This is a genomic window from Pseudomonas sp. AD21, from assembly GCF_002878485.1.
Lineage (GTDB): Bacteria > Pseudomonadota > Gammaproteobacteria > Pseudomonadales > Pseudomonadaceae > Aquipseudomonas.
In genome coordinates this window covers 115,343-158,785 of record NZ_NQYG01000010.1, presented here as the reverse complement: position 1 = coordinate 158,785, position 43,443 = coordinate 115,343, and the positions used below count along the sequence as shown (strand labels likewise).

The 43,443-nt window shown below is 60.9% G+C and carries 46 protein-coding genes (1 of these 46 running past the window's edge); 4 read left to right on the top strand and 42 right to left on the bottom strand.

Annotation, left to right across the window (positions count from 1 at the left end):
* Positions 1–40 precede the first annotated feature (40 nt).
* The 23 genes from araH to PseAD21_RS09135 form a co-directional block, all read right to left on the bottom strand.
* Positions 41–1,009, bottom strand: coding sequence for an L-arabinose ABC transporter permease AraH (gene araH / locus PseAD21_RS09245; protein WP_027612371.1), 969 nt, complete (start codon positions 1,007–1,009; stop codon positions 41–43).
* A 12-nt stretch (positions 1,010–1,021) separates the two neighbouring features.
* Positions 1,022–2,566, bottom strand: a complete 1,545-nt coding sequence (araG, locus tag PseAD21_RS09240) for an L-arabinose ABC transporter ATP-binding protein AraG (protein WP_102355416.1) — start codon at positions 2,564–2,566, stop codon at positions 1,022–1,024.
* Between the two features lie 33 nt (positions 2,567–2,599).
* Positions 2,600–3,604 carry a substrate-binding domain-containing protein gene (locus PseAD21_RS09235; RefSeq protein WP_025113028.1) on the bottom strand — a complete coding sequence of 335 codons (1,005 nt, stop codon included), beginning with the start codon at positions 3,602–3,604 and terminating at the stop codon, positions 2,600–2,602.
* 136 nt (positions 3,605–3,740) lie between these two features.
* Positions 3,741–4,559, bottom strand: coding sequence for an SDR family oxidoreductase (locus tag PseAD21_RS09230; protein WP_102355415.1), 819 nt, complete (start codon positions 4,557–4,559; stop codon positions 3,741–3,743).
* A gap of 270 nt (positions 4,560–4,829) precedes the next feature.
* Positions 4,830–5,705 (bottom strand): SMP-30/gluconolactonase/LRE family protein, encoded by an 876-nt coding sequence (locus PseAD21_RS09225; protein WP_102355414.1) that lies wholly within the window; start codon positions 5,703–5,705, stop codon positions 4,830–4,832.
* Positions 5,706–5,837: 132 nt separating this feature from the next.
* The gene (locus PseAD21_RS09220; RefSeq protein WP_102355413.1) at positions 5,838–6,554 is read right to left on the bottom strand and encodes a FadR/GntR family transcriptional regulator; all 717 of its coding nucleotides are present in this window, start codon (positions 6,552–6,554) and stop codon (positions 5,838–5,840) included.
* A 104-nt stretch (positions 6,555–6,658) separates the two neighbouring features.
* Positions 6,659–7,219, bottom strand: a complete 561-nt coding sequence (locus PseAD21_RS09215; protein ID WP_102355412.1) for a DUF1285 domain-containing protein — start codon at positions 7,217–7,219, stop codon at positions 6,659–6,661.
* Positions 7,220–7,235: 16 nt separating this feature from the next.
* Positions 7,236–7,841, bottom strand: a complete 606-nt coding sequence (locus tag PseAD21_RS09210) for a DUF4823 domain-containing protein (protein WP_007967613.1) — start codon at positions 7,839–7,841, stop codon at positions 7,236–7,238.
* Between the two features lie 169 nt (positions 7,842–8,010).
* Positions 8,011–8,979, bottom strand: a complete 969-nt coding sequence (locus tag PseAD21_RS09205) for a GTP 3',8-cyclase MoaA (protein WP_025113022.1) — start codon at positions 8,977–8,979, stop codon at positions 8,011–8,013.
* 137 nt (positions 8,980–9,116) lie between these two features.
* Complete coding sequence (locus tag PseAD21_RS09200) at positions 9,117–9,755, bottom strand: TetR/AcrR family transcriptional regulator (protein ID WP_007950805.1); 639 nt, start codon at positions 9,753–9,755, stop codon at positions 9,117–9,119.
* A gap of 388 nt (positions 9,756–10,143) precedes the next feature.
* Positions 10,144–10,932: a TatD family hydrolase gene (locus tag PseAD21_RS09195; protein ID WP_102355411.1), complete on the bottom strand. Its 789-nt coding sequence runs from the start codon at positions 10,930–10,932 to the stop codon at positions 10,144–10,146.
* A gap of 14 nt (positions 10,933–10,946) precedes the next feature.
* On the bottom strand, positions 10,947–11,303 hold the full coding sequence (locus PseAD21_RS09190) for a PilZ domain-containing protein (RefSeq protein WP_025113020.1): 357 nt from the start codon (positions 11,301–11,303) through the stop codon (positions 10,947–10,949).
* Positions 11,304–11,361: 58 nt separating this feature from the next.
* A complete protein-coding gene (locus PseAD21_RS09185; protein ID WP_102355410.1) occupies positions 11,362–12,345 on the bottom strand; it encodes a DNA polymerase III subunit delta' in 984 nt (327 codons plus the stop codon).
* Positions 12,338–12,970 (bottom strand): dTMP kinase, encoded by a 633-nt coding sequence (tmk, locus tag PseAD21_RS09180; RefSeq protein ID WP_102355409.1) that lies wholly within the window; start codon positions 12,968–12,970, stop codon positions 12,338–12,340. Before tmk ends, PseAD21_RS09185 begins: the two co-directional genes overlap by 8 nt.
* A gap of 19 nt (positions 12,971–12,989) precedes the next feature.
* The gene (gene mltG / locus PseAD21_RS09175) at positions 12,990–14,186 is read right to left on the bottom strand and encodes an endolytic transglycosylase MltG (protein ID WP_102355408.1); all 1,197 of its coding nucleotides are present in this window, start codon (positions 14,184–14,186) and stop codon (positions 12,990–12,992) included.
* Between the two features lie 3 nt (positions 14,187–14,189).
* Positions 14,190–15,005, bottom strand: coding sequence for an aminodeoxychorismate lyase (pabC, locus tag PseAD21_RS09170; RefSeq protein WP_102355407.1), 816 nt, complete (start codon positions 15,003–15,005; stop codon positions 14,190–14,192).
* Entirely contained in the window at positions 15,005–16,249 is a 1,245-nt protein-coding gene (gene fabF / locus PseAD21_RS09165; RefSeq protein ID WP_102355406.1) for a beta-ketoacyl-ACP synthase II, read from the bottom strand. The genes pabC and fabF overlap by 1 nt, the downstream gene beginning before the upstream one ends.
* Before the next feature lie 108 nt (positions 16,250–16,357).
* Complete coding sequence (gene acpP, locus PseAD21_RS09160) at positions 16,358–16,594, bottom strand: acyl carrier protein (protein ID WP_003175607.1); 237 nt, start codon at positions 16,592–16,594, stop codon at positions 16,358–16,360.
* A 196-nt stretch (positions 16,595–16,790) separates the two neighbouring features.
* Complete coding sequence (gene fabG / locus PseAD21_RS09155; RefSeq protein WP_102355405.1) at positions 16,791–17,531, bottom strand: 3-oxoacyl-ACP reductase FabG; 741 nt, start codon at positions 17,529–17,531, stop codon at positions 16,791–16,793.
* Between the two features lie 16 nt (positions 17,532–17,547).
* A complete protein-coding gene (gene fabD, locus PseAD21_RS09150; RefSeq protein ID WP_102355404.1) occupies positions 17,548–18,486 on the bottom strand; it encodes an ACP S-malonyltransferase in 939 nt (312 codons plus the stop codon).
* 123 nt (positions 18,487–18,609) lie between these two features.
* The gene (gene plsX / locus PseAD21_RS09145; protein ID WP_102355403.1) at positions 18,610–19,620 is read right to left on the bottom strand and encodes a phosphate acyltransferase PlsX; all 1,011 of its coding nucleotides are present in this window, start codon (positions 19,618–19,620) and stop codon (positions 18,610–18,612) included.
* A gap of 4 nt (positions 19,621–19,624) precedes the next feature.
* A complete protein-coding gene (rpmF, locus tag PseAD21_RS09140) occupies positions 19,625–19,807 on the bottom strand; it encodes a 50S ribosomal protein L32 (protein WP_003179396.1) in 183 nt (60 codons plus the stop codon).
* Positions 19,808–19,820: 13 nt separating this feature from the next.
* A complete protein-coding gene (locus tag PseAD21_RS09135; protein ID WP_003204262.1) occupies positions 19,821–20,348 on the bottom strand; it encodes a YceD family protein in 528 nt (175 codons plus the stop codon).
* Between the two features lie 105 nt (positions 20,349–20,453).
* Between PseAD21_RS09135 and PseAD21_RS09130 the strand changes: the two genes are divergently transcribed.
* Entirely contained in the window at positions 20,454–21,032 is a 579-nt protein-coding gene (locus PseAD21_RS09130; RefSeq protein ID WP_102355402.1) for a nucleoside triphosphate pyrophosphatase, read from the top strand.
* Between the two features lie 52 nt (positions 21,033–21,084).
* Here PseAD21_RS09130 and PseAD21_RS09125 read toward each other — a convergent pair whose 3' ends face one another.
* From PseAD21_RS09125 to rluC, 3 genes are read right to left on the bottom strand one after another with little or no spacing between them, the layout of a single operon-like run.
* Positions 21,085–22,074, bottom strand: coding sequence for a S49 family peptidase (locus PseAD21_RS09125; RefSeq protein ID WP_102355401.1), 990 nt, complete (start codon positions 22,072–22,074; stop codon positions 21,085–21,087).
* Positions 22,075–22,098: 24 nt separating this feature from the next.
* The gene (locus PseAD21_RS09120) at positions 22,099–22,761 is read right to left on the bottom strand and encodes an HAD-IA family hydrolase (protein WP_102355400.1); all 663 of its coding nucleotides are present in this window, start codon (positions 22,759–22,761) and stop codon (positions 22,099–22,101) included.
* The gene (gene rluC / locus PseAD21_RS09115) at positions 22,748–23,710 is read right to left on the bottom strand and encodes a 23S rRNA pseudouridine(955/2504/2580) synthase RluC (RefSeq protein ID WP_102355399.1); all 963 of its coding nucleotides are present in this window, start codon (positions 23,708–23,710) and stop codon (positions 22,748–22,750) included. The genes PseAD21_RS09120 and rluC overlap by 14 nt, the downstream gene beginning before the upstream one ends.
* Before the next feature lie 699 nt (positions 23,711–24,409).
* On the opposite strand from rluC, the gene rne reads away from it, so the two are divergent.
* Positions 24,410–27,628, top strand: a complete 3,219-nt coding sequence (rne, locus tag PseAD21_RS09110) for a ribonuclease E (RefSeq protein ID WP_102355398.1) — start codon at positions 24,410–24,412, stop codon at positions 27,626–27,628.
* A gap of 103 nt (positions 27,629–27,731) precedes the next feature.
* Here the strand turns inward: rne and PseAD21_RS09105 are convergent, their stop codons facing one another.
* The 12 genes from PseAD21_RS09105 to PseAD21_RS09050 all read right to left on the bottom strand — a co-directional run bounded on the left by PseAD21_RS09105 (position 27,732) and on the right by PseAD21_RS09050 (position 39,189).
* A complete protein-coding gene (locus PseAD21_RS09105; RefSeq protein ID WP_102355397.1) occupies positions 27,732–28,328 on the bottom strand; it encodes a nucleotidyltransferase family protein in 597 nt (198 codons plus the stop codon).
* The gene (locus PseAD21_RS09100) at positions 28,325–29,305 is read right to left on the bottom strand and encodes an XdhC family protein (RefSeq protein WP_102355396.1); all 981 of its coding nucleotides are present in this window, start codon (positions 29,303–29,305) and stop codon (positions 28,325–28,327) included. Before PseAD21_RS09100 ends, PseAD21_RS09105 begins: the two co-directional genes overlap by 4 nt.
* On the bottom strand, positions 29,305–31,626 hold the full coding sequence (locus tag PseAD21_RS09095) for a xanthine dehydrogenase family protein molybdopterin-binding subunit (protein WP_102355395.1): 2,322 nt from the start codon (positions 31,624–31,626) through the stop codon (positions 29,305–29,307). The genes PseAD21_RS09100 and PseAD21_RS09095 overlap by 1 nt, the downstream gene beginning before the upstream one ends.
* The gene (locus tag PseAD21_RS09090; protein ID WP_102355394.1) at positions 31,623–32,093 is read right to left on the bottom strand and encodes a (2Fe-2S)-binding protein; all 471 of its coding nucleotides are present in this window, start codon (positions 32,091–32,093) and stop codon (positions 31,623–31,625) included. Before PseAD21_RS09090 ends, PseAD21_RS09095 begins: the two co-directional genes overlap by 4 nt.
* Before the next feature lie 241 nt (positions 32,094–32,334).
* A complete protein-coding gene (gene murB / locus PseAD21_RS09085) occupies positions 32,335–33,354 on the bottom strand; it encodes a UDP-N-acetylmuramate dehydrogenase (RefSeq protein WP_102355393.1) in 1,020 nt (339 codons plus the stop codon).
* The gene (locus PseAD21_RS09080; RefSeq protein WP_016986041.1) at positions 33,351–33,815 is read right to left on the bottom strand and encodes a low molecular weight protein-tyrosine-phosphatase; all 465 of its coding nucleotides are present in this window, start codon (positions 33,813–33,815) and stop codon (positions 33,351–33,353) included. The genes murB and PseAD21_RS09080 overlap by 4 nt, the downstream gene beginning before the upstream one ends.
* On the bottom strand, positions 33,815–34,579 hold the full coding sequence (gene kdsB / locus PseAD21_RS09075) for a 3-deoxy-manno-octulosonate cytidylyltransferase (protein ID WP_102355392.1): 765 nt from the start codon (positions 34,577–34,579) through the stop codon (positions 33,815–33,817). The genes PseAD21_RS09080 and kdsB overlap by 1 nt, the downstream gene beginning before the upstream one ends.
* Positions 34,576–34,761 carry a Trm112 family protein gene (locus PseAD21_RS09070; protein WP_003174668.1) on the bottom strand — a complete coding sequence of 62 codons (186 nt, stop codon included), beginning with the start codon at positions 34,759–34,761 and terminating at the stop codon, positions 34,576–34,578. Before PseAD21_RS09070 ends, kdsB begins: the two co-directional genes overlap by 4 nt.
* A gap of 21 nt (positions 34,762–34,782) precedes the next feature.
* Positions 34,783–35,793, bottom strand: a complete 1,011-nt coding sequence (lpxK, locus tag PseAD21_RS09065; RefSeq protein WP_102355391.1) for a tetraacyldisaccharide 4'-kinase — start codon at positions 35,791–35,793, stop codon at positions 34,783–34,785.
* Positions 35,793–36,221 (bottom strand): biopolymer transporter ExbD, encoded by a 429-nt coding sequence (locus PseAD21_RS09060; protein ID WP_102355390.1) that lies wholly within the window; start codon positions 36,219–36,221, stop codon positions 35,793–35,795. The genes lpxK and PseAD21_RS09060 overlap by 1 nt, the downstream gene beginning before the upstream one ends.
* Entirely contained in the window at positions 36,218–36,853 is a 636-nt protein-coding gene (locus PseAD21_RS09055) for a MotA/TolQ/ExbB proton channel family protein (protein ID WP_178082110.1), read from the bottom strand. Before PseAD21_RS09055 ends, PseAD21_RS09060 begins: the two co-directional genes overlap by 4 nt.
* Before the next feature lie 101 nt (positions 36,854–36,954).
* Positions 36,955–39,189, bottom strand: coding sequence for a DNA internalization-related competence protein ComEC/Rec2 (locus PseAD21_RS09050; protein WP_102355388.1), 2,235 nt, complete (start codon positions 39,187–39,189; stop codon positions 36,955–36,957).
* A 135-nt stretch (positions 39,190–39,324) separates the two neighbouring features.
* On the opposite strand from PseAD21_RS09050, the gene PseAD21_RS09045 reads away from it, so the two are divergent.
* On the top strand, positions 39,325–39,843 hold the full coding sequence (locus PseAD21_RS09045) for a DUF2062 domain-containing protein (protein WP_102355387.1): 519 nt from the start codon (positions 39,325–39,327) through the stop codon (positions 39,841–39,843).
* A 154-nt stretch (positions 39,844–39,997) separates the two neighbouring features.
* On the opposite strand, the gene PseAD21_RS09040 is transcribed toward PseAD21_RS09045, so the two are convergent.
* The 4 genes from PseAD21_RS09040 to PseAD21_RS09025 form a co-directional block, all read right to left on the bottom strand.
* Positions 39,998–40,777: an ABC transporter permease gene (locus tag PseAD21_RS09040; RefSeq protein WP_008087860.1), complete on the bottom strand. Its 780-nt coding sequence runs from the start codon at positions 40,775–40,777 to the stop codon at positions 39,998–40,000.
* Entirely contained in the window at positions 40,774–41,706 is a 933-nt protein-coding gene (locus PseAD21_RS09035) for an ABC transporter ATP-binding protein (RefSeq protein WP_102355386.1), read from the bottom strand. The genes PseAD21_RS09040 and PseAD21_RS09035 overlap by 4 nt, the downstream gene beginning before the upstream one ends.
* A gap of 132 nt (positions 41,707–41,838) precedes the next feature.
* Positions 41,839–42,462: a glutathione S-transferase family protein gene (locus tag PseAD21_RS09030; protein WP_102355385.1), complete on the bottom strand. Its 624-nt coding sequence runs from the start codon at positions 42,460–42,462 to the stop codon at positions 41,839–41,841.
* Between the two features lie 43 nt (positions 42,463–42,505).
* Positions 42,506–43,165 (bottom strand): transglutaminase family protein, encoded by a 660-nt coding sequence (locus PseAD21_RS09025; protein ID WP_102355384.1) that lies wholly within the window; start codon positions 43,163–43,165, stop codon positions 42,506–42,508.
* Between the two features lie 248 nt (positions 43,166–43,413).
* Between PseAD21_RS09025 and PseAD21_RS09020 the strand changes: the two genes are divergently transcribed.
* A protein-coding gene (locus PseAD21_RS09020) for an acyl-CoA dehydrogenase (RefSeq protein WP_102355383.1) crosses the window boundary here: on the top strand, positions 43,414–43,443 show its start. Its footprint extends 2,418 nt past the window's final position; only the first 30 of its 2,448 coding nucleotides appear in the window; its start codon is at positions 43,414–43,416; the stop codon falls past the right edge of the window.

Here is a 43,443-nt window from a genome sequence, read left to right as displayed (position 1 = left end):
CTCCCTCCGGGAGAGGGCTGGGGTGAGGGTAGCTTTTGACTCAACGTTGTTTGAGGCGGTCGATGACCACCGCCAACAGCAGAATCGAACCGCGAATCACATACTGGTAAAACGTGTCGATGTTCTTCAGGTTCATCGCATTCTCGATGATCGCCAGAATCAGCACCCCGGCAATCACGTGCCGTATCATGCCGATCCCGCCACTCAGCGACACCCCGCCCAGCACACACGCCGAGATCACGGTCAACTCGAAACCCTGGCCGATCATCGGCTGCCCGGAGGTCATGCGCGAGGCAAGGATCACCCCGGCCAGCGCACCGATCACGCCGTGCACAGCGAAGATGATGATCTTGGTCCGGTCAACGTTGACCCCGGCGAGCAGCGCTGCTTCCTGGTTGCCGCCGATGGCCATGGTATTGCGCCCGTAGGTGGTGTAGTTCAGCAGCCAGCCGAAAAACAGGAAGCAGACGATGGTGATCAGGATCGGCACCGGCACACCGAACAACTGACCGTTGCCGAAGACGAAGAACGATTCCTGTGACACGCCCACCGCTTTGCCGTTGGCAAAGATATAGGCCAGACCACGGACGATCTGCATCGTCGCCAACGTGGTGATCAGCGCATTGACCCGCAGCTTGGCAATCACGATGCCGTTGATCAGCCCGACAATCAGGCCCATCACCAACGCCGCGCTGACGCCGAGGAACACGCTGTTGGTGTCGCGCATTACCACCGCCGCGACCACCCCGGCGCAGGCGATCACCGAGCCCACCGACAAGTCGAAATGCCCCGACGCCAGGCAGTACAGCATGGTGCACGCGGCGATGCCGGTGGTGGAAATCGCCAGGCCCAGCCCGCGCATGTTCAGTGGCGAAAGGAAGTTGTCGATCAGCAAGGTGCAGGCGACGAAGATGCCGATCGCTGCCAGCAGCATGACCCAGTCGTCGAGGAAGCGCCGCAGGTCCAGCGGTTTGCGGGGAGTCGGCAGCGCCTTGTTTTGGATGGTCATCATGTTCACCTCTCAGTTCGCCACGCCGTCAGCGCGATGGCGCGGCAAAGCCAGTTGCAGCAGGTTGGATTCATTGGCTTGATCGCGGCTGACTTCGCCGCGCAGCGCGCCTTCGCAGAGCACCAGAATGCGGTCGGAAATGCCCATCACCTCCATGAGGTCGCTGGACACCACAATCACCGAGATGCCGTCGGCAGCCAGGTTATGGATGATCTGGTAGATCTCGGCCTTGGCGCCGATGTCGATGCCACGGGTGGGTTCGTCGAGCAGCAAGACCTTCATCGGCATCGACAGCCAGCGGCCGAGAATGGCCTTCTGCTGGTTGCCGCCGGAAAGGAATTTGATCTGCTGGCCGGCGTGCGGGGTTTTGACTTTCAGCGCCTTGATCTGCTTGTCGGCGTTGCCCTTCTCCCACAGCCCGCGCAGCAGGCAGCCGAGGCTGGCATTGGCACCGCGCGCGCTGATGTTGATGTTCTCGGCGACGCTGGCCAGCGGGATGATCCCCTCCTTCTTGCGGTCCTCGGGGCACAGCAGGATCCCGGCGGCAATCGCGTCGCGCGGCGAACGCAGCTTCAGTTCATGGCCGCGTAATTCCAGGCGTCCGGCGGTGTTGCGTTCGAGCCCGCTGAGCAGCCGGAACAATTCCGTGCGCCCAGCCCCGACCAGGCCGAACAGCCCGAGAATCTCGCCCTTGTGCGCTTCGAAACTCACCGGCTCCCGCAGTCCCGGGCCGAGCAAACCGTCGACCTTCAGCGCTACCGCGCCGCGTGGACGACTGCGGTAATCGTAGATGTCCTGAATGTCGCGCCCGACCATGCAGGTCACCAGTTGATCGTGGGTCAACTGGCTCATGTCGTCGAAGGTGCGCACGTAACGGCCATCCTTGAACACCGTCACCGCGTCGCAGATGCGGAACACTTCTTCCATGCGATGCGAGACGTAGAGCACCACTTTGCCCTCATCGCGCAAGCGGCTGATGATCGCCATCAAACGGTCGATCTCGCGGGCCGAGAGGCTGCTGGTCGGCTCATCGAAGGCGATCACATGCGCGCCACGGGACAGCGCCTTGGCGATTTCCACCAGTTGCCGCTGGCCGAGCGACAGGCGCCCGACCTTGGTTTGCGGATCGATTTCATCGGCCAGGCCCTTGAGGCAGGCCAGAGCGTTCTGACGCAGGGCGCTGCGATTGATCAGGCCGAAACTGGCCGGCAGGTGGCCGAGAAACAGGTTCTCGGCCACGCTCATTTCCGGCACCAGATGCAGCTCCTGGTGAATCACCGCGACGCCGCTGCCGATGCTGTCGGCCGTCGACTTGAAGGCCATGGTCTGCTCGCCGATCTGCAACTCGCCGCTGCTGGGGATGTAGGCCCCGCCAAGGATTTTCAGCAGGGTCGACTTGCCGGCGCCGTTCTCGCCCATCAGGGCGTGGACCTGCCCCGGATGGGCGACGAAGCTGATGGCGTCCAGCGCCTTCACCCCGGGAAAGGTCTTGCCGATCCCGTTGAAGCGCAGGCTGCCGCCGGCGCTGCTTGCATGTGTCTGTACTTGCGCGTGCATCTGAGTCACCTCTTCACACCGATCGAGCAGCCATCAATTCCACAGGCCGATTTTTTCCAGCTCTTGCTTGAAGTTCTCTCGGGTGATCAGGGTGACGTCGTCCATCGCCGTGTACTTCGGCGGCTCTTTGCCGGTGGTGACCCACTCGTACATCATCTCGGCCGTCTTGTAGCCTTCGATGTGCGGGCTCGGCAGCATCGAACCGAAGAAACCGCTGTTGGGCTTTTTCAGTTCGCCGATGGCGTCGGTGCCGTTGATGCCGATACCGATCACATTGGCCGCGGCGAACCCGGCGGCTTCAGTGGCGCGCACGCCGCCGAGCACGGTGTTGTCGTTCATGCCGCCGATGATCAGGTTCTTCGCCGCACTGGGCAGCTTGACCAGCGCCGAGTTGGTGGCGTCCATGCTGCCCGGCACGTCGAGGGTCTTGAGTGCCGCGAACAGGATGTGATCCTTCGGCAGGCCGGCGTCTTCCAGGGATTTGACCGAGCCGTCGGTGCGTTTCTTGCCGGTGTCGAGTTCGTTGTAGGTATTGACCACCGCGTAGGTGTCTTTCCAGTCCCAGTTGCGTTTCTTCGCTTCGGCGACCATCGCGTTGCCCTGCTTCTGGCCGACCTCGAACGCGGCCATGCCGAGGTATGGCACGTCTTCCATGAACTTGCCGTTGGCGTCGACGAAACGGTCGTCCACGGCGATCACCTTGAGATCATTGAGTTTGGCTTTGGCCATGATCGCCGGGCCGAGCGACACGTCCGGCGGGCAGATCACGAAGCCCTTGGCGCCGTTGGCGGCGAGGCTGTCGATGGCCGAGAGGGTTTTCTCGCCGTCCGGCACGGCGATCTTGATCAGTTCGAAGCCTTTGTCCTTGGCGGCTTTTTCAGCGAAGGCCCACTCGGTCTGGAACCACGGCTCTTCAGCCTGTTTGACCAGAAAGCCGATTTTCACGGTGTCGGCAGCCAGCAGCGAGCTGCTCAGACTGAACGCGGTGACCGCCAGCGCGGCACTGCACAGGGTACGAATCCCGAAACGACGTTTCATAAGCTGACTCCTTGTTATTTTTCTTGAGCGTTATTTGAAAAGCGTTAAAGCGTGTTCCTGCGATCTGGAGCAAAAATAGTCATATCGTATGATGATTGGATTTCAGGCGGATTCATCCGCCGCAAAGCCGATCCGCTCAGTCGTGGTACATCACCGAGCGGCCACCATCGATGGTGATGCACGAAGCGTTGATGAACGGCGCTTCATCACTGGCCAGAAACACTGCGGTCATCGCCACTTCGATCGGCTGGCCGATGCGTTTCGGCGGGTGCAGATCGAACGCGCGCTGACGCTCGGCGTGCGGGTCGGCAAAGCCGTTCCAGTAGTCGACGTTCAGTTGCGTCTCGATGTAGCCGGGAGCGATGGCGTTGACCCGAACGCCCTTCGGCGCGTATTCGATGCCCAGCGCTCGGGTCAGACCGAGCAGGCCGTGCTTGGCCACCGGATAAGGAAAGCAGCCAGGAATGATGTGCGTAGAATGGGTCGAAGCGATGTTGATGATGCTGCCGACACCTTGCTCGATCATCTGCGGCAGCACGGCTTTGCAGCCATACCAGGCGCCGTCCAGGTCGATGGCGAAGCAACGATGCCAGTCTTCTTCGGTCATTTGCAGCGGATCACGGAACACGTTGACCCCGGCGCAGTTGACCAGCACGTCGATGCGCCCGTGCAGCTCGATCGCCAGTTTGGCCATGGCGTGCAGGTCTTGCTGGCGCGAGACGTCGGCTTTGATCGCCTGCACGTCGGCACCCTGCTCGCGCCAGTGGGCGGCGACCTTCTCGACTTTCTCCGCCTGAATATCGCTGATCACCAATCTGGCCTGCTGCGAGGCGAAGGTGGCGACGATTGCCTCGCCGATGCCTTGGGCGGCACCGGTCAGCAGCACCACTTTGTTTTTCAGACGCTCGCCCTTCGGCGGCGCGGGCACCGAAGGCAAGGAAAGAGGTTCAGCCATGGATCAGGACTCCTGTTCGTAAGCACAAAAAAACCGGGCATCTGACGATGTCCGGTCTGGAAGACTGTGAAAACAAAACAGGCAGGCGCGGCGAGCGACGCCGGGCCGTTGCGAGACGCTGACTCCGCTGGGGAGTTCGATAGAGATTCGCTGCATCACTTCACCTGTTTTGTTCTTTTTAAGTGTGAGTGCGTGTTACTGCTGGAGCCGACTATAAACCCGACCGCCGAATAATCTCAATATATAATTTTGCATCCCACATTCTGGGATTTAACCCGCGAACCGCGTGCAGAGTTTGCCCGGCACATCGACCCGCAGCGACAGCACCGCGCCATCCAGTGCATGACTGTGCGGACTCTGGGCGCTGGTGATGTACAGGGTTTTCAGGTCTTCGCCGCCGAACACACAGCTGGTCGGCCGGCTGACGGGCAGATCGATTTTGCGGTCGATTTGCCCCTCGGGCGTCAGGCGCAGCAGGCAGCTGCCGTCCCACCGGGCGTTCCACACATAACCTTCAGCGTCCATCGCCGAACCGTCCGGGCCGCCCTGCCCGTCTGCGCCGTACCAGAGCTCGGCGTTGCCGAGATTGCCGTCGGTGTGAATGAAATAGCGATTGAGCGTCCCGTCGAGACTGTCGCCGAACAGCAGCGTGGTGCCGTCGTCGCTCCACAGCAGCGTGTTGGGAATCCCCAGCCCACGCAGCAACGGCGTGACGTGCTGGTCTGGATCGATGCGGAACAAGCCACCGGAGCGGCGCACGACCGGCAGGGCTTCGCCGTGGTCGCCGATGTTGTTCTGCATGGTGCCGAGCCACAGTCGGCCCTGAGGGTCGCAGCGCGCTTCGTTGGGCCGATTGCCCGGTTGCGGGTCGGCGATGCAGAACAGTGTCAAACGTGGCTCAAGGCCCGGAGAGTCAAGGTCCAGTCGGTACACGCCGCTGCTCAGGGTCACCAGCGCATCGCCACTGGCGCAGGGGATGAACGCGGAAACGTGCTCGGGCATCTGCCAGATCTGCACGTTGTTGCCGATCAGCCGCAGCGCCTGCCGGCCGGCGATATCGACCCAGTACAGCGCCTGGGTGGGGGCGTCCCAGAATGGGCCTTCACCGAGTCTGGCGCGGTGTTGGGTTACGGCGGTCCACGTCATGTTGAATCCTTCATGTTGTTGTTTTAACTGTAGGAGTGAGCCTGCTCGCGATGGCGGTGGTTCAGTCAACGTTGCTTTTTCTGGTACGACGCCATTGCGAGCAGGCTCACTCCTACAGCGGGATTTGTGTTTTCAACTGGCTTTCTTGTCGGCCATCACCTGTGGGTAGAAGCGTTTGATTGCCAGGTCGGCGTTGTCGATCAGGGTCATGCAGGCCCACACGCCACGCGCAGCATCCCGGGCGGCAATGGCGTCGGCCATGTCCTTGTGGATCGGCAAGGTGCGGCGCAATTCGTCGGGGTCGGCGGCGGACACTTCAAACGATACGGCGAGCAAAGCGCCGAGGGCCGGGACCATTTGTTCGATGAACTGATTGTGGCTGGCCGCCAGAATGCATTCGTGGAAGGCCTGGTCGGCACGGTTGTAATCAATGCCGCTGTCGACAGCTCGCTCCAGCGCGTTGTAGGCCAGTTGCACGGCCTGGATCTGTTCAAGGCTGGCGCGCTCACAGGCCCAGCGCACGGCCATCGGTTCGATGGTGCGCCGCAGGTCGAGCAGGTCATCGACGAAGTTTTCCGGCAGACCGTTGCGTGACAGCCAACCGACGACTTGCGGATCGAACAGGTTCCAGCGCCGCACCGGCAACACCCGGGTGCCGACTTTCGGCCCGACTTCGAGCATGCCTTTGGCGACGAGGGTTTTGATCGCTTCGCGGATCACGGTACGGCTGACGCCGAGTTGCTGGCCCAGATCCGCCTCGACCTTGATCGCCTGCCCCGGTTTGACCTGGCCGGCGGCGATCCAGCCGCCCAGCCAATCGACCGTTGATGCATGAAAGCTGCTGGACATGAAGACCTCAAAGCGGTTCGCGATGGGTGTTCACGCTAATCATCATATGATTAACAGTCAATCAGGATTTTCTGCTCAAACACAAACCCCTGTAGGGGGGCGTGTCAGGGTTCGAGGCCGATGCGGAAGAACTCGCCGCCACTCCACACACCCAGCCAGCGCTGCCCGTCGATTTCGCGGCTGACCGCCAGCTCCACCAGTTGATAGAACACATTGCGGTGAATCAGCGCTTCGAGGTTAGTGCGTATATGCACGTAGGGCGCGGGTTCCTGGGTCGCCGGGTCGATCTCGACGCGGATCGGATGTTGCGGTCCGGCCTCGGCGGTCTCTTCGACATTGGTGGTGAAACGCAGCACCTGCGCCTCGCCCTCACCTTCGACTTCCACGGCAATCGCCACGAACGGCGCGTCGTCGACCTTGATCCCGACCTTTTCGACCGGAGTAATCAGGAAATAATCATCGCCGTCGCGGCGAATGATGGTGGAGAACAACTTGACCATCGGCTTGCGCCCGATCGGCGTGCCCAGGTAATACCAGGTGCCGTCGCGGGCGATGCGCATGTCGATGTCACCGCAAAAGTCCGGGTTCCACAAGTGCACCGGCGGCAGGCCTTTGGTTTTCGGGATCTGTCCCAACAGGTCATTGGCTTTTTGCGGGCCACTCATGGCGTTCTCCTTTGAATTATTGGTCGCCGACTCCCAACAGGCTGCGCGCGTATTGCGCCAGCGGCGGGCCGATCAGGTCTTCAGGCTTGTTGTCGTGGAACGTCAGTAAACCGCCACGACTCTTGATCCGTGCAGTATCAATCAAATACTGGGTGCTGGTCTCGATCAACATGATCTGAATCACGCCGCCGTCGATGCCCAGACGGTCCACGGCTTCCTGATCGAGCCACTCATCGGAGTTGCCGATACGGTCGTCAGCCTTGGCGAAACGGGTGTACAGCAGGTAGTGAGCGCCGGCATCACGGGCTTCGCCCATGGCTTGATCGAGGCCTTCCGGAGCCCGGGCGCGCCGGACCATCGGGAAGTACTCGACAAAGCCCTTGAAGGCTTCTTCGGCGACCACGTTCGGGCGCGGGTAGGAACCACCCGGCGGTGCGAACGCGCCCTGGGCGATGTAGATGAACGAATCCGGCTGAATGCGGAAGTTGTTCACCCGGCGGCTGTCACTGTGATCCAGCAGACCCGCGTCGCTCATCTGATAGCGAGTGCCTTCGGCCATATCGCTGACAGTCATACAGCCGCCAAGCGCCAAAACGGCCAGCAGCAAAACCAGGCTACGCATCCTCATCCTCCAGAAGCCGGTGACGGAAAACCGGCGAATGGCCGTAGGATGCAGCTTTTGCGCCAGCTCAGTATTTTCGTTGAATTACAAAACGCCTTCGCGAGCAAGCCCGCTCCTACTCTGGAATGCGTTCCAGGGTGGGAGCGGGCTTGCTCGCGAAGACTATTGTTCAGCCGCCGATGATTTTCATGATGGTTGCGCCACCAGAGAACGCCACTTCCTGCTTGTCGCCCAAGGCCTTGACCAGCAAGCGCTGCAACGCCGGTAATGCCTGATGGCGCGGTTTGTCGAGCAGATCGCCGACATAGTGGCGGTTGCTCGACGACAGGCAGCCATGCAGCCAGCCGGTCGACGACAGTCGCAAGCGTGAGCACGTACGGCAGAACGGCACGCTTTCGTTGGCGATCACGCCGAAATGACCGACGCCCGGGATCGCATAGCGCACGGCTGTGGCGTCCACCGGCGCATCGGCCTGGGCGTACTCGTAGCGCTCGCCGATCAGGCTGAGCAGTTGCTGCAGGCTGACGAACTGTTGCAGGAAGGCATTGGAGTCGGTGGCGAGATGGCCCATGCGCATCAACTCGATGAAGCGCAACTCGTAGCCACGTTCCAGGCAGTAATCGAGCAGCGGCATGACCTGATCCAGGTTCTGCCCGCGCAACGGCACCATGTTGACCTTGATCTTCAGTCCCGCCGCTTTCGCCTGGTCCATGCCATCGAGCACGGTCGCCAGATCGCCGCCACGGGCGATGCTGCGGAACGCACCGGCGTCGAGGGTATCGAGCGACACGTTGATCCGACGCAGACCGGCATCCACCAGCAGCGGCAGTTTTTTCGCCAGGAGTTGACCGTTGGTGGTCAGACTAATGTCTTCCAGGCCCATCTTGCCGACGGCGCTCATGAAAGATTCGAGTTTGGGGCTGACCAGCGGCTCACCGCCGGTAATCCGCAATCGCTCGATGCCGGCAGCTTCAATCAGATAGGCCACGCCGCGTGCCATGGCCTCGGCCGACAGCTCATCCTGCGCAGCCACCAGCCGCTTGCCGTTGGGCACGCAGTAGGTACAGGCGTAATTGCAGGCTGAAGTCAGGCTGATGCGCAAATTGCGAAAACGCCTGCCTTGACGGTCAACGATCATGATCACTCCGGCGATAGAATTTCGAGCCGCTAAAACTTGACTCACAAATCAAGTTTTAGCAAGCCCTATGCCTGAGTATATTCCTGCGATACTGCGTCATGTAGCGAAATCATGGCGCAATAAGGCCGCTGAATGATTCAGCTGCTCGGGGTTTCCGGATCACGCTTGCGCTTGTTGCCCATGCGCACGCCGATGTCCATCAGGAACTGGAAGAAACCTTCCTGATCTTCCAGCACGTTGCTCCAGAACGGCGAGTGATACAGCGCCACCGCGCCGTGCACCAGCGCCCAGGACGCGCAGTAGTGGAAGTACGGCGGCACGTCTTCGAGCTTGCCTTCGCTGATCCGGCCCTTGATGAGCAAGGTCAGGCGTTCGAAGTTCGAGGCACGGATCTTGTGCAGCTCCTCGACCATTTCCGGCACCTGATTGCCTTTCACGACCTTCTCTTCGAGACGGTCGAACAGGCGATAGCGCTGCGGGTCGCGCATGCGGAATTCGAAGTAGGCGCGGGACAGCGCTTCCTTGTCCTTGTCGACATCGGCCGAATGCAACAGCTCATTCAAATCGCGCTCGTAATCGAGCATCAGGCGCAGATAGATCTCGGCCTTGGATTTGAAGTGCTTGTAGATCGTGCCTTTGCCGATACCCACGGCATCAGCAATCATCTCGACGGTGACACTGTCTTCACCTTGTTCGAGGAACAGCTTGAGCGCGGTATCGAGAATTTCTTGCTCGCGGCGACGAAACTCACGGACCTTACGAGGTTCTTTGTGCATAAGAAAAGGTCTGTAGGGGTCAAAATTCGAAGCCGCGTATTATGCCTAACTTGCGCAAAAATGCACGGATCATCCGACCATATCTGTGTTTCTTGTTCATTTTGCGAACGCCAAGGGTGCAATGAGAACTCAACTGAAGCGAACGTATTCCAAATTTGTTTAAAAACCCCGACCGCTCAACTGGACTGAACGCCAGACTGATCAATACTTGAACTGTCGGACGGCATCTCCCCCAAGTGCCGTGCCGATAAAGGTACCAAGGGACCGCGTGCCTTTGTTTTACTCCTAATGGTCTTAACCCGGATTCACCCCCCAGAACCCGGGTTTTTTTTGCCTGCGATTTGGCTTGTCTGCGAGAGCTGGGCTGCTCGCGATGGCCATTTCGCACTCAAGCAGATTTAACACTCGCCAGCGGGAACAACCGCTTGAAGTTTTCTGTGGTCTGCTCGGCGAATCGCTCGTAGCTTTCCCCGCGCAACATCGCCAGGAACTCCGCCACTTCACGCACGTACTGCGGCAGGTTCGGCTTGCCCCGATAAGGGATCGGCGCCAGGTAGGGCGAATCGGTCTCCACCAGCAACCGGTCGGCCGGTACTTTGCTTGCCACATCACGCAAGGCGTCGGCGTTGCGGAAGGTGACGATGCCCGACAGGGAGATGTAATAGCCCATGTCCAGCGCGACCTTGGCCATGTCCCAGTCTTCGGTGAAGCAATGCAGCACACCGGCCTGGGGCAGCGCAGCCTCGCGCAGCAGTTCCAGGGTATCGGCGCGGGCGCCACGGGTATGGATGATCACCGGTTTGCCGGTCTGCTGGGCGGCTTGCAGGTGCAGACGGAAGGATTCCTGCTGCAATTGGGCGGCTTGCGGCTCGTAGTGGTAATCCAGGCCGGTTTCGCCGATCGCCACCACTTTCGGATGATTGAGTTCGTGCAGCAACCAATCCAGCGCGGGCGCCGCGCCCGGTTGCACATCCAGCGGATGCACGCCGACCGAGCAATCGACGTCGGCATAGCGCTCGGCGAGGGCTTTGACATCAGCGGCGTTGTCGGCGCTGACGCCGATACACAGGAAGTGCCCTACCCCACGCTGGCGGGCGGCATCGAGTGCAGCATCCAGCGAGCCGTCATGGGCGGCGAGGTCGAGGCGATCAAGGTGACAATGGGAATCTACGAGCATAAAAGGACTGCAACTTACATCGTATGAGTGGGACGGTCGGACTTCAGGGCTCCGGCCAGATGGGTTTCGATGCGACTGCGGGCGGTGTTGTCGCCTTCATTGAATTGCACGCCGACTCCGGCGGCACGATTGCCCTGCGCGCCCTTGGGGGTGATCCAGGCGACCTTGCCGGCCACCGGAATCTTCTCCGCCTCGTCCATCAGATTGAGCAGCATGAACACCTCATCGCCCAACTTGTAGCTTTTGTTGGTCGGGATGAACAGGCCACCGTTCTTGATGAACGGCATATAGGCAGCGTACAGCACCGACTTGTCCTTGATGGTCAGGGACAGGATGCCGTTGCGCGGCCCCGGGCTCATGGGTTCATTCATGTTGACCTCCACTGCTGATGTTCAGAGTCTAGGCGCACACAGTCGTTTCGGGAGGCGATTACCGTTGGCCCGGCAAACTCACCCATTGCACCAACAACGCTTCCAGCAGCAAGGCTGGATTGAGGTTGGCTTTGCTCAGGACTTTCTGCCGCTGAGCGAGAATCCAGTCCTGAATATCGAGGACTTTGCCCTGCGCGCTTTTCTGCGCCAGGTACTGCACCACTTTGCGCATGTCCGTCAGACCGAGGCCGCTTTCATCCTGAGTCAGTTGATAACGCAGGATCAGGCTCGACCAGTCGCAGAACCAGTCGAACAAACGCAGCATCGGGATGTTTTTCCATTCCTCGGCCAGTTGCGTCGGCGACTGCTGTTGCTTGAGCAGCTTTTTCACCCCTTCGACCACCTGCGCACGCTGTTCGCGCACGCCCTGGGCCTGCAGGCTGACCGCCGCCAGTGGCGAACCGGCCGCCAGCGTCAGCAGCTCGATACGCTCCTCTGCTGAGCACTCCGGCAGCGCCTGTGCCAGCCATTGCAGGCTCACCGTCTCACTCGGCAACGGGCATGCCTGCTGCACGCAGCGGCTCTTGATCGTCGGCAACAAACGGCTCGGCTGGTGGCTGACCAGCAACAGCACGGTATTGCCCGAAGGCTCTTCGAGGCTCTTGAGCAAGGCGTTGGCGGCGTTGATGTTCATCGACTCCACCGGCTCGATCAGTACCACCTTGCGCCCGCCCAACTGCGCGGTCTGCACCACGAAACTGACCAGATCACGGACCTGATCGACCTTGATCGCCTTGTCGGCTTCTTCCGGCTCAAGGATGTAGTTGTCCGGGTGACTGCCGGCCTTGAGCAACAGGCAGGATTTGCACTCGCCGCAGGCCTCGGGCGTCGGGCGCTGACACAGCAGGCTGGCCATCAGCCGCTCGGCCAACGCACGCTTGCCAATCCCGGCCGGGCCGTGCAGCAGATACGCGTGGGCGTGCTGACTACGTCCGGCCAACTGCTGCCAGAGGCTGTCTTGCCATGGATAGGCCTCAGCCACGGGCCAGCTCCAGCAAATTCGGCAGCAAGGTATCCAGCGATTGTTGAACTTTGGCCAACGGCTGGCCGGCGTCGATACGCACATAACGCGCAGGATCGGCTTCAGCGCGTTTCAGAAACGCATTACGCACCGCCTCGAAGAACGCCCGGCCTTCCAGCTCGAAACGATCCAGCCGTCCACGAGCACTGGCGCGGGCCAGACCGATTTCCACCGGCAGATCGAAAATCAGCGTCAGGTCCGGGCGCAGGTCGCCCTGAACGAACGTCTCCAGCGCAGCGATGCGCTCCAGCGACAAACCGCGACCGCCGCCCTGATAGGCATACGTCGAGTCGGTAAACCGATCGCACAGCACCACCGCGCCACGGGCCAGTGCCGGGCGAATCACCTCGGCCAGATGCTGGGCACGGGCGGCGAACACCAGCAACAACTCGGTGTCGGGGTTCATGACTTCGTCGGCCGGGGCCAGCAACACATCGCGAATGCGCTCGGCCAGCGGCGTGCCGCCGGGTTCGCGGGTCAGCACCACTTCGATACCTTGCGCGCGCAGACGCTCGGCGAGGTACTCGCGGTTGGTGCTCTTGCCGGCGCCTTCCGGGCCTTCCAGGGTAATAAACAAGCCAGTCACAGGCAGTCCTTAGTCAAAGTCATTGCGCGTTCTGCGGTGCTGCCGCGCCAGGCTCGGCAGCAGGCACCGGGGCTGGCGCAGGATCCTGAGGCGGAACCTGCGGCAGCGATTCCGGCGCGGTGTCGGGGGACGCTGCGGGGATCGCTTCTTCGGTGGCCGTGGCCGGAGCGGCCGGCGCATTCGCCGGGGCCGGGCTGGAGCGGTAATCGGCACGGCGCTTGAGCTGGAACTCACGCACCGCACTGTTGTGCGCATCCAGGTCATCGGAGAACACATGGCTACCGTCGCCACGGGCGACGAAATACAGGCTGTTGCCTTCCACCGGATTGAGCGCGGCATGAATCGCCTCGCGGCCGACCATGGCAATCGGCGTCGGCGGCAATCCGGGAATCACATAAGTGTTATACGGCGTAGGCTCTTTGAGATGCGCGCGAGTCAATTTGCCGGTGTAGCGATCGCCCAGGCCATAGATCACGGTCGGATCGGTCTGCAACTGCATGCCCAGCGCCATACGGCGCACGAACACGCCAGCAATCTGCCCGCGCTCCTGTGGAACGCCGGTTTCCTTCTCCACCAGCGAGGCCATGATCAGCGCCTGATAAGGCTCGCTGTACGGCGCGTCGGCCGAGCGATTTTCCCACTCCTTGGCCAACACCTCATCCAGGCGATCGAAGGCTTTCTTCAGCAATTCGACGTCGGAGACTCCGCGCACGAAGCGGTAGGTGTCCGGAAAGAAACGACCTTCCGGGAACAGTCCGCGATGGCCGATTTTCTCCATCACGTCGCTGTCGCTCATGCCCTTGAGGGTCTGCTCGATCTTTTCATCTTTTGCCAGGGCGGCGCGGACCTGATGGAAGTTCCAGCCCTCGACCAGCGTCAGGCTGTACTGCACCACTTCGCCACGCTTCCACAGGTCGATCAGACCGTTGACGGTCATGCCCGGCTGCATGCGGTATTCGCCACTATGGATCGGCGTACCGGCCAGATTGAAGCGCCAATAGATACGCAACCAGAAGGCGTCCTTGATGACCCCATCGGTTTCGAGTTCAAGGAAGGTACGGGTCGGCGTCGAGCCCTTCGGCACATCCAGCAGTTCTTCCTGCGTGATGTTCAGGGGCTGTTCCAGCGCCGAATGAATTTTCCAGGCGCTGGCGCCCATCAGCAGCCCTGCCAGAACCAGTCCGGTTTCCAGCAGCAGCAAGAGTTTACGTCTCACGAATCAGGCATCCAGTAGGGCGCGGGAAATGGTTTGCAGTTTACGGGTGAGCGGGCCAACCGGCCAGCTCAGCGCAGCGTAGGCGCGTACCGGCCAGACGCCATACACGCTGTTGCAAATAAAGACTTCATCAGCCCATTGCAGCTGTTCGAGGCTGATGTCGGTGATTTGAGTGGGGATGGCCAATGACTCGGCCTGAAACAATATTTCAGCACGCATCACACCGGCCACGCCACAGCGCTTCAGATCCGGGGTAATCAGCACGCCGTCGCGCACCAGAAACAGGTTGCTGAACACGCCTTCGATGACACGTCCAACCTGATCGAGCATCAAGCCTTCGGCATGTTCGCTGTCGCGCCATTCGGCACGGGCGAGCACTTGCTCCAGACGATTCAGATGCTTGAGCCCGGCCAGCAATGGCTGGTTCGACAGCCGTGTGACACAGGGAAACAGGCGTATGCCTTGCTCGCCATGCACGGCAGGATAAACCGCAGGAGGATTGCCTTGCAGAATGCGTCGGCCCGGCGCCGCTGGATCAGCCGCGTAGCCACGCAAGCCGTCACCCCGGGTGAGAATGAGCTTGAGCACACCCTCGCCCATCGCTGCCGCATAGCTCAGCAGCTCTTGGCGAACCAGCTCGATATCAGTCGCGATGGCCAGGCGCGCGCAGCCATCGGCCAAACGCATCAGGTGACGGTCCAGCAAGATGGGCTGGCCGCCCTGCACGGCGATGGTCTCGAACAGCCCATCGCCGTAAGCCAGGCCGCGATCTTTCAGCGACAGAGCGTCAGCCGGCTGACCGTCGACCCAGCTGTCCATCAGCCAGCGAACCGGCGGAACGCCAACGTGCCGTTGGTGCCGCCAAAGCCGAAGGAGTTGGACAGTACGACGTCGATGTCCATGTTGCGCGCAGTGTGCGGCACGAAATCGAGATCGCAGCCTTCATCCGGCTCATCGAGGTTGATGGTTGGCGGTGCCACCTGGCTGTTGATCGCCAGCACACTGAAGATCGCCTCGACCGCGCCCGCCGCACCCAACAGGTGACCGGTCATCGACTTGGTGGAGCTGACCGCCAGTTTGTAGGCGTGATCACCGAACACGCTCTTGAGCGCATTGGCTTCGGCGAGGTCGCCGGCCGGCGTCGAGGTGCCGTGGGCGTTGATGTACTGTACCTGGTCGATGTTGATTTTCGCATCGCGCAGGGCATTGGTGATGCAGCGGGCGGCACCGGCGCCATCGGCAGGTGGCGAGGTCATGTGGAACGCATCGCCGCTGGTGCCGAAACCGATCAGCTCGGCATAGATGGCCGCACCGCGCGCCTTGGCGTGCTCGAGCTCTTCGAGTACCAGCGCACCGGCACCGTCGGACAGCACGAAGCCATCACGACCCTTGTCCCATGGACGGCTGGCGCGGGTCGGCTCGTCATTGCGGGTCGACAGTGCACGGGACGCGCCGAAGCCGCCCATGCCCAGACCGCACGCGGCCATCTCGGCACCGCCGGCAATCATCACGTCGGCTTCGTCGTACATGATGTTGCGCGCCGCCATGCCAATGCAGTGCGTACCGGTGGTACAGGCAGTGGCGATGGCGTAGTTAGGTCCCTGTGCACCCAGATGGATGGACAGAAAACCGGAAATCATATTGATGATCGAGCCTGGCACGAAGAATGGCGAGATTCGACGAGGGCCCGTCTCATGCAGAGTACGGCTGGTTTCCTCGATGTTGGTCAGACCGCCGATCCCCGAACCCATGGCCACGCCAATGCGCTCACGGTTGGCGTCGGTGACTTCCAGACCTGCGTTGCGAACAGCCTGAAAACCCGCGGCCAGACCGTACTGAATGAACAGATCGAGCTTGCGTGCTTCCTTGACCGACAGGTATTCCTCGACATTGAAGCCCTTTACCGAGCCGCCAAAACGGGTGGAATAGGCAGAAAGGTCGGTGTGTTCGATCAGACCAATGCCACTGCGGCCAGCCAGAATGCCCTGCCAACTGCTCGGCACATCTGTGCCCAGTGGCGACAACATACCCATACCGGTGACTACGACGCGTCTACGCGACACAGCACTCTCCTTTTTCAAATGACGACTTTGCATCAGGCCTAAAGAAAAAACCGCACGCCATGATGGCAGTGCGGTTTTTCCATGACAGCAGACAACGATTACAAACTATTACGCCTGGTGGCTAGTAACGTAGTCGATTGCAGCTTGTACAGTAGTGATCTTCTCAGCTTCTTCGTCAGGGATTTCGGTCTCGAATTCCTCTTCCAGAGCCATCACCAGCTCAACGGTGTCAAGGGAGTCGGCACCCAGGTCTTCTACGAAGGAAGCAGTGTTGACCACTTCTTCTTCTTTAACACCCAGTTGCTCGGCAACGATTTTCTTGACGCGCTCTTCGATGGTGCTCATACCTTGTTTTCACTCCTAATGGACAAATTCAGGCAGCTGGCCAGTGGGTAAGTGTATAGAAAGGCTTTTCAGCTTTTCAACTGAAAGCTTCACTCCTCAAACCCTGTGGCCCTCTGCCTATAAATAGATTGCAGCTTTATAACGGATTTTAGACAGCTCGTATGACATTTTTTTGAAGCAATCCGTCACATTTTACTTACATGTACATCCCACCGTTCACCGGGATTGTAGCCCCAGTGACGTATGCCGCACCGTCGGATGCAAGAAAAGCGACCACGGATGCGATCTCTTGAGCTTGTCCCAGACGACCCAGCGGAATCTGCGTCTGCAAGGCTTCACGCTGTGCTTCAGGCAGCTCGCGGGTCATATCGGTGTCGATGAACCCTGGGGTTACCGAGTTGACCGTAATCGAACGCGAACCGACTTCACGCGCCATCGCACGGCTGAAACCTTCCAGACCGGCCTTGGCGGCTGCATAGTTTACTTGGCCTGCGTTGCCCATGGCACCCACCACCGAGCCAATACTGATAATTCGGCCCCAGCGCGCCTTGGTCATGCCACGCAAAACACCCTTGGACAGGCGATACAGGCTGTTCAGATTGGTATCGATCACGTCGTACCATTCATCGTCTTTCATGCGCATCATCAGGTTATCGCGGGTGATACCGGCATTATTGACCAGAATCGCCGGCGCACCGAACTGCTCCTGAATGCTCGCCAGCACTTTGCTGACCGACTCGTCGCTGGTGACGTTCAGTTCCAGACCGGTGCCCTGAATACCGTGTTCTTTCAGGGTGGCGGCAATCGCCTCGGCGCCCTTGGCAGAGGTCGCGGTGCCAATAACGATGGCGCCCTGACGACCCAGCTCCAGGGCGATAGCCTGGCCGATACCGCGGCTTGCACCGGTGACCAGTGCAACTTTACCTTGCAGACTCATGCAAGTTTCTCCTGATTCAGGCTTGCGCTGCACGGGCGGCAGCGAAAGCATCTGGGGTATTGAGGTTGGTAGTCGAAACGCCTTCGGCGCAACGCTTGTTCAGACCTGCCAGTACTTTGCCCGGGCCGCATTCGACCAGACTGGTCGCGCCTTTGGCGACCAGGGTCTGGACCGATTCAACCCAGCGAACTGGCTTGTACAGTTGTTCGAGCAGATCACGCTTGAGGGTTTCCAGATCGGCCGGCACTTGCGCGCTGACGTTCTGTACGACCGGAATCTGCGGCGCCTGCCAGTCGATAGCGGCGATGGATTCGGCAAAACGCTCAGCAGCCGGACGCATCAGTTCGCAGTGCGACGGCACGCTCACCGGCAACGGCATGGCGCGTTTGGCGCCACGGGCCTTGCAGCCTTCGATGGCGCGCTCGACGGCGGCCTTGGCACCGGCGATGACCACCTGGCCTGGCGAGTTGAAGTTGACGGCGCTGACCACTTCGCCCTGCGCTGCTTCAGCGCAGGCTGCCAGCACGTCAGCGTCTTCCAGACCGAGAATCGCAGCCATGCCACCCTGCCCGGCCGGAACGGCTTCCTGCATCAGTTGACCACGACGCTCAACGAGCTTTACCGCGTCAGCCAGACTCAGGCTGCCAGCAGCAACCAGTGCGCTGTACTCACCCAGGCTATGACCGGCAACGAATGCCGGACGCGCACCGCCTTCAGCCAGCCACAGACGCCACAGGGCGATCGAGGCGGTCAGAATGGCTGGTTGGGTTTTATCGGTTTGATTGAGCAGCTCTTCCGGACCCTGCTGGGTCAGTGCCCACAGGTCATAGCCCAGAGCAGCGGAGGCTTCTTTGAATGTTTCGAGGATCAGCGGATATTCCGCGCCCAGCTCGGCCAACATGCCGAGGGACTGCGAACCCTGTCCTGGAAAGACGAATGCGAGGGAAGCAGACATGTAACAAGCCCCTAATGATCTTGTCGTCGGAAAATGACGCCCCGCTTGGGGACGCAAGAAACTGACAGTTGGATGGCCCTTTGAACCGGGCGGTCACATTTAAGCATTGTCCGACGAAAACGCCTAAGACAACAAATCCTCCAGACGGCCGTGGAGGCGTTCGGGCAAGTTCTCCTGAATCTCGATCAACGCGCGCTGAATCGCACTCTGAAAGCCTTGAACCCCGGCCGAACCGTGACTTTTCACCACGATGCCCTGCAAGCCGAGAAAGCTTGCGCCATTATGTCGCGCCGGCGCCAGATCAGCCTGCAAACGCTTCATCAATGGCAGCGCCAAGGCCCCCACAACGCGTGACGCGAGGTTTTTCCTGAACAAGGCCTCGATGCGCGCCGCGATCATCGTCGCCAGGCCTTCGCTGGACTTGAGCAGGATATTGCCGACAAATCCGTCACAGACCACCACGTCAGCCTCGCCGCGATACAAGCCATCGCCCTCGACGAAACCGATGTAATTGATGCCTCGGGCCGCCTGCAACAAGGTCGCCGCCAGCTTGACCTGCTGATTACCCTTGATGTCTTCGGTGCCGATATTGAGCAGCGCCACCCGTGGCCGGGCGATACCCAGCGTCTGCGCCGCCACCGAACCCATCACCGCGAACTGCAACAGATGCTCGGCACTGCAATCGACGTTGGCGCCCAGGTCGAGCAACTGGCAATAACCCTTTTGCGTCGGAATCGCCGCCACCATCGCCGGCCGATCAATGCCTGGCAATGTCTTGAGCACAAATCGCGACAGCGCCATCAGCGCCCCGGTATTGCCGGCGCTGACACAAGCCTGAGCCTTGCCATCCCGCACCAGCTCAAGGGCGACACGCATCGAAGAATCCAGTTTGCCACGCAAGGCCTGGGTCGGCTTTTCATCCATGGTGATGACTTCTGACGCCGGGACAATCGTCAGGCGCGCGCGATCGGCAGCCGATTGGCCGTTGATCAATTCTTCAAGAAGGGAGGGTTGACCGACAAGGGTCAGGTGCAGCGAGGGCGTAGTAGAAAGGCAAGCAAGGCTGGCCTGAACAATGCTGCGGGGACCGAAGTCCCCGCCCATTGCGTCAATCGCGATGACTTGAGCGGACAAGTGATTACTCGTCAGCGCCCTTGTCGATCACTTTACGGCCACGGTATACGCCTTCTGGCGATACGTGGTGACGCAGGTGAACTTCACCGGTGGTTTTTTCTACAGACAGGGTGCTAGCCTCGAGAGCGTCGTGCGAACGGCGCATGTCACGGGCAGAGCGGGATTTTTTGTTCTGCTGAACAGCCATAATTGATTAACTCCTAAACGTTTGGGTCACGCTTTAACTGCGCCAATACACTGAACGGGTTGGACCGCGTTACCTCGTCCTCGCTCGGTTCGGGCTCATCTGCTCCCGCCGGCTGCTGGCATTCTTCCGGATGATGAGCAGGCACAATGGGCAAGGCGAGCAGAAGCTCCTCCTCGATCAGTGACTGCAGATCCAATGGATCTTCGCCCAGTTCCAGCACGTCATAACCTTTCGGTAACGACTGGGTATTCGCACCCTCCTTCACCACAGCGTAACTGCATTCGCTATGGATCGGCAGGGTGACCAGCTCAAGACAACGCTGGCAAACCATTTTGACCTCGGTGTCGATAAAGCTGTGGATCACCACAGATTTACGTTCATCTCGTTCAAAAACGAATTTCGCCTGCACCGTACCGACATCGTCGGAAAGCGGGTCGCAGAGTCTCTTCAAATCGGCCAGCAGCAGTTCACCTTGAAGGGTGGTGCCACGATCAGCCAATTTGCGCGGGTCAACGTGAGGTGGAATCGGGTCATTCAACATAGGCGCAGCATTATAGGGATGCCCCCACCCATGTCAAAGGAAATTGTGCCCTGTCCGTCACTTGCGTGCCTCCGCTAGAATTCGCGCCTGCCTCAGGAGACGCCAATGCTGCCTCTATTACTCGCTTCAAGCTCGACTTATCGTCGGGAATTGCTCACCCGCCTGCACCTGCCGTTCGTCTGCAGCTCACCGGATATCGACGAAAGCCATCAGCCGGGCGAATCAGCCGTCGAACTGGTCCAGCGCCTCGCCGAACAGAAAGCCCGGGCACTGGCTGCCAGCCACCCCGCTCATCTGATTATCGGCTCGGACCAGGTGGCCGTGCTCGGTGAACGCATCATCGGCAAGCCACACACCTTCGACAAGGCCCGCGAGCAACTGCTGGCCGCCAGCGGCGCCAGCGTGACCTTCCTCACGGGCCTGGCCCTGCTCAACAGCCAGACCGGCCACTGCCAGGTCGACTGCGTGCCGTTCACCGTACACATGCGCGAACTCGACGCGGCGCGCATCGAGCGCTACCTGCGCCTGGAGCAACCCTACGACTGCGCCGGCAGCTTCAAGGCGGAAGGGCTCGGCGTGAGCCTCTTCAAATCCACCGAAGGCCCGGATGCCACCAGCCTGATCGGCCTGCCACTCATTCGCCTGATCGACATGCTGCTGGCCGAGGGCGTGCAAATCCCCTGAAACACAAAAAACCGGCCATCAAGGCCGGTTTTTTTACAACGCATCAACTTGCCTAGCGCAATGCAGGCCCGTGGAAACCCATCCACATCGCCAACTGCTCGGCGACACTGGCACCGAGCTTCTTCGAGAAGCGATCAAATGGCGATTCCTGAACGGTGAAATCCACCAGCTCTTTCTCGCCGATCACATCGCGCGCCACCGAACTGGCGTTACCCAGACCATCGATCAGCCCCAGCGGCAATGCCTGCTCGCCGGACCAGACCAGCCCGGAGAACAACTCCGGATGCTCCTTGTCCTTCAGACGTTCGCCACGACCCTGCTTGACGCTGTTGATGAACTGCTTGTGCGTGGTGTCCAGCACGGTCTGCCAGAATGCGGTTTCGTCAGACTTCTGCGGCTGGAACGGATCCAGAAACGACTTGTGCTCACCCGAGGTGTAGGTGCGACGCTCGACACCCAACTTGTCCATAGTACCGACAAAACCGTAACCCGCCGCCGTCACACCGATGGAGCCGACCAGACTGGCCTTGTCGGCATAGATCTGATCCGCCGCACTGGCGATGTAATAGGCACCGGACGCACCGAGATCGGAAATCACCGCGTACACCTTGGTATCCGGATGCAGACCGCGCAGACGCTTGATCTCGTCATACACGTAACCCGACTGCACCGGACTGCCGCCCGGGCTGTTGATCCGCAGGATTACGCCCTTGACCTTCTTGTCCTCAAAGGCTGCACGCAGACTGCCGACAATATTGTCGGCGCTGGCCGGCTCTTTATCGGCAATCATGCCGGTGACGTCGATCAGCGCAGTGTAGTTCGGACCACGGGTGGCGGTCTTTTCCATGTCCATCAGCGGGGTGAACAGGATCAGCGCAACAAATAGATAAACAAACGTCAGCAGCTTGAAGAAAATCCCCCAACGCCGTGAGCGACGCTGTTCCTGCACACCGGCCAGCAAAGTCTTTTCCAACAGCTTCCAGCTTTTCTCGTCACCGTCGTCGGCACTTGCCTTGGCCGGTGCTTTCCATTCGTCGGTCATGCGCTGTACCCCAGCAAAAACGTATTAAGCCTGCTGCCCCAGCCAGGCGTGCAATTCACAAAAACGGTCGATCGACAGACGTGGCTCGAACTGCTGTAGTGATTCGATCGATTGCGCGCCATAACTGACCGCCACCGAATCCATCCCCGCGTTACGCGCCATCAGCAGATCGAAGGACGAGTCCCCAACCATCAGCGCCTGCTCAGCACGCACGCCGCAATGAGCCAGGATTTGCTCCAGCATCAGCGGGTGTGGCTTGCTTGCCGTCTCATCGGCAGCGCGAGTGATATCGAAATAATCTTCCCAGCCATTGGCCTTGAGCACCCGATCCAGTCCGCGACGATTCTTGCCGGTCGCGACCGCCAGGTGGTAACCCTGCTCGCGAAACGACGCCATCGACTCGACTACGCCTTCGAACAACGGCGAAGGCACGGCTTCCGCGGCGATGTAGTGATCAGCGTAATACTCGCGAAACAAGGTCATTTCGGCATCACTGATGTCTGGGTACAAGGTGCGGATCGCCTCGGGCAAGCCCAGACCGATAATGCCTTTGACGGCAAAATCATCGCGCAACTCGAAACCGGAGCGCCCGGATGCCGAGTGCATTGCCTCGACAATCCGATGAATGGAATCAGCGAGGGTGCCATCCCAATCAAAAATCAGCAGTTTGTAATCAGATGGGCGCACTCAATCGCTCCACGGTCTTGGCCCACATTTCATCGACCGGCGCCTGCAACTTGAGTTCACCGCCATCGGGTAGCGGCACGGTCAGCATGTAGGCGTGCAGGAACAGACGCTTGCCGCCCAGATCACGAATTTCCTTGCTGAAACCGTCATCGCCGTACTTGGTGTCGCCGGCAATGCAGTGCCCGGCGTGCAACGTGTGGACGCGGATCTGGTGCGTGCGGCCGGTAATCGGCTTGGCTTCGATCAGGGTGGCAAAGTCGCCAAAGCGACGCAGGACCTTGAACACGGTCACAGACTCCTTGCCCTCCTCCTCGTCGACCTCGACCATGCGCTCGCCAGAGCGCAGATTGCTCTTGCCGAGCGCCGCACGGACTTGCTTGATGGAGGTCGCCCAGTTGCCGCGAACCAGTGCCATGTAGCGCTTGTCGACACCGTCACCGCGCAATGCGGCGTGCAAGTGACGCAACATGCTGCGCTTCTTGGCGATCATCAGCAGGCCGGAGGTATCACGGTCGAGACGGTGAACCAGCTCCAGCTCCTTGACATCGGGGCGCAACTGACGAAAGGCTTCGATGACGCCGTAATTCAAGCCACTGCCACCGTGAACCGCAATGCCAGCGGGCTTGTTGATCACGATCAGGGCTTTATCTTCATAAACAATCGAGGCTTCCAGACGCTGCAACAGACCCTGAGCCAGAGGCACGGGTTCGTCGCGCTCAGGCACGCGAACCGGCGGTACGCGCACGATATCGCCGGCCTGCAGCTTGTATTCGGGCTTGATCCGCCCCTTGTTCACGCGCACTTCGCCTTTACGCAAAATGCGGTAAATCAAGGTCTTGGGCACGCCTTTGAGCCGGGCAAGGAGGAAATTGTCGATTCGTTGGCCGGCATACTCCGGCGAGACTTCAAGCAGTTGAACGCCTGGAGTCGAAGGGGCAGTAGTTGTCATGCCGCGGATGATAACAATTTTTATGGAATTGAAGCACTTAATCATTGCTGCTATAGTCGCGAACGCCGCCAAAAGCGGCCTGGACAGCGGAACCACGGTCAAAAACCGGCCCTGACCAACGCAATTCACCAGGACGCGAGGCCGTCCTACGGGGCTTTCGCTACGTAACGGTGGAGTTTGCAGTTGTAACAAGCGCAGGTGACATGAGGCCTGAATTACACCGTCGAGCAGAGTTTTCACTCGCCTGACAGGCAAATATTCGAGGCCAGTTCACAAAGTGCAGTCAGCTGCAGATGACCCCGAGCGAAGGCTTCGGAAACATCGCCTGAATTAGCCATGATGCGTGACCTCCCCTTTCGGAGCTCACGGTAAATGCCAACCCGCTGCGGATTCTGCGCGCGGCAGCACCCGAATTATCAGGGATACGTGTAGGGTGGAGATGCACAACCGCTGGACTGTGTAGCAATAGGCTTTATCAAGACGCTTCATCTCGTCCACAGCCGCTGGTTGATTCCTCCTCCTGACTGAGTGCTTAAGTAGCCACAGCAAGCAGGACGCGTAAGTCGCGATATCGGCCCAATTGGCCTGACATCGCTGGACACGGGAATGGCCAACCACTCCCGACGCACCTGACACCGACCGTGAGAAGTCGTGTGTGCCGAACGCCGTTTCCGGCAGCCCGGAAACCGACGGTACTACATGAAAAGAATGCTGATTAACGCAACTCAACCCGAAGAGTTGCGTGTTGCACTGGTAGATGGCCAACGCCTCTACGACCTGGACATCGAATCCGGTGCACGCGAGCAGAAGAAGGCCAACATCTACAAAGGCCGTATCACTCGCATCGAACCAAGCCTTGAGGCTGCCTTTGTCGATTTCGGCTCCGAGCGCCACGGCTTCCTGCCCCTCAAAGAAATCTCCCGCGAATACTTCAAGAAAGCCCCTGAAGGCCGCGTCAACATCAAGGACGTCCTGAGCGAAGGCCAGGAAGTCATCGTTCAGGTCGAAAAAGAAGAACGTGGCAACAAGGGCGCTGCCCTGACCACCTTCATCAGCCTGGCCGGTCGCTACCTCGTGCTGATGCCGAACAACCCGCGTGCCGGCGGTATTTCCCGTCGCATCGAAGGCGAAGAGCGCAATGAACTGCGTGAAGCGCTGAACGGTCTGGTCGCTCCGGCCGACATGGGCCTGATCGTGCGCACTGCAGGCCTTGGCCGCAGCAGCGAAGAAATGCAGTGGGACCTCGACTACCTGCTGCAACTGTGGACCGCCATCAAAGAAGCCTCGCTGGATCGCTCCGCGCCATTCCTGATCTACCAGGAAAGCAACGTGATCATCCGCGCCATCCGCGATTACCTGCGCCAGGACATCGGCGAAGTGCTGATCGACAGCGTTGAAGCCCAGGACGAAGCCCTGACCTTCATCCGCCAGGTGATGCCGCAGTACGCCAGCAAGATCAAGCTGTACGAAGACAGCGTTCCGCTGTTCAACCGTTTCCAGATCGAAAGCCAGATCGAGACCGCTTTCCAGCGCGTCGTGGAACTGCCTTCCGGCGGCTCCATCGTTATCGATCCGACCGAAGCCCTGGTGTCCATCGACATCAACTCGGCGCGCGCCACCAAAGGCAGCGACATCGAAGAAACCGCCCTGCAGACCAACCTTGAAGCCGCCGAAGAAATCGCCCGTCAGTTGCGCCTGCGCGACATCGGCGGCCTGATCGTCATCGACTTCATCGACATGACCCCTGCCAAGAACCAGCGCGCCGTGGAAGAGAAAGTCCGCGAATGCCTGGAAGCCGACCGCGCTCGCGTGCAGATCGGCCGTATCTCGCGCTTCGGCCTGCTGGAAATGTCCCGTCAGCGTCTGCGTCCATCGCTGGGCGAGAGCAGCGGCATCGTCTGCCCACGTTGCAACGGCACCGGCATCATCCGTGACGTTGAATCGCTGTCGCTGGCGATCCTGCGCCTGATCGAAGAAGAAGCCCTGAAAGACCGTACTGCCGAAGTACGCGCTCAGGTGCCGATCCCGGTCGCTGCGTTCCTGCTCAACGAAAAACGCAATTCGATCACCAAGATCGAACTGCGCACCCGTGCCCGCATCGTCATTCTGCCGAATGACCACCTCGAAACGCCGCACTTCGAAGTTCAGCGCCTGCGTGACGACAGCCCGGAAGCTGCGACCAACCAGTCCAGCTACGAAATCGCTGCTGCCGCTGCCGAAGTCGAAGAAGTCCAGCCAGCCGCTGCGACCCGCACCCTGGTTCGCCAGGAAGCTGCGGTCAAGACTGCTCCGGCTCGTGCCAATGCCCCGGTGCCGACCGAAGTCGCCGCCCCTGCTGCAGCACCAGCACCGGCTCCGGTTGCCGCGCCAGAACCAAGCCTGTTCAAAGGCCTGGTGAAATCGCTGGTCAGCCTGTTCGCGACTAAAGAAGAGCCAGCCGCTCCGGTTGTGGTTGAAAAACCGGCCACCGAGCGCCCGGCCCGTAATGAAGAGCGTCGCAACGGTCGTCAGCAGAGCCGCAACCGTAACGGTCGCCGCGATGAAGAGCGCAAACCGCGCGAAGAGCGTGCACCGCGTGAAGAACGCGCACCACGCGAGCCGCGTGAAGAGCGTCAGCCACGTGAAGCCCGTGAAGTTCGGGAGCCGCGTGAAGCCCGCACCGAAGCACCAGCCGTGCGCGAAGAACGCGCTCCACGCGCCCCGCGTGAAGAACGTGCACCGCGTGCGCCACGCGAAGACCGCAAGCCACGTGGCGAGCGCGAAGAGCGCGTACGTGAACTGCGCGAACCTCTGGACGCTGCCCCGGCCGCTCCAGCCGTTGCTGCTGCCGCTGTCGTCGCTGAAGAGCGTCCGGCTCGTCAGCCACGCGAAGAGCGCGCACCGCGTCCGCCGCGTGAAGAGCGTCAACCGCGTGCCGAACAAGCTGCTGCCGTAGCTGAAGAAGAAATCATCAGCGGCGAAGAGCAACTGTCGGAAGACGCTCAGGACAACGCCGAAGGCGATCGTCCACGTCGTCGCTCCCGTGGTCAGCGTCGTCGCAGCAACCGTCGCGAGCGTCAGCGTGATGCCAACGGCAACGTGATCGAAGGTTCGGAAGAGTCCGAGTCCGGCGAAAACGCTGAAGGCCCAAGCACTGCCGAACTGGCTGCCGGCCTGGCCGTGACCGCCGCTGTTGCCAGCAGCGTGATCAGCGCTCCTGCCGAAGCACAAGCGCACGAGCAAGCGGAACGCGCCACTGCTGCTGTTCAGGAAACCGCTCCAGTGGAAGCGCCGGTTGTTGAAGCAACCACTCCGGTAGAAGTGGTTGCTGCTCCGGAAGTCGAAGTGGCTCCGGTTCAAGAAACCCTGCCTCAGGTAGAGCCAGCGCCAGTCGTGGTTGCCGAGTCGGTTGTTGAAACCGTCGCTGAAACCGTGACCGAAACCGTGCGTGAAGTTCGCGAAGAGCAGACTGCGTTCAACTGGGTTGCCGAACCAGCCGTCGCTGAAACGCCAGCACCAGTGGTAGAAGCCCCGGTAGTTGAAGAAGCCAAGGCTGCCGAGCCAGTGGCTGAAGTGACTGAACCTGCTCCAGCACCAGCCGCTGAAGCTCCGGTCATTGAGGCACCTGTGGTGGCTGAAGCCCCTGCTCCAGTGGTTGAAGCCGCTCCGGCAAGCGCCCTGACGGCAAACGGTCGCGCACCGAACGACCCACGTGAAGTGCGTCGCCGCAAGCGTGAAGCCGAGCGTCTGCAGAAGGAAACCGAACTGGCTGCCGCTGCTGCACCGGTTGCTGAAGTGGTCGAAGTTGCTGCTGCATCCGTTACTGAAGAAGCCGTGGTTGAGTCGGTGATCGCCGAAGCACCGCGCTCCGTTCAGGACGCGGTCGAGCATCACCAAGAGGCCGAGGAAAAAGAACACGAGCCTAAACCGCTCGTCTGATTCCGAAAGCCAATAAAAAGCCCCGCCTGAGCAATCAGGCGGGGCTTTTTATTGCCTCCAATTCAAGCATCACCACGATCCCTACAAGAGATATGTGCAGGGCTCAGGATTGGGGAAATACCAGAGATTCAGGCACATCGATATCCCACAACACCCCGGGATCATCCACCGCCACTTCCACCACTCTGCCCTGCTTGAACAACGGCCTGGCACCGCGATCACCGCTCAACGCCTGCAACCCCGGTCCGAACGAACGACCAAATCCCACCGGATGCCCGAACTCACCCTCCTGCACCGGCACGCTCACGGCGTCGTCAGCCATCGACGCCACTACCCGCTCAATACTCGACGGCAAGATAAACGGCATATCCCCCAGCACAATCAACCAGCCATCCACGTCCGGGCAGGTCGCAACGCCCGCGGCAATGCTGTCGCCCATCCCGGTCGATTCAATCGAGACCACGTCACAGCCATAAGCTTGCGCCATGCGCATCGCCTGCGGCCGCGCCTCGGTGGTCACCAGCACCCGCTTGCCGAGACCGGTTGGCAGATTCAGCAACACCTGCTCGATCACCGAACGCACCGCGCCATCGCGCCCGGTGCAATCGGCCAGCAGCTTGTCTTTATCGGCACCGGCAACCTGACGAAAGCGGCTACCCTCACCCGCCGCCAGCACAATCACTGCGATGGATCGACTCATGGCTCCTCCACGACTTTCTTCTGTTTCAACTCGACGCCGTTCTTGATCGCGACAATTTCCGCCAACAACGACAGGGCAATCTCCGCCGGTGAATGGCTGCCGATGTGCAAGCCAATCGGCCCGTGCAACCGGTTGATCGCCTCGGGTGACAAGCCCAACTGAGCCAGGTTGTCCCGGCGCTTCTGGCTGTTGACCCGCGAACCGAGCGCGCCGACATAGAACGCTGGCGAATCGAGTGCGGTGAGCAACGCCATGTCGTCCAGACGTGGATCATGGGTCAGCGCGACGATGGCCGTGCGCTCATCCGTCTGAATACTCAACACGGCCTCGTCAGGCATGCCCGGGACAAAGCGGCCGTGGTGCTCTTCCCAGCCGTAGACGAATTCCGTGCGCGGATCGCAGATCAGCACTTCGAAATCCAGCAGCCGGGCCATGTCGGCCACATAACGTGACAACTGTCCGGCGCCGATCAACAGCAGACGCCAGCGCGGACCATAAATCGCGCGCAGGGTCTTGCCATCGAATGCCAGCACATCGGCTTTGCTCGCCGCCGACAGCACAACCTCACCGGTGTCGATGTTCAGCTCGCGAGCCACAATCTCATGCGCTTCACAACGCGCGAGCAACTCGGCGACCCACGCCGGATCCCCGACCCGCTCTTCGGTCAGGCGCAACGTGCCGCCACAGGGCAAGCCGAACCGCGCGGCCTCCTCCCGGGTGACGCCGTAGGTAATCAGTTGCACCGGCGGCCCGTCGCTGGCGATGCGCCCGTCGTGCAGGCGGGCGATCAAGTCATCCTCGACACAGCCGCCCGACACCGAACCGATCACCACGCCATCTTCGCGCAACGCGAGCATCGCCCCCGGCGCCCGGGGCGCGGTACCCCAGGTCTGCACCACGCTGAACAGCACCACCCGTTGCCCGGCGCGGCGCCATTCAAGCACGCTGCGCAGAACGTTGAGATCGGCGCTGTCCATTACGCCTGCGCCTTCTGCCAGCCCTGCAACTGATAACGCACCGGCAGGTTGCGGATGCGCTGGCCGGTGGCGGCAAAGATTGCGTTGCACAGCGCCGGCGCAATCGGCGGCACCCCCGGTTCACCGACGCCACCCAACGGTACGTCGCCCGGCGGCGTCACCAGATGCACGGCGACTTCCTTGGGCGCCAACGACATGCGCGCCACTTCGTACATATGGAAGTTGTCCTGCTGGACCTTGCCATCCTTGAAGCTGATTTCACCCAGCACCGCGTTGCCCAGGCCCATCACGCAGGCGCCTTCGAACTGCGAGCGGATGCGTTCAGGGTTGATCTGCGGCCCGCAATCGACGGCGATGTCGGCCTTGTGCACGATCAGCGTGCCGTCGTCCTTGACCTCGACTTCGATCACCGCCGCGACATAGGTGACGAAGCTGTAGTGCACCGCCAGTCCCAGGCCTCGGCCCTCAGGCAGTTTGCGCCCCCAACCGGCCGCCTTGGCCGCAGTTTCCAGCACCGTGCGCATACGCCCGGTGTCGATCGGATAGCGCTCGGGGGATTCACCGTAGTTCCACTCCTCGCTCAGGGTGCGCGGGTCAATCTGCCGATCGGGGCCAAGCAACTTGATCTGATACTTGAGCGGATCCACACCGGCCTTGTGCGCCAGTTCATCGACGAAACTCTGGATCGCGAAGCCGTGGGGAATGTTCGACACCGAGCGATACCAGCCGACCCGGGTGTGCACCGTGGCCTCGGGGTTTTCCAGGCGCACGTTGGGTATCGCGTAGGCCATGTTGGTGAAGCCCATGCCCAGTTCGAACGCCGCCTCATGGTTCATGCCCGGGGCGAACAGCGCGGTAATGCTCGGCGCCACCGTGCGATGCAACCAGCCGGACGGCATGCCGTCCTTGCCAACCGCGGCCTTCAGGTACTCGGCGGACACGGTGTGGAAATACGAGTTGTGGATGTCGTCTTCACGCGTCCATTGCACCCGTACGGCTTTGCCGGGGAACTCCTTGGCGAGGATCGCCGCCTCGACGACGAAATCCGGTTTCGATTTGCGGCCAAAACCGCCACCCAGCAGCGTGACGTTGAAGGTGACGTTATCGAACGGCAGCCCCAGGCGCTCGGCGATGCGCTCGCGGGTCACTTGTGGCGCCTGACTTGGCGCCCACGCCTCGCACACGCCGTTGTTGTAGCGGGCGATGGCGACCATCGGTTCCATCGGCGCCTGGGCCAGATGCGGCAAATAGTAGGAAGCCTCGAGGCTGCTGGCCGCGCCACTCAGGGCTTTTTCGATATCGCCGGTGTTGCGTACCACTTTGCCGGGCTTGCGTGATGCAGCTTCCAGTTCCTGGCGATAGGCGATCGAGTCGTAGCTGGCATTGGGGCCGTCGTCCCATTCGATTTTCAGTGCCTCGCGGCCCTTGATCGCCGCCCAGGTATTGCTGGCGACCACTGCCACGCCACCCAGCGGCTGGAATTCCGAAGGCAACGGACGACTTTCGATCTGCATGACTTTTAGCACGCCGGGGACTTTCAGCGCCGCGCTGTCATCCAGCGACTTGACCTTGCCGCCGTACACCGCCGGACGGGCGATGGTGGCGTACAGCATGCCGTCGAAATGCACGTCGGCGCCGTACACCGCGCGACCGTTGACGATGTCGGCACCGTCGATGGCCTTGGTGCCTTCCTTGCCGATGTAGCGAAACTCCGACGGTTGCTTGAGACGCAGGCTGTCACGCGCCGGCACCGCCAGCGCACTGGCTGCGGCGGCGAGCTCGCCATAACCCAGCTCGCGACCGGACGGTTTGTGCAGGACTTTGTGCAACTGTGCATGGCACTCGCTCACCGGCACTTTCCACTGCGCGGCGGCGGCTTGTTCCAGCATGGTCCGGGCTGCCGCGCCGCAACGGCGCATCGGTTCATACCAGTGGCGCATGCTGCGCGATCCGTCGGTGTCCTGGTTGCCGAAGCGCACTTCATCGCCGGGCGCTTGCTGGACTTTGACCCTGGCCCAGTCGGCGTCCAGCTCGTCGGCGACCACCATGGTCAGGCTGGTGCGCACGCCCTGGCCCATTTCCGAGCGGTTGCAGACCACGGTAACCGTGCCATCCGCAGCAATGCTGACGTAGACCTTCGGATCGTCGATCCAGCCGTTGGGCATGCCCTCGGCGCCGAATTTCTTCGGGGCGTCTTCAGCCAACGCATCCTGCCAGCCCCAACTCGCGGCCAGCACCAACGCACCAGTAGCCCCGACGCCTTTTAGAAAGCCTCGACGACTGAGATTGCTCAGGGCGAAATCATTCGGCAAGCGGCTCATGCCTTGGCCTCCTTCAGGTGAGTGGAGGCCTGACGGATCGCGGTCTTGATCCGGTTGTAGGTGCCGCAACGGCAAATGTTGCCGACCATCGCTTCTTCGATCTGCTCGTCGCTCGGATTCGGATGGGTCTTGAGCAACGCGGTGGCGGACATGATCTGCCCACCCTGACAGAAACCACACTGCGCCACGGCGCTGTCGAGCCAGGCCTGCTGGACCACTTGGCCAACCGGATCGGCGTGCAGGTTGTCGATGGTGCTGACGTTCTGCCCGATCACCGAGCCGATCGGCGTAATGCAACTACGGGCCGGCAAGCCATCGATATGAATGGTGCAGGCACCGCACAGGCCCATACCGCAGCCGAATTTGGTGCCGTTGTAACCGGCGACATCACGAATAGCCCACAGCAGCGGCATGTCTTCGGTGACATCCAGTTGATGGTCCTGGCCATTGAGTTTCAGGGTAATCATGGGCACGCCCGCATATTCTTGGTGGTTATGGGGTCGAGCAATCTGCCGCCAGAGACTGGCGGTGGTTCACGCAGATCGACTCAGGCTAATGGGCTCTCTTGTGCCAACGCGAACGTCTGCACCGGGCCTTTGGTGGAGCAAAGGGATTATCGTTAGCTGGCTACGTTAACCCGTGATTAACAAAAAAGCCCTGCACTTTTTTATCAGTGCAGGGCTTTGGATACCGACTTGAAGCGTAGCCTCAATAGCGGTTGGGCTCCATTTCCAGCTCGATATTGAAACGTTCGGCAATATCTTTCTGGATGCGTTGCGCCAGCTCCAGCAATTGCAGGCCGGTGGCCGCGCCGTAGTTGACCAGCACCAGCGCCTGCAACTTATGCACGCCGGCATCGGCCTCACGGAAACCTTTCCAGCCGGCGCGCTCGATCAGCCAACCAGCGGCCAGTTTCATCTGCCCGTCCGGTTGCACGTAAGCCACCAGATCCGGGTGCAGCTGTTTGATCTGCGCCACCAGCGCCGCCGGCACCAACGGGTTCTTGAAGAAGCTGCCGGCATTACCGAGCACCGCAGGGTCCGGCAGTTTTTCGCTGCGGATGCTGCAGATCGCGCGACTGACGTCGCTTGGCGTTGGTTGCTCGATGCCCTGCTCGGTCAGGCGCTGACGCACTGGCCCGTATTCCAGGTGCAAGTGAGCTACGCGGTCGAGGTTGAAGCGCACGCGCAGGATCAGCCAACGCCCCGGCTGCTGCTTGAACAGGCTGTCGCGGTAGGCGAAGTTGCATTCTTCCAGGCTGAAGTCGCGCAACTCGCCGGTCTGACGATCCAGCGCGGTGAGGCCGGCGAACACATCCTTGATCTCGACCCCGTAGGCACCGATGTTCTGCATCGGCGCCGCCCCCACGGTACCTGGGATCAGGCTGAGGTTTTCCAGACCGGAAAAACCCTGCGCCAGCGTGTGCTGCACGAACGGGTGCCATGGCTCGCCGGCTTCCGCCTCGATCACCACGCGGTCGCCGTCGTCGCTGATCAGCCGAATGCCACGAGTCGCCATGCGCAACACCAGCGCCGGAATATCAGCGGTCAGCAGCAGGTTGCTGCCACCACCGATCACCAGCAATGGCACGTCGTTCGCTGTGGCATACGCCAGCGCTTCACGGACATCGGCGTCGCTATGGGCTTCGGCAAACAACTGCGCGCGAACGTCGACGCCGAAACTGTTGAACGGTTTCAGCGAAACCTGTGATTGAAGCTGCAAACTCATAACCGACCCTTCACTTCGATCAACAGTTGGTCACAGGCCGCCTCGATCAGATCCAGCACCTGTTCGAAGCCCTGATCGCCGTCGTAATACGGATCCGGCACTTCATCGACCACACCGGCATAACGACGCAGGAACAGATCCAGTTCGGCCTTGCCGGTGGATGGCTGCAAGGCCTTGAGGTTGCGCAGGTTGCTGTTGTCCATGGCCAGAATCAGGTCGTAACTGGCGAAATCGGCGCGGCTGACCTGCTGCGCACGTTGCGCCGACAGGTCATAACCACGCACTTTGGCCGCGGCCTGGCTGCGTTTGTCCGGCGGGTTGCCGACGTGCCAGTCACCGGTGCCGGCGGAGGCCACTTCCACCTGGTCTGCCAGCCCGGCTTCGCGCAACTTGTGACGCAACACGCCTTCGGCGGTGGGCGAGCGGCAGATGTTGCCCAGGCACACGAACAGAACGCGCATCAGGCCCCCAGCAGGCGACGAACGCGCTCGAGGTCTTCAACAGTGTCGACGCCGGTCGGCGGCGCGATCAACGCGTCGGCCACATGAATCCGCACGCCATGCCACAAGGCACGCAGTTGCTCGAGGGATTCAGTGTTCTCCAGCCAGCACGGGCCCCAGCTCACGAAGTCCTGGAGGAACCCGGCGCGGTAGGCATAAATGCCGATGTGGCGACGGTAAGGCACGCCTTCGGGCAACTGCTCGCGGCTCTTGGCGAAGGCATCGCGGGCCCACGGCAAGGTTGCGCGGCTGAAAGTCAGCGCCAGGCCGTTAAGGTCGCTGACGACCTTGACCACGTTCGGGTTGAACAGGGTCTCAATGTCTTCGATCGGCTCAGCCAGTGTGGCCATGCGCGCTTCGGTGTGGGCTGCGAGGTTGGCGGCCACTTGATCGATCACGCTCGGCGGGATCAGTGGCTCGTCGCCTTGCACGTTGACCACGATCGCGTCAGGCGCAAGGCCCAGCTTTGCCGCGACTTCGGCCAGACGGTCAGTCCCGGAATTATGGTCTTCACGGGTCAGCACCACTTCAGCGCCGAAACCCTGGCACGCCTCGACGATGCGCGCATCGTCAGTCGCCACCACCACACGGCTGGCACTGCTTTTGCTCGCCTGTTCCCAGACGTGCTGGATCATCGGCTTGCCGGCGATGTCCAGCAGCGGTTTGCCCGGCAGGCGGGTCGAGGCGTAACGCGACGGGATGACAACGGTGAAGGCAGTGGTCATTTATCCAGACGCTCGTCAGTGGTCAGGGTGCGCGCTTCGCTTTCGAGCATCACCGGGATGCCGTCGCGGATCGGATAGGCCAGGCCTGCGCCCTTGCTGATCAGTTCGGTCTTGTCGGCGCTGAGCTTGAGCGGACCTTTGCAGATCGGGCACGCGAGGATGTCGAGCAATTTGGTGTCCATGAACATTCCCTGGATAAAGAGTTAAGGCAAAAGACGATCGGGCAGCAGGCGCATCAACTGGGTGTCGAACCAGGCCACGAAGGCCGGTGACGGCACGGCATCGACCGCCAGATACCACCAGTCGTCAGCCGCGAAGGCACGGCACTTCACCGCGTCCTTTTCGGTCATCACCAACGGCAATGACGGTGTGAAATTCAAGGCCTGCACGCTGTATTCGGCGTGGTCGGCAAACGCATGGGGGATTGCCCGCCAGTCTAGCGCTTCGAGTGTATTGAAGAAACGTTGCGGATTGCCGATCCCGGCCACCGCGTGCACCGATTGCCCGGGCGCAAAATGCTCCAGCGGTTTGCGTTCGCCGCTGCGCAGATTGACCAGCGCGGTCGGTTGCAGGCGAAACGCGAAGCCGTCGTCGCGGTCTGCGGTGGCGCCGTTGAACAGCACGCCGTCGACGCTTTGCAGGCGCTCGATCGGCTCGCGCAACGGACCTGCCGGCAGGCAGCGTTTATTGCCCAGGCCTCGAGCAGCGTCGATCAGCACCAGCTCCAGATCGCGGGCCAGACGGTAATGCTGCATGCCATCGTCGGAGAGGATCAGGTCCAGCGGTTCACTGGCGAGCAGGGCTTTGACTGCAGCGCTGCGATCAGGGTCGATCATCAACGGCACACCGGTGCGCTGCACGATCAGCAGCGGTTCGTCACCCGCGATGTCTGCGCCTTGGTTGGCCTCGACCCGCCACGGCATTTGCGGCGGTTTGGCACCGTAGCCACGACTGACCACGCCAACGCGCAAGCCGCTGCGCCGACAGTGTTCGATCAACCACAGGATCATCGGCGTTTTGCCAGTGCCGCCGACGGTGATATTGCCGACCACAATCAGCGGCACTGGCGGCTGATAGATCTGGCCTTCGCCATCGAGAAAGCGCTGGCGTTTGTTGACCACCACGCGGCGGTAGAGCATTTCCAGCGGCCGCAGCAATGTCAGGGCCGGATGCCCTTGATACCACGCGGCGAGCAAGCGATCGGACAGGCTCATCAGGATTTGGGCGCCGCCTCGACCGTGGTCATGCGCAGATGGCTGAAACCGAGTTTGCCGGCCGCGTCCATGGCGGTGATCACCGCTTGGTGTTGGGTCTTGCCGTCGGCACTGATCGACAACGGCATGTTGGTGTCACCGTTGGCTTCTTTCTGCATGGCTTCCATCAGTGTCGCCAGATCGTTCTTCGGCAACACCTTGTTGTTCACCGAGTACACGCCTTCGGCGCTGATCGCGACATCCAGTTGTTTGAGCTGCTGGTCTTCGGCGGGTGATCCGCTGACCGACTCTGGCAGATCGACGCGCAACTGGGTTTCGCGGGTGAAGGTGGTGGTCACCACGAAAAACAGCAACAGGATGAACACCACGTCGATCAGCGACGCGAGGTTGATGTCTATCGTTTCCCGGGGTTTGCGACGGAATTTCACGCTTTGTCCCCGGCCAGATCGACGTCACGGTCGCCCTGCACCACTTCGACCAGTTTGATCGCTTCCTGCTCCATGCCCACCACCAGCTCGTCGATGCGGCGTTGCAGGAACCGGTGGAAGAACACCGACGGGATACCCACCATCAGGCCCGCCGCCGTAGTGATCAGCGCCTTGGAGATACCGCCAGCCAGTACCGAAGCATTGGTGGTCATGCCGGAGCCGGTGAAGGCGCTGAAAATGTCGATCATGCCCAGCACCGTACCCAACAGGCCCAGCAACGGCGACATGGCGGCGATGGTGCCCAGCGCGTTGACGTAGCGTTCGAGCTCGTGAATCACCCGCGCGGCGGCTTCTTCGATGCATTCCTTCATGATCTCGCGACCATGCTTGGAGTTGGCCAGGCCCGCCGCGAGGATTTCACCCAGCGGCGAGTTGACGCGCAACTCCTTGAGTTTTTCTTTGTTGAGCTGCTTGTCCTTGATCCAGACCCAGACCTGGCCCAGCAGATGCTCGGGGGTGACGCGACTGGCGCGCAGGGTCCACAGGCGCTCGGCGACGATCGCCATGGCCGCGATGGAACTCAGAATGATCGGCAACATCATCCAGCCGCCGGATTTGACCAATTCCCACACAGTGACAGTCCCCTCGAAAAAGTGCGCCACTTTACCATACCGGTTCGCGATTAAGACCCGCTGCCCCGACGACCGTGATGTCGCAAGCGTGCCTGCGCCGATCAACGGGCCGACACGGGCGGATCACGCCAGAAACGCCGCTGCTGACGCATTGTCCACGGCGCGCTGAAGGTCCCCAGTTGCAGATGAATGGCACCGTGCTCGGCACTGTCGTAAATGCGCAGCTGCTGTTTGCGATAACGCGCGAGCACGGTGGGATGCGGGTGGCCGAACGAATTGCCCTGGCCTCGGGAGATCAGCACTGTTTCGGGCTGCAGGGTTTTGAGCAGCGCCATGGATGACGAACTGCGGCTGCCATGATGCGGTGCCTGCAGCCATTGCGTGGGGACGGCCAACGGGCTGTCGAGTAGGAGGCGTTCGGCGCGGGTGTCGATATCGCCGGTGAGCAGCAGGCGCTCGCCATTGGCCTCGATCTGCAGCACACAGGAACGCTGGTTGCTGTCGTGCGCGTCGGCCCACTGCCAGAGTTGGAAACGCACACCGTCCCATTGCCATTGCCGGCCACTGTCACACGTCCCGGCGTTCAGTTGGGCGGGCAATCCCGGTGGGTCGCCGCTGATGACCTGAGCGACCGGCAAGCGGCGCGCCACCGCCACAGCACCGCCTGCATGGTCGGCATCGGCATGACTGAGCAGCATCAGGTCCAGGCGTTCGACGCCGAGCTTGCGCAGTGCCGGCAACACCACTCGTTCGCCGATATCGAAATCGCCGAAACGCGGCCCGGCGTCGTAGAGTACGGCGTGATGACGGGTGCGGATCAGAATCGCCAGGCCTTGACCGACATCGAGCTGCCAGACATCGGCCACGCCCTCGGGCAGTCGCTCACGCGGCGGCACCACCAGCATCAATAGCAACGGCCAGCCCAGGGACCGCATCGGTACTCCACGTGGCAGCAGCAACATCACTGCACCGAGGCTGCCCAGCATCCAGACCCACCACGAGACTGAGGCTGGAATCCACGCCGGCCATTGTCCGGCAATCAGCGCCAGGCCGCGAAACAGCACATCGATCAGTCCACCTGCCAGCCACAACAGACCTTCGCCGACATAGGGCACTGGTAACAGCGCCGTGCCGAGCAGCGCCGGTGGCAACACGACGAAGCTGACCCACGGTACCGCCAGCAAATTCGCCAGCGGTCCGCTGAGGCTGATCGGCAGGTTCAGCGCCAGCAACACCGGGCACAGGCCAATCGCAATCAGCCATTGCGCGCGGGTCCAGGTCTGCCACCAGCGCCACGCGCCAAGGCGGCTGCCGAAGGTGAAAATCAGCACCGCCACCGCCGCGAAAGACAACCAGAAACCCGGGCGCAGGCTGGCCAACGGATCAAGCAACAGCACCGCATTGAACGCCAGCAACAGCGGCCACCACGCACCGAGATGGCGAAAGCGCAGACGCCACAGCAGCACCAGCCCGACCATCACGCAGGCCCGTTGCACCGGCACCTCAAACCCGGCCAGCACCCCGTAACCCAATGCCGCCGCAAACGCCAGACCACAGGCCCAGGGCAGCCAGGGCCAGCGCAGCGGCCACAACCCAAAACGCGCCAACCCGGCGACCAGCAGATACATCACCACCGCCAAAAGTCCGATGTGCTGGCCGGAAATCACCAGCAAATGCACGGTGCCGGTGTCCTGCAGGATCTGCCAATCCTCGCGGCTGAGCCCGGAACCGTCGCCCAGCACCAGCGCCGCCAATGCACCGCCCCGGCCCTGAGCGTCCATTTCAAGCAAGCGCTGACGAATGCTGTCGCGCCACGCCCAACTCGCCTCGGCAAGGCGCTGACCATCCTTGACCGTGCCGGTCGCGCCGATGCGTTGCGCCAGCAGCCAGGCTTCGTAATCGAAGGCATCGGGATTGAGCAAGCCGCCGGGGCGCTTGAGCTTCACCGCCAGGCGCCAGCGCTCGCCGCTGTTGAGCGGCGGCCCGGCGTACCACGCCAACCGCATCAATGACGGCAGTGTCGCGTGCCGCGAGCGGGCATCGGCCAACTCGAAACGCACCACACCGTCGCTGGACTGCGGCAACCCCACCACCCGCCCTTCGATCCAGCGCGTTTCGCCATCGAGCGGTTGCGGCAACCGATCATTCAGCGCCCACTGCGCGCTGACACAGGCCCAGGTGAAACCGAACAGCAAAAATGCCAACGGATAGCTGCGAAACGGCAGCAACATCAGCCCCACCACGGGCAACAACATCAGTAACCCGACCGGCGGTAAAACCGGTAAAAAAACCACCACCAGCAGACCGGCTGCCAGCGCCATCATCCCTGTGCGCATACGCCCGTCCTTGAGAGTTACTCCTTAGGCGTAGCCGTTGCGAAGCCAGCTCGTCGTCAACAATTGTCACAAAGTCTGAATGGGCGCTTCGTAGAATCCAGACATACTTGCCGCCTTAACCGACCGAGAAGCCTTATGCCCCGGCGCTTATTCAAACGTTACATGCCCGATCCGACGAGCATCAGGGAACACAAATCCTTACGCTTTCTCGGCAAGTTGCTGCATGACCCGAACCTCTGGCACCTCAATCGTCACTCGGTGGCCCGGGCGATGGCCGTTGGCCTGTTCTCCGCGTTCCTGCCGATTCCGGCGCAGATGCTGGTGGCGGCAGCGCTGGCGATCACCGTGCGTGGCAACATGCCGATTGCCGTCAGCCTGGTGTGGCTGACCAACCCGATCACCATGCCGGCGGTGTTCTTCTGCACCTATCAGGCCGGGGCCTGGTTGATGGATGTGCCCGCCCGCACCCTGCCCGATTCGTTGACCTGGGAATGGATCAGCGGCGAACTCTCGACGTTGTGGCAGCCGTTCTTGCTCGGCTCGGTGGTGTGTGGCCTGGTGCTTGGTGCCCTCGCCTACTTTGCGGTGATGCTGTACTGGCGCTGGTGGGTGGCGCGGCAATGGGCGCGGCGCAAGAGAAACCGCAAGGCATGAATGTAAAACGGCCTCCGCAAGGGAGGCCGTTTTGTTTTGTGCTGTCTGGACTGACGCCTTCGCGAGCAAGCCCGCTCCCACATGAGGTCTGCGTCGTAACACAGATCCAGTGTGGGAGCGGGCTTGCTCGCGAAGCAGTCGACGCGGTCTTGGATCAGGTCCGCATCCCGCGCCCACTCACCAGCAACCGCGCACAACCGAGATACAGCACGACAGTCGCCACCAGCATAAAGGTGATCGCAATGCCGATCTTGATATCCGACACACCAAGAATGCCGTAACGGAACGCGTTGACCATGTGCAGCACCGGGTTGGCCAGCGACACGGTCTGCCAGAACGGCGGCAGCAACGTGATCGAGTAGAACACCCCGCCGAGGTAGGTCAGCGGTGTCAGCACGAACGTCGGGATGATCGAGATGTCATCGAAGTTGCGCGCAAACACGGCGTTGATGAAACCCAGCAGCGAGAAAATCGTTGCCGTCAGCACCACCACCAAAATGGTCACACCCAGGTGATGCACCTGCAAATGGGTGAAGAACAGCGACAGAATGGTCACGATCACCCCGACCATCAGACCACGCAACACGCCGCCGATGGTGAAGCCGATCAGAATCGTGTGCGGCGACACCGGCGAGACCATCAGCTCCTCGATGGAACGCTGGAACTTGCTGCCGAAGAAACTCGACACCACGTTGCCGTAGGAGTTGGTGATTACCGACATCATGATCAGCCCCGGCACGATGTACTCCATGTAGGTGAAGCCACCCATATCGCCGATCTGCCGGCCGATCAGGTTACCGAAGATCACGAAATACAGCACCATGGTGATCGCCGGCGGCAGCAGGGTCTGTGGCCAGATCCGCGTAAAGCGTTTGACCTCGCGGTAAACAATGGTCTGGAGGGCGACGAGGTTGGGCCGGAACTCGGAACTCATACCGCCACCTTCGACAGATTTTTCTCCACCAGGGACACGAACAGCTCCTCGAGGCGATTGGTTTTGTTACGCAGGCTCAGCACTTCGATTTGCTGCTGCGCCAACTGGGTGAACAGCGCGGTGATGCCCATGGATTTGTCGACCTGGACCTCCAGGGTATGGCTGTCGAGCAAGCGAGCGGGATAGCCGATCAGTTGCGGTGCAGCGTTCAAGTCGTTTTTCAGGTCCAGCAGGAAGGTTTCGACGTGCAGTTGGCCCAGCAGTTGTTTCATGCTGGTGTTCTCGACGATGGTGCCGTGGTCGATGATGCCGATGTTGCGGCACAGCTGCTCAGCCTCCTCCAGATAATGCGTGGTGAGGATGATGGTGATGCCTTTCTGGTTCAGCTCGGTGAGGAATGTCCACATCGAGCGACGCAGTTCGATGTCGACCCCGGCGGTCGGTTCATCGAGGATCAGCAGGCGCGGCTCATGCACCAGTGCGCGGGCAATCATCAGGCGCCGCTTCATGCCGCCGGACAGCGAGCGTGACGGCACATCACGCTTGTCCCACAGGCCGAGCTGGGTCAGGTACTGCTCGGCGCGTTCCTTGGCGATCTTCGCCGGGATGCCGTAGTAACCGGCCTGGGTCACGACGATGTCGAAGGTCTTTTCGAACTGGTTGAAGTTGAATTCCTGGGGCACGACGCCGATCGAGCGCTTGAGCGCCGCCGGGTTCTTGTCCAGGTCATGGCCGAAGATATTCACCGTGCCACTGGTCTTGTTGACCAGAGTCGAGAGAATGCCGATGGTGGTGGATTTGCCGGCACCGTTGGGGCCGAGCAAGGCGAAGAAATCACCTTCGGCAACGTCCAGATCGATACCACTCAAGGCCTGGAACCCGTTGCCGTAGGTTTTGGTTAGCTGCCGGATGGACAGAGCGGAACTCATATCTGATTTACGCACCAAGAAGGAAAGAAAGGAAAGGTCAGGCCGGGCGGCGAACAAAACAACCACGGCGCATGAGCGCAATGGTGCTTGCCGCCGCCACACAAGTACAGTCAAGTGTGTCGATAGTTATTATCAAGTCAACGCGGTCATGACCGCTTTCTGATAGGCCGCACGCTGTTTCAAACGTGCGTACCAAGCCTCAAGACGCGGCTGCGAGGCGCGCTCGATGGGCATTTCGAACCAGGCATAAATGAAACTGCCGAGGGGAATATCGCCCATGCCGATTTCGTTTCCGGACAAATACGGCTGGCTGGCAAGCGCCTGCTCGGCCATGGCCAGCAGCGCCGTGCATTCCTTGATCCCAGCGTTGATTGCAGGCCAGTCCTGCTTGTCCGCCGGCGTACGCAGCACGCCCCAGAACACGGTGCGGAACGGCCCGGCGAAACTCGAGGTGGTCCAGTCCATCCATTTGTCAGCGATCGCCCGGGCTTGTGGATCTGCCGGGTACCACGCGCTGTTCGGCGCATGCCTGGCCAGCAGGTAACGCACGATGGCGTTGGACTCCCACAGCACGAACCCGTCATCCTCGATCACCGGTACTCGGCCGTTCGGGTTCATCGCCCGATATTCAGGCGTATCGACCACCCCGAAGGCACCACCGGCATCAATCGCCTCGTAGGCCAGGCCAAGTTCTTCGGCGGCCCACAGTGGTTTCCTGACATTCGATGAGTTTTTCCGTCCCCAGATCTTCAGCATGACCGCCTCTTTTCAAATGCGTGGGCGAGCAGCATACGCCGGATCAGACACGGCTCAAATCACTCTGCATATCGCCCAGGGTCTTCGCCTGTTGTTCGCTGAACAGATGCGGATAGCACTTTTCCAGGTGTTCGAAGAAGAAGGTTACCGGCACATCGCTGAACTGGCCGTGATCGACCAGGTACTCCATCAAATGCGCGCCGTCGCGGTTGTACGGATGGAAAACGCTGTCGTTGATCCCGTCGAACTCCAGTGGCGCGACGTTGAACAGTTCGCAAAGCTGCTGGTTGAAGGCTGGCGTGGCTTTGACCCAGCGATCATTCAGAAACAGTTCGGTGTAGCCGTGCATGGCGAACACGTCACTGCGCAGCAATTCCAACAGACGTGGGGTCGACAGGTGATTCCTGACGTCGGCCAGACCGATGCGCGCGGCAATCCCGCAATGCCGCGCACACCCGGCCAGCAACGTGGCCTTGGGCACGCAGTAACTCTCCCCCGCCGCCAAGGCATGGCTGCCACACAGAGTTTGCGGGTCGAGGCTGAAGGTATACGGGTTGTAACGCACCGCTTCGCGCACAGCGTAATAAAGACCGATCGCCTGCGCGAGTGGGTCGCGGCTGGCCCCACGGTGCTGTTCGGCGAACTCCACCACCGCCGGGTGGTCACTATCGATGAAGCGGCCGGGGCTCAGATACTCGCGCATGACGTTTTTCTCCTGGGTGAGCCCCGAGTCTAGCGACAGCTCAAGCACAGAGATAACGACGTTTCGGCCAAACATGCACGCAAAGACGCGGGAATAGCGAACGTTTTCCCACGGGTGTTGCCCACCGAACCTACAAAAGCCATCCAGGGTTTCTCACGAGTTCAATCACCTTGTTCTGACCACCCCGTTTTACAGATGCCGTCTAAGCTCTGGAGGGTCGGTTTGCCTTGGTTCACGGAGGATTACATATGCTGTTGTTGTGGATACTGGTTCTGATC

What these genes read in the sequence shown, in the direction of transcription:
- araG (WP_102355416.1), bottom strand. Translation starts at nt 2,566, where the DNA reads ATGCACGCGCAAGTACAGACACATGCAAGCAGCGCCGGCGGCAGCCTG.
- PseAD21_RS09025 (WP_102355384.1), bottom strand. Translation starts at nt 43,165, where the DNA reads ATGCGCGAGTATCTGAGCCCCGGCCGCTTCATCGATAGTGACCACCCG.
- PseAD21_RS09050 (WP_102355388.1), bottom strand. Translation starts at nt 39,189, where the DNA reads ATGCGCACAGGGATGATGGCGCTGGCAGCCGGTCTGCTGGTGGTGGTT.
- rluC (WP_102355399.1), bottom strand. Translation starts at nt 23,710, where the DNA reads ATGACAACTACTGCCCCTTCGACTCCAGGCGTTCAACTGCTTGAAGTC.
- PseAD21_RS09090 (WP_102355394.1), bottom strand. Translation starts at nt 32,093, where the DNA reads ATGATTACCCTGAAACTCAATGGCCAGGACCATCAACTGGATGTCACC.
- PseAD21_RS09105 (WP_102355397.1), bottom strand. Translation starts at nt 28,328, where the DNA reads ATGAGTCGATCCATCGCAGTGATTGTGCTGGCGGCGGGTGAGGGTAGC.
- PseAD21_RS09070 (WP_003174668.1), bottom strand. Translation starts at nt 34,761, where the DNA reads ATGGACACCAAATTGCTCGACATCCTCGCGTGCCCGATCTGCAAAGGT.
- rne (WP_102355398.1), top strand. Translation starts at nt 24,410, where the DNA reads ATGAAAAGAATGCTGATTAACGCAACTCAACCCGAAGAGTTGCGTGTT.
- PseAD21_RS09235 (WP_025113028.1), bottom strand. Translation starts at nt 3,604, where the DNA reads ATGAAACGTCGTTTCGGGATTCGTACCCTGTGCAGTGCCGCGCTGGCG.
- PseAD21_RS09210 (WP_007967613.1), bottom strand. Translation starts at nt 7,841, where the DNA reads ATGCGTAGCCTGGTTTTGCTGCTGGCCGTTTTGGCGCTTGGCGGCTGT.
- PseAD21_RS09215 (WP_102355412.1), bottom strand. Translation starts at nt 7,219, where the DNA reads ATGAGTGGCCCGCAAAAAGCCAATGACCTGTTGGGACAGATCCCGAAA.
- rpmF (WP_003179396.1), bottom strand. Translation starts at nt 19,807, where the DNA reads ATGGCTGTTCAGCAGAACAAAAAATCCCGCTCTGCCCGTGACATGCGC.
- PseAD21_RS09100 (WP_102355396.1), bottom strand. Translation starts at nt 29,305, where the DNA reads ATGGACAGCGCCGATCTCAACGTTCTGCGCAGCGTGCTTGAATGGCGC.
- PseAD21_RS09130 (WP_102355402.1), top strand. Translation starts at nt 20,454, where the DNA reads ATGCTGCCTCTATTACTCGCTTCAAGCTCGACTTATCGTCGGGAATTG.
- PseAD21_RS09135 (WP_003204262.1), bottom strand. Translation starts at nt 20,348, where the DNA reads ATGTTGAATGACCCGATTCCACCTCACGTTGACCCGCGCAAATTGGCT.
- PseAD21_RS09205 (WP_025113022.1), bottom strand. Translation starts at nt 8,979, where the DNA reads ATGATCGTTGACCGTCAAGGCAGGCGTTTTCGCAATTTGCGCATCAGC.
- kdsB (WP_102355392.1), bottom strand. Translation starts at nt 34,579, where the DNA reads ATGACCACTGCCTTCACCGTTGTCATCCCGTCGCGTTACGCCTCGACC.
- PseAD21_RS09040 (WP_008087860.1), bottom strand. Translation starts at nt 40,777, where the DNA reads ATGAGTTCCGAGTTCCGGCCCAACCTCGTCGCCCTCCAGACCATTGTT.
- PseAD21_RS09230 (WP_102355415.1), bottom strand. Translation starts at nt 4,559, where the DNA reads ATGGCTGAACCTCTTTCCTTGCCTTCGGTGCCCGCGCCGCCGAAGGGC.
- PseAD21_RS09200 (WP_007950805.1), bottom strand. Translation starts at nt 9,755, where the DNA reads ATGCACAAAGAACCTCGTAAGGTCCGTGAGTTTCGTCGCCGCGAGCAA.
- PseAD21_RS09220 (WP_102355413.1), bottom strand. Translation starts at nt 6,554, where the DNA reads ATGTCCAGCAGCTTTCATGCATCAACGGTCGATTGGCTGGGCGGCTGG.
- PseAD21_RS09030 (WP_102355385.1), bottom strand. Translation starts at nt 42,462, where the DNA reads ATGCTGAAGATCTGGGGACGGAAAAACTCATCGAATGTCAGGAAACCA.
- fabG (WP_102355405.1), bottom strand. Translation starts at nt 17,531, where the DNA reads ATGAGTCTGCAAGGTAAAGTTGCACTGGTCACCGGTGCAAGCCGCGGT.
- PseAD21_RS09045 (WP_102355387.1), top strand. Translation starts at nt 39,325, where the DNA reads ATGCCCCGGCGCTTATTCAAACGTTACATGCCCGATCCGACGAGCATC.
- PseAD21_RS09035 (WP_102355386.1), bottom strand. Translation starts at nt 41,706, where the DNA reads ATGAGTTCCGCTCTGTCCATCCGGCAGCTAACCAAAACCTACGGCAAC.
- PseAD21_RS09195 (WP_102355411.1), bottom strand. Translation starts at nt 10,932, where the DNA reads ATGCTCGTAGATTCCCATTGTCACCTTGATCGCCTCGACCTCGCCGCC.
- PseAD21_RS09125 (WP_102355401.1), bottom strand. Translation starts at nt 22,074, where the DNA reads ATGACCGACGAATGGAAAGCACCGGCCAAGGCAAGTGCCGACGACGGT.
- acpP (WP_003175607.1), bottom strand. Translation starts at nt 16,594, where the DNA reads ATGAGCACCATCGAAGAGCGCGTCAAGAAAATCGTTGCCGAGCAACTG.
- fabD (WP_102355404.1), bottom strand. Translation starts at nt 18,486, where the DNA reads ATGTCTGCTTCCCTCGCATTCGTCTTTCCAGGACAGGGTTCGCAGTCC.
- PseAD21_RS09080 (WP_016986041.1), bottom strand. Translation starts at nt 33,815, where the DNA reads ATGCGCGTTCTGTTCGTGTGCCTGGGCAACATCTGCCGCTCGCCCACC.
- PseAD21_RS09225 (WP_102355414.1), bottom strand. Translation starts at nt 5,705, where the DNA reads ATGACGTGGACCGCCGTAACCCAACACCGCGCCAGACTCGGTGAAGGC.
- murB (WP_102355393.1), bottom strand. Translation starts at nt 33,354, where the DNA reads ATGAGTTTGCAGCTTCAATCACAGGTTTCGCTGAAACCGTTCAACAGT.
- PseAD21_RS09095 (WP_102355395.1), bottom strand. Translation starts at nt 31,626, where the DNA reads ATGAGCCGCTTGCCGAATGATTTCGCCCTGAGCAATCTCAGTCGTCGA.
- pabC (WP_102355407.1), bottom strand. Translation starts at nt 15,005, where the DNA reads ATGGACAGCTGGGTCGACGGTCAGCCGGCTGACGCTCTGTCGCTGAAA.
- araH (WP_027612371.1), bottom strand. Translation starts at nt 1,009, where the DNA reads ATGACCATCCAAAACAAGGCGCTGCCGACTCCCCGCAAACCGCTGGAC.
- PseAD21_RS09190 (WP_025113020.1), bottom strand. Translation starts at nt 11,303, where the DNA reads ATGAATGAACCCATGAGCCCGGGGCCGCGCAACGGCATCCTGTCCCTG.
- lpxK (WP_102355391.1), bottom strand. Translation starts at nt 35,793, where the DNA reads ATGAGCCTGTCCGATCGCTTGCTCGCCGCGTGGTATCAAGGGCATCCG.